The organism is Bradyrhizobium sp. DOA9 (assembly GCF_000617845.2).
GTDB lineage: Bacteria > Pseudomonadota > Alphaproteobacteria > Rhizobiales > Xanthobacteraceae > Bradyrhizobium.
This window is the reverse complement of record NZ_DF820425.1, coordinates 4,839,459-4,897,129: the sequence shown is the minus strand read 5'-3', so window position 1 is coordinate 4,897,129 and position 57,671 is coordinate 4,839,459. Positions and strand designations below refer to the sequence as shown.

The following is a 57,671-nucleotide window of genomic DNA, read 5'->3' as shown; positions in this document are numbered from 1 at the left end:
CTGGTGTATCGCCTATGCGGGAATCTTTCCGTCCTTCGGCAGCTCCTGAACGTGACGGCGCTGCGTGACGGCATCGTCGACAGCATCTGGCTCGACATCGTGCCGGACGATTCGGCTCTGCGGCTGCGGTCCGATAGCCCGACCGACGCGCCGTTCATCCGGCATCTCTTTGAGGAGGTGAGGACAGCCCAGTTCACCGCGACGGGCTTGTCCGGACTGGCCGTCAGGCAAATCATTGCGCAACAGTTCCGCAGCCAGATGGCCGGCTATGCCACGCAATTTCCAGGCGCGATTTCCCTGATCGTCACGCGAGACGGGGCCGCGATCGGCCGGCTGCTGCTTCATTGCGCGCGAGAACGCTGGCACATCATCGACATTGCGCTGCTGCCGGCCGATTGTGGTCGAGGCGCCGGGACGAAAATCGTCCAGGCGCTCGGAGCGGACGCGCGGCGGCGGGGCGTCTCGGCGCTGACACTCGTGGTGCTCGCGACCAATGGAGCGGCGCGCCGGTTCTACCAGCGGCAAGGATTTGCCGACATCGGACCGGTAGGTGCCACGCACATTGCGATGCGGAAGGATCTTGCGGGCTAGCGCGGCGGCAAGCACCCTTGCCAACGGGGCTTCGCGTCGGGCTGCGAAATTCGGAGGTGAGTGAGGCGGTGAACGCCAGCGAGAAGAACCCGAGCCGCCGGCCGGTGGCTCAGCTCCCCCTACCAAGGCAGAGCTGAGCCTGTCCGGATCGCGCTGGCCGTTGCGGCTGACGCGGTGAGCAGAAGTCCGGGCTGGGCCCAAAGGTTCCGCTCGTCCTTTCAAATTCGTGGTTTGGCCGCGATGCGCGGCATCACATCTACCTGACCAGCCGGCTGGATGCCGGCATCACGCTGGCGAGATTCACCGGGTCCTGCTGAAGGCCGAGGCCGTTGACCAGAAGGTCGGCAGCCACGATCAGCAGCAAGACGGCCGAAATCATCGTCGCGAGACAGATCTTATCCATGCGGATCAAGCCGGAATGTCGGGAATCCGTTCCCGTCCCTCCTGCATGTGCCTGTGGATTGCGCGGGTCCGCCGCAATCGACACGCCGCGGAATTGTCGCAATTCGGCAACAATGTGGTACGAATACATCAGTATCCGCGCGTCCGCGGACCCGTTTTCAGCACCGCCATTGCCGGAATGACCAGCGCAGACACCTCGGCCGCACACTTTGACACGGCCCCAGCGGAAGAGCCCCGGCGTTGGTCGGTGCGACGCTGGCTGGCACCCTTTGCCGTCGCGCTGGCGCTGCTGTCGGCCTTCCTGACCTTCCTGGTCCTGACGGGTCTCACGCGGATCGATCCGACGCCGGAGGTGGTCCGCACATTCTATCTGATCAATGCCGCCACGATCCTGCTGCTGGTCGGGATCATCATCCGGGAACTCTGGCAGCTCATCCTGGCGCGGCGGCGGGGCAGGGCGGCGGCCCGCCTCCATGTCCAGATCGTCAGCCTGTTCTCGATCGTCGCCGTGTTGCCGGCCGTACTGGTGTCGGTCGTCGCCAACATCACCCTCGAGCGTGGCCTCGACCGGCTGTTCTCCGGGCCGACCAGGGAGGTGATCCAGAACTCACTGGATATCGCGCGGGCCTACATGCAGGACCATGCGCAGCTGATCCGCGGCGACATCCTTGGCATGGCCAACGACATCGCCCACGCCAGGCCGCTCTACGACCAGGACCGGCGCTCGTTCCGCGAGATGCTGACCGCCAGCGCCGGCTCCCGCAATCTGCCGGGCGCGATGATCATCGACAAGAACACCAACATCCTGGAATCCGCCGACACTGGCATGCGGCTGGCCTATTCGCCGCCGGCGCCGGACTTTCTCAGCAATGTCAGCGACGCCGAGCCGGAAATCGCAGTGCTGCCCGATGCGAGCTTCGTCGCCGCCGTGATCCGGCTGCGGGCCTTCAACGAGACGTTCCTCTACGTCGCGCGGCCGCTCGATCCGAAGGTGGTCAACCAGCTCAAGCAGACCGAGATCAGCGTCGCCGAATACGCCCAGATCGAATCGCGCCGGCTCGGCATCCAGGTCGCCTTCGCGCTGATGTTCGCGGTGATCGCGCTGACCATTTTGATGGCTTCGGTGCTGATCGGCCTCAACTTCGCCAACTCGCTGGTCTCGCCGATCCGGCGGCTGATGAACGCGGCGCATACGGTCTCGACCGGCGACCTCCACGTCCAGGTGCCCGTGCATCAGTCAGAGGGCGATCTCGCCCAGCTGGGCGAGACCTTCAACAAGATGACGCAGGAATTGCGCAGCCAGCGCGACGAGCTCGTCAACGCCAGCGATCTCATCGACAGCCGCCGCCGCTTCATCGAAGCGGTGCTGTCATCGGCGAGCGCCGGCATCATCGGCGTCGACGCGTCCGGCAGCGTCGGCATCCTCAACCGCTCCGCCGAGAAGCTGATCGGACACTCCGAAGCCGAGACGCTCGGCCATTCGCTCTCCGACGTGCTGCCCGAGCTCGACGAGATGATGAAGACGGCGCGGGAAGGGACCCAGCGCCTGGTGCAGGGCCAGATCACGATCACCCGCGACGGCACCGAGCGCAACCTGTCGGTCCGCGTCAGCGCCGAGAAGAACCAGCCGCACGACAGCTACATCATCACGCTCGACGATATCACCGAGCTGGTTTCGGCGCAGCGCACCTCGGCCTGGGGCGACGTGGCGCGCCGCATCGCGCACGAGATCAAGAACCCGCTGACGCCGATCCAGCTCTCGGCCGAGCGCATCCGCCGCAAGTTCGGCAAGGACATCACCGAGGCCAAGGACAAGCAGATATTCGACCAGTGCACCGACACCATCGTGCGCCAGGTCGACGACATCAGGCGCATGGTCGACGAGTTCTCGCGCTTTGCGCGGATGCCGAAGCCCGTGATGGAGGGCGAGGACGTCGCCGATACCGTGCGCCAGGCGGTGTTCCTGATGAAGGTCGCCCATCCCGAGATCGACATCGAGGCCGAGTTCAAGCAGGATCCGCTGCGCGCCCAGTTCGACCGGCGGCTGATCTCGCAGGCGGTCACCAACATCGTCAAGAACGCCACCGAGGCGATCGAGCAGGTCCCGCCCGAGGAGCTCGGCAAGGACGGGGGCAAGGGCCGGATCGACGTCGTGGTGTCGCGCGAGGGCGACGACGTACTGATCGACATCATCGACAACGGCATCGGCCTGCCCAAGGTCGCGCGCTCGCGTCTGCTCGAGCCGTACGTCACCACCCGCGCCAAGGGCACCGGACTCGGACTCGCCATCGTCGGGCGCGTGCTTGAAGATCATGGCGGGCGGATCGAGCTGAAGGATGCCTCCGACTTCCGCCCAGGCCAGCGCGGCGCCTGGATGCGCATGCGCTTTGCCGTCTCGGGGCAGCCGGCGAAGTCCGCGACAACGGAGCAAGTGCCGGCGGCCAACGCCACGACCGAGACGACCTCCAAAGCCGATATCACGCAAATGGTGACGGAATCCGTCGCGAACCAGCAAACAAAAGAGCCGTCCGGCGGAACCAAAGAGCCGGCTGAAAAGACCAATGATTCAACCAAAATCGAAGCCTCAACAGGCAGCTGACAAGGCGGGCGCGATCCATGGCGAATGAAATTCTGATTGTCGATGATGAGGCCGATATTCGGGATCTCGTTGCAGGCATTCTCGAGGACGAGGGATTCGTCACGAGGACCGCACGCGACAGCGACTCGGCGCTCGCCGAGATCGCCAATCGCCGGCCGCATCTGGTGTTCCTCGACATCTGGCTGCAAGGCTCCAAGCTCGACGGCCTGCAGTTGCTGGAGCAGGTCAAGAAGGATAATGCCGATCTGCCGGTCGTGATGATCTCCGGCCACGGCAACATCGAGACCGCGGTTGCCGCGATCAAGCGCGGCGCCTATGACTTCATCGAGAAGCCGTTCAAGGCCGACCGCCTCATCCTGGTCGCCACCAGAGCGCTGGAGAACTCGCGGCTCAAGCGCGAGGTCAAGGAGCTGAAGCAGCTCGCGCCGAGCGCCAGCCAGCTGGTCGGCCGCTCGCCCAGCATGAACCAGCTGCGCCAGACCATCGAGCGCGCGGCCAAGGCCAACAGCCGCATCCTGATCGTCGGCCCCGCCGGCGCCGGCAAGGAGCTGACCGCGCGCACGCTGCACACCGCCTCGGGCCGCGCCGACGGTCCCTTCGTCGTCATCAACGCCGCCGCGATCACGCCCGAGCGGATGGAGCACGAGCTATTCGGCGTCGAGCAGTCCAATGGCGAGCAGCCGCGCAAGCCCGGCGCGCTCGAAGAAGCACATGGCGGCACGCTGTTCATCGACGAGATCGCGGACATGCCGCGCGAGACCCAGAACAAGATCCTGCGCGTGCTGGTGGAGCAGTCGTTCCAGCGCGTCGGCGGTACCGCGAAGGTGCAGGTCGACGTGCGCATCATCTCATCGACTGCGCGCAATCTCGAAGAGGAGATCGCCGCCGGCCGATTCCGCGAGGACCTCTACCACCGGCTGTCGGTGGTGCCGATCCGCGTGCCCGCATTGTCGGAGCGGCGCGAGGACATTCCGGAACTGATCGACTATTTCATGGAGCAGATCTCGGCCGGCAGCGGCCTGCCCAAGCGCCAGATCGGTCAGGACGCCATGGCGGTGCTGCAGTCGCATGTCTGGCCCGGCAATGTGCGTCAGCTCCGCAACAACGTCGAAAGAGTCATGATTCTCGCCGCCGGCGGGCCGGAGGTCATCATCACCGCCGACATGCTGCCGCAGGACGTCGGCTCGATGGTGCCGGCGATGCCGACCAGCAACAATGGCGAGCACATCATGGGCCTGCCGCTGCGCGAGGCCCGCGAAGTGTTCGAGCGCGACTATTTGATTGCACAGATCAGCCGTTTCTCAGGAAATATTTCTCGCACTGCCGAGTTCGTTGGCATGGAACGTTCGGCTTTGCACCGGAAGTTGAAAGCGCTCGGCGTCGGCTAACGCGGCGAGCGAGGTGGATACCGGCCCGCACACAGGAAATGCGTCAAAACACGAAGCGAGCGCCGCGACATCGCGGCGGCTCGCCAACGATAAGCGAGGAAAATCATCGATTTCCGTAATTTTTCGGGGCAATAGAGCCGGGCCTGCCGCTTCAAGCGGCTTGCCTAATATCCCGACCTGTCCTCTAATCGAACCGCTGTTCCTTCCGAGGGGGATCTCATGAGGGACGGCAACCGGAGGAGGCCCCGAACCGCAAAGAGGGCCGCATCCGGCGCAATAAAAAGAAACTCAAAGCGAGAAAAAAACAATGGCGGCAGACCGCGCACAAAACCTACAGGACACCTTCCTTAATCACGTTCGCAAAACCAAGACGCCACTGACGATCTTTCTGGTCAACGGAGTGAAGCTCCAGGGCATCGTGACCTGGTTCGACAATTTCTGTTTGCTGCTTCGGCGCGACGGTCATTCGCAGCTCGTCTACAAGCATGCGATCTCGACCATCATGCCGGGCGCTCCGATTCAGCTGTTCGAAGGCGGCGAGGACCAGCCGGCTTGAGAGTGATCTGATTGGAACCCCGGAATTTCGACGGGGATGCCGACCGTCCGCGGTCGGCAGGGGCTACGCAGACGGGGCGGGTGCTTGTCATCGGCCCCTACTTGCGCGTGCGCGCGGGCGGTGCCGACGCGCAACCGGAGACCCATGCCTTGCGCGATACCGAGGCCCGGCTTGATGAAGCCGCCGGCCTCGCGCGGGCGATCGATCTCGTGATCGCGGATGCCATCGTCGCCCCGGTCAGCCAGATCCGGCCCGCGACCTATATCGGCAAGGGCAAGGTCGAGGAGATCGCCGGGCTGATCAAGACCCTCGAGGTCGAGCTCGTGGTGATGGATTGCGCGCTGTCGCCGATCCAGCAGCGCAACCTCGAGAAGGAATGGCACGCCAAGGTGCTCGACCGCACCGGGCTCATTCTCGAAATCTTTGGCCGTCGTGCCAAGACCAGGGAAGGCTCGCTGCAGGTCGAGCTCGCCCATCTCAACTACCAGCGCTCGCGCCTGGTTCGGTCCTGGACCCATCTCGAACGCCAGCGCGGCGGGTTCGGCTTCATGGGCGGCCCCGGCGAGACCCAGATCGAGGCCGACCGCCGCCTGATCCAGGAGCGCATCTCCAAGCTCGAGAGCGAGCTGAAAAAGGTGCAGGCGACGCGGCGGCTGCATCGCGCCGGCCGTCAACGCGTGCCGTATCGCGTGGTCGCGCTGGTCGGTTACACCAATGCCGGCAAGTCGACGCTTTTCAATCGCCTGACCCGCGCCGAGGTGCAGGCGGCCGACATGCTGTTTGCGACGCTCGATCCGACCTTGCGGGCGCTCACCCTGCCGCATGGCGGCAAGGCGATGCTGTCCGACACCGTCGGCTTCATCTCCAACTTGCCGACGCAGCTCGTCGCCGCCTTCCGCGCCACGCTGGAGGAGGTGCTGGAGGCCGACGTCATCCTGCATGTCCGCGACATCTCGCACGAAGACGCCGAGGCGCAGCAGAGCGACGTCGACGCGGTGCTGCGCCAGCTCGGCATCAACCCTGATGATTCCGGCCGCATCATCGAGGTCTGGAACAAGATCGACCGTTTCGACCCCGAGCAACGCGAAGAGCTGCTCAACATCGCCGCGCGCAGGCCGGAAGATCATCCGGCGATGCTGGTCTCAGCCGTGTCGGGCGAGGGCATCGATGCTCTGCTCGCCGCGATCGAGCAGCGCCTGGCCGCCAAGCGCACCACGCTCGATCTCTCCATCGACGCCGCCGACGGCGCCGGCATCTCCTGGCTGCACCGCAATGCCGAGGTGCTGTCGAAGGAGCTGCACGACGGCCGCTTCGACATGACGGTGCGGGTGGACGAAACCAAGCGGGACATCGTGGTGTCGAGGTTCGACGCCGTGCCGCATCACGCCACATAACCGCGGGACGCGCATTGGTGCGCGGGCTTCGGCCGCGTGCTGCGGACGATGGATCACACGCGCCTTGTGATCGGCACATCAGAACGGAATCGTCAGGCCCGGATGCTTCGCCTGCGCCCTTGTATAGGCGACGCCGTGAACCTTGATGCCACGCTGGTCCAGCAGCGAGATGATGCCGCCCTGGTTCGACAATTCCATCGGCTTCTGTACCTCGACGGCGAGCGTTCCTCCGGCCGCGATCTTCCCCGACAGCGTCATTTTCTTCTTCTGCTTGTCGGCCAGCTTCCAGCCGGTGAGATCGATGTCGCGATCGGCCGTGTTGAGCAGTGTGACGACTTCGCGCTCCGGCGTCTTCACGGCGTTGACGAGCGCCGCAATGACGCGCACGAGCCCATCCGGCATTTCCTCTGTCGGGGGGGCCGTCGGATCCAGCGGCGCTGTCGGCGTGCCGCCGCCGAGATCAATCGGATGACCGGTCTCGTCGTCAGTGTGCCAGGCCTGCGTCTGGAATTTGAGGAAGACCGCCGTCCATAGATTTTGCTCCGGGAATTCGAACACCAGCCCGCCGTCTTGCCACGGCCCGTTGTCGCCCGAGAACCTTCCGATGGGATTTCCCTGGTTCATATGGATGTCGTGAATGCCGCGTCCCGGCCTGAAGCCGAAATAATTGTCGGCCTTGGTTTCCGGGCCCCACGGCTCGCCGAACGCGTAGACCATCGCGCTTTCGTCCGAGAGTGCGCGCTGCACGAACTGGTCAAGCTTCTCGTTGAGGTCGTTGTCCGGCCCAGGCACGGACACCGGCAGCGGCACCATCTCCTGGGGCTGCATCAGGTTACCGCGGATGAAGTCCAGCGCGAGGCTGCCGGGCTGGGCGGTCTGCGGGTGCAGCCCCTCCGGGAGTGCCGCGAGCCGTTCGGTGATCGGATGGACGAAACGAGATCGCACCAGGAATTCGACCTCGCTTCCGTCGGCCGACTGCACGTTGACGGCAATACGGAAATCTTCACCGCCGGCGACGATATGGACTTGATAATGCGGCGACCTGCCGGTGCCGAAACGCATCGCAATCGGGCGTCCCTTGAGGACTGAATAATGTTTCAATGACATCGCACTTCACCTGCCGTTGGGGGTGGCTGCGTCAGGATTATTGTACAACTTTAGACTGTTCGCGGTGACAATTTCATGGCGGCGGCTTAACGCATCTCTTCGTGCGAGCCGCTGGGGCCGATCAATCGGGGTACATTGCTGACCGATCGGCGATGGATGATGCTGCCTCTCCGCCGCTGCACCCGGCTAGGTGGCGGTCTTCGCCGCATTCCAAAGCGCATCCATCTCCGCGAGCGAGGCCTGTTCCACCGTTCGGCCCTGTGCCTCCAGCACCCGCTCGATATAGGCAAAGCGCCGCTCGAATTTTGCGTTGGTCGCGCGCAGTGCGGCCTCTGGATCGGCGTCGACATGGCGGGCGAGGTTGACGAGGGCGAACATCAGGTCGCCGGTCTCTTCGGCGAGGCCCGCGCGGTCGTTGCGGTCGAGCGCGGCTTCGATCTCATCGGCTTCCTCGCGGATCTTTTGCAGCACCGCGCGCGGGTCGTTCCAGTCGAAGCCGACGGTGGAGGCCTTGCGCTGCAGCTCCATCGCGCGGGTCAGCGCGGGCTGGCCGACCTTCACGCCTGACAACAGCGATTTATGGGATGGTGCTTCCTCCGGCGGCCGGCGCGCGGCGCGCTCCGCCTTCTCCTCGGCCTTGATGCGGTCCCAGACCTCCTTGACGTGGTGCGGGGCGAGATTGCCGTCCTTGTCGGCGAAGACGTGGGGATGGCGGCGGATCATTTTTCGCGTGATGGCCTCGACGACGTCGCCGAAAGCAAAGGCGTTCTGCTCCGAGGCCATTTGGGCGTGGAACACGACCTGGAGCAGGAGGTCGCCGAGCTCCTCGCGGAGATCGTCGAGATCGCCGCGGGCGATGGCGTCGACCACCTCGTAGGCCTCCTCGATCGTGTAGGGCGCGATCGTCGAAAAATCCTGCTCGAGGTCCCAGGGGCAGCCGGTCACCGGGGTGCGCAGCGCCGCCATGATCTCGATCAGGCGGGAAATGTCGCGGGAAGGGGTCATTGCGGGGCAGTCTCCTGGGATACAGCCTTATGCCAAAAGCGGGCCCCCGATCCCAGCGCAAGGCGGCGGAACGGGCCGATTTCCACCGATTGGCGGGCACGTCGCGCAATGCTAAAGCCCGGGCCATGAGTGATGCATTTTCCTCACAAACCGCTTTGGTGCTGTTCTCCGGCGGCCAGGACTCCACCACCTGTCTCGCCTGGGCGCTGAGCCGCTTCGCCCGCGTGGAGACGCTGGGGTTCGAGTACGGCCAGCGCCATGCCATCGAGCTTGCCTGCCGCGACCGGCTGCTCGACGGCATCAAGGGCCTGCGTGCGGATTGGCCCGCAAGGCTCGGCGAGAGCCACACGATGTCGATCCCGACGCTCGCGGCGGTGTCCGAGACGGCGCTGACCCGTGACGTCGCGATCGCGATGGGCGCGGACGGCCTGCCCAACACCTTCGTGCCGGGCCGCAACCTCGTGTTCCTCACCTTCGCCGCAGCGCTGGCCTACCGGCGCGGCATCAGCCACATCGTCGGCGGCATGTGCGAGACCGACTATTCCGGCTATCCCGATTGCCGCGACGAGACCATCCGCGCCATGCAGGCCGCGCTCTCGCTCGGCATGGCCAAGCCCTTCGAGCTGCACACGCCGTTGATGTGGATCGACAAGGCCGCGACCTGGAAGCTCGCGCAGGAGCTCGGCGGCGAGGGGCTGGTCGATCTCATCCGCGAGCAGTCGCACACCTGCTATCTCGGTGAACGCGGCGCACCGCATGAATGGGGTTACGGCTGCGGCGAATGCCCGGCGTGCAGTTTGCGGGCGAAGGGGTGGAACGAGTACGTGGCGGGGCGCTGAGGCCGCGCGTTGCAGCCGCGCGACGTCGGGTGGAGAAAATGCGCGCTCTCTCCGCCGTCATTGCGAGGAGCCCTTGCGACGAAGCAATCCAGACTGCCGCCGTGGAGGGATTCTGGATTGCTTCGCTGCGCTCGCAATGACGGGTGAGGCAGCTACCCCGCAAAATCCTCGTCCCGCAGCTCGATCGGCTTGCCGTGCGGCGTGCGATCCGCGGCGTGGTCCCAGGCGTCGCGATAGCGGTGCAGCGTTTCCTTCGAGGTGACGCCCTTGCGCGCGACGAGGCCCTCCAGCGTGGCGAGCCAGTGCAGATAGTAGGTCTCGCCGGTGTCAGGATCGCCCGCGGCCTGGGCGCGCTTGATCTCGGAGGCCAAGGCTGCGGCCCATTCCGGCCAGGTGAACACGCCGCGCTCGTGCAGGCTCAAGGCCATCGCAAACGCATGCGCCTCCCAGGGCGCGCGGAACACCGGGCCGTCATCGTCGCGCGGAATGCTCGGGATCGCCGCCGTCGCCGCGGCCGCAAGGGCGCTGCTCATCACGCCGGCTCCAGATAGGGCTCGAACGCGTCGATCGAGACTTTCAGCGTGGGATCGCCGTCCTCGCCCCAGAGATCGCGGCCCTCGAACACCACGGTATAGAGCCATTGCGGATTCTCGCCGCGCTCCATCGCCGCACTATCCGGAAACACGTGGCAGCCGTGGTTCAGCTCGACCACGCCGACATGGCCGCGGACATAGCGCGGCAGCCGCGTGTGCGTGGCTGGATGGATGTTCTTCGCCCGCACGCGGTCGCCGACGTTGAATTTGGCCGGAGCGGGGGCAGGGCGATCGAACTTGCCGCGCACCATGATGCGTTCGACATTGGCGCGGTCGAACTTGCCGTGCTTGAGCGCCTTTGCGGGCTGCATCGCATGGCCGGCTGCGACCTCCTCGCGGGTGAGATAGCCCTTGTCGATCAGCATCTCCTCGAGCCCGAGAAACCACTTCTTGTAATAGGAGCTCGACAGATACACGTGCGGCGGCAAGGTCTCGCGATAGAAGCGCGAGGTGTCGATGTTGAAGGCGCCGGCCGCGCCCATCGCGCGCACCATGGCCAGCACGCGCGACTCCCACTCCTCGTGAAACATCGGCTCGTTCGGCTCGGGCTCGACCTTGCCGAACCCGTCCATGCCGCCCATGTCGTGCACGCCGTTCACGACGGTGCTCCCGGCGTCCTGGGGAAACCCGTGCCGATCATGGAATCGCGCGTGACGAGCTCGGCGAGCTGCTCCTCGCTCCAGCCTTCCGTGCCCGCGGGACGCATCGGCAGCACCAGGAAGCGCGTCTCGGCGGTGGAGTCCCACACGCGGATCTCTGTGTCCTTCGGCAGCGCGACGCCGAAATCGGCGAGCACGCCGCGCGGGTCCTTCACCGCCCGCGAGCGGTAGGGCGCGGCCTTGTACCAGACCGGCGGCAGCCCGAGCATTTCCCAGGGATAGCAGGAGCACAGCGTGCACACGACCATGTTGTGCCGCTCGGGCGTGTTCTCGACCACGACGAGATGATCGCCGACGCGGCTGACATGGCCGAGGGTGCCGATGGCCTTGGAGCCGTCCTGCAGCAGCGCCTGCTTGAACGCCGGATCGGTCCAGGCCTTGGCGACGACGCGCGCCCCGTTGTGCGGGCCGATCTTGGTCTCATAGGCCTGGATGATGGCATCGAGCGCGGCCGGCTCGACATAGCCTTTTTCGGTCAGGATCGTCTCGAGCGCGCGCACGCGCAGCTCGGTCTCGGACAGCTCGGAATGGTCGTGATCGTGGCTCATGCGGCGGAAGATAGGCGTAATGGCCTGGGCCTGTCGAGGGTTCGTTGCAGCGTAGTCCTGGCACGTATGCGTGAGGGCATTTGTGCGCTAGCATCCCGTGGACATCGTGGAGATGATGGTGACCGAGTACGTGAGGATCGAGAAGGGCCTTGGGCCCGAGGGACGGATCGCAGTGGTGCGGTTCGACCGCGGCGACGGCATCAACGCGCTGTCGCCGGAGGCGCTGCGCCAGCTCACGGCGGCGGCGCGCAGCTTCGAGGACGACGCTGCAACGTCCGTCGTGGTGCTGACCGGCAACTCGGGCGCCTTCAGTGCCGGCTTCGACCTCAAGGACGCCGAGGGACGCTCGCGCAAGGAGATGGATCTCGGCACCTTGCGGCGGCATCTCAAGCTCGGCCCGCGTCTGACCCATGCCTGGCAGGAGATGGAGCAGATCACGATCGCGGCGATCGAGGGTTTCTGCGTGGGCGGCGGCGTCGCGCTGGCCGTGGCGCTCGATTTTCGCATCATGGGTCGTGATGCCCATTTGCGCGTGCCCGAGATCGGGCTTGGCATGAACATGAGCTGGCAGAGCATCCCGCGCATGCTGCATCTGATCGGACCGGCCCGCACCAAGCAGGCGGTCATTCTGGCCGACCAGCGCATCAGCGCGGACGAGGCCTATGAATGGGGGCTTGTCGAGCAGGTGACGGATCCCGGCCACGCCTTCGATGCCGCCATGGAGCTTGCCCGGAAGGTCGCCGCGCAGCCGCCGCTTTCAGTTGCCATGACCAAGCTGACCGTCAACCGCTTCGCGCATGCGCTGGACGATCTCGCCAGCCACATGGACGTCGACCAGTTCGCGCTCGCCAGCCTCAGCGAGGACCACAAGGAGGGCGTCGAGGCATTCCTGACCCGCCGCAAGCCGCGGTTCCAGGGGCGGTAGCCCGCCCACGCGCGGATGTTGATGCTGGGCAGATGGATATTCTTAGCCTGGCAGAGTTTGGGAAATCTTCGTCCAACTCCTGCCAAATATCTGAAATTGCAAGAAAGACCAGAAAAGGCGATGGTGCGTGCTGCGATGCAGCGCGTTCGATTGAGCCCTCATCGCCATTCTCACCCCGTCGCAGACGCGACCGGTTCCCGTGTGCTCTGGGCATGTGGGTGACCGAGTTCTTGTGCATGAAGGCTGCCTCCATGAATGCCCACCAATCGCTCGCGATCGGACGGCCGATTGAAACGCTCGCAGCGATTTCACCCGCGCCGGCCGAGCCGGACGCGATGGTCCGTTTCACCGGCATCTCGAAGACCTATCCGGCCTATCGCGGCAAGCCCGGGGTCAATGCGCTGCAAGACATCGACTTTGCGATTCCGCGCGGTTCCATCACCGGCGTGATCGGCCGGTCCGGCGCCGGCAAGTCGAGCCTGGTCCGGCTCATCAACGGGCTGGAAAAGCCGACCACGGGCCGCGTGATCGTTGACGGCCGCGCTATCTCGGCGCTCGCGGGTAGCCAGCTGCGGCTGGCGCAGCGCTCGATCGGCATGATCTTCCAGCACTTCAACCTGCTGTCCTCACGTACCGCCGCCGACAACATCGCGCTGCCGCTCGAGATCGCCGGCTGGACCAAGACCGACATCAAGGCCCGGGTCACCGAGCTGCTCGCGCTGGTCGGCATCGCCGACAAGCACGACCGCTATCCTTCGGAACTGTCGGGCGGCCAGAAGCAGCGCGTCGGCATCGCGCGGGCGCTGGCGACGCGGCCGAGCGTGCTGCTGTCGGACGAGGCGACCTCGGCACTCGATCCGCAGACCACGCGCGCGATCCTCGACCTGCTTGCGAACATCAACCGCGAGCTCGGCGTGACCATCGTGCTGATCACGCATGAGATGTCCGTGGTGCGCCAGCTTGCCAAGGAAGTGGTGGTGCTCGATGCCGGCCGCGTTGTCGAGAGCGGCCATGTCGCCGACATCTTCACCCATCCAAAACATCCGATCACGCAGTCCTTCCTGGCCGAGGTGATCGGCGACAGCCTGCCGGTGTCGCTGGCGAGCCGGATCGTCTCGGACCGGACTGCCGGCGGGCAGGCCGTGATCCGGGTCCAGGTGCGCGGGGCAGGGGCGGGCGATACGGTCGTAGCCCGGCTCGCGCGCGAGCTCGGGCTGGATGTGGCGCTGCTGTCGGCGCGCATCGACGAGATCGGCGGCCAGCATGTCGGCTCGCTCGTTCTCGGCATACCCGGTAGCGAGGACGCGCAGGCGCGGGTCCTTGCCTGGCTGTCTCAACATCAATTCCCGGCGGAGCATCTCGGCTATGTCGCCTGAACTCATCAACCTGATCATCCAGGCCACGGGCGAGAGCCTGTACATGGTCGGCATCGCCGCGCTGCTCGGCACCGTCTTCGGCCTGCCGCTCGGCGTCTTCCTCGCAACCAGCCGGAAGGGCGAACTGTTCGCGGCTCCGCTCGTCAACCGGGTGCTGGGCGCCATCGTCAATGCGACGCGCTCGACGCCGTTTATCATCCTGGTCGTCGCCATCATCCCGTTCACCCGCCTGGTCGCGGGCACCTCGATCGGCTCGACTGCGGCGATCGTGCCGCTGACGATCGCATCGGCGCCGTTCATCGCGCGCCTGGTCGAGGCTGCCATTCGCGAGGTCGACGGCGGCCTGATCGAGACCGCGTCCTCGTTCGGCGCCTCGCCGATCCAGATCGTGCTCAAGGTCCTGATCCCCGAAGCGCTGCCGGGGCTGCTGCTGGCGCTGACGCTCGCGGTTGTCAGCCTGCTCGGCTATTCCGCGATGGTGGGCGCGGTCGGCGGCGGCGGCCTTGGCGATCTCGGTATCCGCTACGGCTATCAGCGCTTCATGCCGGAGATGATGCTGGCCGTCGTGGTCGTGCTGATCGCCCTGGTGCAGATCGTCCAGAGCGCCGGCGATTATCTCGCGCGCCGGGTCAATCGCCGGCTGCGGCATCGCTGAATCGTTTTCCCGCTGTTGCAGACGAGGCCGCTTCTGTTTCTGTCTGGAAGCATTCCAAACTGCGAAGCATGCTGAGCGCATTCGCCGCACGTGCTGCGCACACGTCTGGAGAGATTCTAACCCGGTTCCTATCGCACTCGAAAACCGCCTGAGTTAGGGCGGGGCATCAAAAACGATACCGGCGAAGCCGGCAGTGCGTGGGGCCTCGAAAGACGTGAGCGACTACCAATTTTCTGCGCGTGGCGACACGCGTCGTCGACAGATTCAGGTGCTTTTCCTCGGGGCGGTCAGCACATTCTCTCTCGTCATTCCCTTCGCTGCCGTGGAGGCGCAGACGCAAATTCCTTCGGTCACCGTCGAAGCGCCGGCGCAGCGTGCACGTCCGGCGGCAATTGCGTCGTCGCGACGGGCGGCAGCGGCGCGCACCGCACGCGCCAATCGTCGCGGCCCGGCGCAGCAGGCTGCGCCGACCCAGTCGGCCTCATCGAACGGCGCAACGGGCGAACGCGCCAATGGTCCGGTCCGCGGTTTCGTCGCGACGCGCAGCGGCACCGCCACCAAGACCGATACGCCCTTGATCGAAACGCCGCAGTCGGTGTCCGTCATCACGACCGACCAGGTCAGAAACCAGGGCGCGGTCTCGATCGGCGAGGCCCTGCGCTACACCGCCGGTGTCAGCGGCGACGTCAATGGCGGCTCGGACACCCGCTTCGGCGGCCTCCAGATCCGCGGCTTCGACATGACCATGCCCGGCCTCTACGTCGACGGCTTGCGGATTCCCTCCAGCAATTACGTGCATTTCAATGGGCTCGATCCCTACGGCGCCGAACGCCTCGAGGTTCTCAAAGGACCGTCTTCCGCGATGTATGGCGGCAGCGGCACAGGCGGCATCCTCAACTACGTGACAAAACTGCCGACGGCGCAGCAGTTCGGCGAGGTCTCGATCTCCGGCGGCAGCTTCAACCGCTATCAGGGGCAGTTCGACATGGGCGGTCCCGCCAACAAGGAAGGCACCGTGCTGTGGCGCCTGACCGGCGTGGTGCGCGACGGCGAGACGCAGGTCGATTTCAGCAAGGACAACCGGGTCTTCATCGCGCCCGCGGTGACGTTCAAGCCGAACGAGGACACCACCATCACCTTGCTCGCCAACTACCAGAAGGACCGGGCAGGGTGGGGCCTCCAGTTCCTGCCGGCCTCGGGCACGGTGTGGCCGAACAACGGCCGCACCATCCCGGTCTCGTTCTTCGCGGGCGTGCCGGGCTTCGACGCGTTCAACACCGAGATCGCAACCGTCGGCTACCAGCTGGCGCACAATTTCACCGACAACATCACGTTCCGGCAGAACCTGCGTTACGCCTATCAGCACAACGAGGAGAAGGTGTTTTACGGCGGCGGCTATACCAACGAAGCCGCAGGGCAGCTCGCGCGCTACGGCAGCTACAGCAACTCCTACATCAACTCCTTCGCGGTGGACAATCAGCTCCAGGGCAAGTTCAACACCGGCATTCTCAGCCACACCACGCTGGTCGGTGTCGACTACCGCAACACCAGCTTCCGCGACGTCGCATATGGCGTGACGACCTCGTCCCCCGAGATCAACGTCTTCAACCCGAACTACAGCTACGACTATGCCATCGGCGCCATGAGCGACCACACGGGCGTCAAGCAATCCCAGGTCGGCGTCTACGCGCAGGATCAGATCAAGCTCGGCCGGCTCTCGTTCCAGCTCGGCGGGCGCCAGGATTTCGTGACGACGCAGGTCGACAACGGCATCGCCAACACCACGGTGGCGAAGGACGCCTCGGCCTTCACCGGCCGCGCCGCCGTCATGTACAATTTCGACAACGGCATCGCGCCCTATTTCAGCTACTCGGAATCGTTCCTGCCGCTGCTCGCGACCGGCTTTGGCGGACAGATGCTCAATCCCGAGACCGGCGTTCAATACGAGGTCGGCGTCAAGTACCAGCCGATCGGCTGGAACGCGCTGTTCACCTTCGCCGCGTTCGACCTGACGCGCGACAACGTCGCAGTGTACGTGCCTGCTGCCACCTATTACGAACAGATCGGGCAGGTGAAGTCGCGCGGCATCGAGCTCGAAGGCACCATGTCGCTCGCCGACGGCTGGAACCTGCGCGCCGCCTATGCCTATGTCGACGCCATGGTCACGCAGGATCCGGTCAATGTCGGCAAGGCGCCGGTCACCGTGCCGCTCAACCGCGCTTCGCTATGGAGCGACTATACGCTGCAGAACGGGCCGCTCGCGGGCCTGCAGTTCGGCGGCGGCATCCGCTATGTCGGCGCCACCTGGGGCGATGACGCCAACACCTTCAAGGTGGGATCGTCGACCGTTCTCGATGCGCTGCTGGCCTACACCCATGACAATTGGCGGCTGTCGCTGAACGTGACCAACCTTGCCGACACCCGCTACGTCGCTGCGTGCTACAGCCTGTCGGGCTGCTTCTATGCCGAGGGACGCAGGGCGATCGGCAAGCTGACTTATCGCTGGTGAGTTCGAAGACGGTCCGGCACTGGGGGCCGGACCCGCTGGATGAGAGTGGAAGACGATGAGAGCGATATTCGGCAGGCTGCATCGCTGGGCGGGATTGCTCACGGCCGGATTCCTGTTCTTCTCCGGCATCACCGGCGCGATCATCTCCTGGGATCACGAGCTCGACGACGTCCTCAACAGCCATCTGTTCGACGTCTCGACGAAGGGCCCGGCCATTGCCTCGATCGAGCTCGCCAAGATGATCGAGCAGCGCGATCCCCGTGCGCGCGTCGTCTATCTCTTCATGACGCCGGAAGAGGGCCACTCGCTGTGGTTCTTCGTCATGCCGCGGATCGATCCTTCGACCGGCAAGCGCTACCTGCTCGACTACAACCAGGTTTTCCTCGATCCCAACACCGGTGCGGAGCTCGGCCGGCGCTACTGGGGGGCGGTGTGGCCCGTCACGCGCGAGAATTTCGTCTCGTTTCTGTACAAGCTGCACTACACGATGCATATCCCGGAATTCTGGGGCAGCGACCGCTGGGGCATGCGCGTGCTCGGCATCATCGCCATCATCTGGACCATCGATTGCTTCGTCGGCTTCTACTTGACGCTGCCCTCGCGCCGGCGCGCCAGGGCGGCGCGGGCGCCTGAGGTCACGCGCCAGCTCGAGCGCGGCTTCTGGGCACGCTGGGCACCGGCCTGGACCATCAAGACTTCGGGCAGCGCCTACCGGATCAATTTCGACATCCACCGCGCGTTCAGCCTGTGGACCTGGGGCGTGCTGTTCATCATCGCCTTCACCGCGTTCTCGCTGAACCTTTATTTCGAGGTGTTCTCGCCGCTGATGAAGATGGTCTCGAACTACACCCCGACGCCCTACGAGCAGCGACCCTATCGCGGCCTCGACGACCCCATCGAGCCCAAGGTCACCTTCGCCGACATCGCTGCGCGCGCCGCGGCCGACGGCAAGGCGCGTGGATGGACGGTTCCGGTCGGGTCGATCAATTACGGCCCGGCCCATGGCGTCTATGCCGCCGCGTTCTTCCACCCCGGCGACGATCACGGCGCCGGCGGCGTCGGCCCGGCGCAGCTCTATTACGACAGCGAGGACGGCCGCCCCATCGGCGAGCGGCTGCCCTGGGTCGGCACCGCCGCCGACATCTTCGTGCAGGCGCAGTTTCCGCTGCATTCGGGCCGCATCGTCGGACTGTTCGGACGCATCCTGATCTCGGTGATGGGCCTCGTGGTCGCCGCGCTCTCGGTCACCGGCGTCGTGATCTGGTGGCGCAAGCGCCGCGCCCGCATACGCGTGCGCGAGACGGCGGCCCTGCGGCTGAACCGGGAGCAACTGACGCCGGCAGAGTAGGGCATCCGCGTTCTGCCAACGGATGAACCTTCGCGCCCGGCGCCGGCACAAAGATGGGAGATCGCTCTCCAGTCTTTCCAGAATTGCAATGAGATTGCTTGCCTTGCTGTGCCTGCTCGTTCTCGCCATGCCCGCCGAGGCGGCCGCGCCCGAGCAGCATTATCTCGACCTGCGCGACCGCTACATCGCGAAATTCTCGAACGCCAAGGAGAGCGACGAGATCTACAGGCAGCACGATGCGGCCCTGAAGGAGCTGGCCGGCGTGCTGCGTGGCCTGATCGGTCCGGTCGCGATCAAGGGTCTGCCGACTGAAGCCAAGTCGAACGTCGATACGCTGTTCAAAGACGACATCGGCTTCGGCCATCTCGATGGGCTGAGCTTCGCATCCGAAGGCGACAAGATGCAGGCCGTGGTGACCACGACCGCGCTGCTCAAGCACTGGCTGGGCGAGCATCGCGACGACGGCATGCCGCAGGAGAGCGGCGCCGCATTGAAATCCGACCGCTTCTATTATTACGCGATCCAGGACGCCGCCTTCGCGATCTATGCGGAGTTGCCGATCACCAAGCCGGCCAGGGCAAGCGCCGCAGCCGCTGTGCTCGGCGTGCGCGGCAATGGCGGCCTCAAGGGTCCGCCGGACGAAATCGACGTCGTCGCGATCCAGGGCGAGAAGGTCTATTTCCTCGCGGCGAGGGAGGCCGTGAAGACCGCCCCGATCCCGACCTGCGAGAAGGTCTGGAAGCAGATGATGGCAAAGCCCGTCGACAAGAAAGATCCGCGCGGCGAGATGACCCGCGAGGACAAGGCGATGACTGCCTTCACGGCGTGCTTCGCCAGGGAAGCCCCGAGCCAGAGCTGGTATGCGACCGCCGTCAAGAAAGCGCAGAGCCAGTTGGAGCGACTGCCGCTTCCCTAGGCCCCCCAGATCAAGGTGCTCCGTCTTCGCCTGAGCAGGCGAAGCGGCCGCATGGGGTGTCCCGGACGGGACAGACGTGAGATTTTTGACACTTGCGGATTGGGCGAGTTACTATGGCCTTTTGTCATACTTGCTGCATCCGGTCTGGCACCAGCTGGAGACCGTTCTTGCGGTTCGTCAACGAGTTGGCTGCGATTGACGATGATTACGCAGACCCGCGCCCCAAAGGGCGAACGTCATCGATTGACGGTGCTGTTCTCCGACCTGGTCGGATCAACGGCGCTGGGCCGGGATGTCGAGTCCGAGCACCTTTCCGAACTCCTCAGCCAATTGCGGCAGATCTGGCATCGCGCGGTGGCGAAGCACGGCGGTCACATCATCCGCACGCAGGGAGACGGTGCCCTCGCCATTTTCGGCTATCCCCAATCCGGTGAAGACGACGGTCGTCGTGCCGCGGAAGCAGCACTCGACATTCACGAATGGGTCGGAGAGCTGCGCCACGACGGCGTGTCGCCGGCGCGGATGCCGCTTCGCATGCATTCGGGTATCCACGCCGGCACCGTGCTCTTGACCGAAGGCGACATCGAGTCTGGCCGGTATGACCTGATCGGCGATGTCGTGAACACGGCAGCGCACCTGTCGCGCCACGCCGGTGCGGATCAGATCCTCGCCAGCCTCGATGCCCTCGGGCCGCATGCCAACTTCTTCGAGCTCGCCGCCCATCTCCCGGCAGCTTCGGGAATGCCGCAGGCAAGGCTGGTGTTGGGTCGAAGCACCGCGACCCGGCGCTTCGAGGCAACCTCGCGCCGCGGCCTGACGCCCTTCATCGGTCGCAACGAGATGTTCGGCTTCCTGTCACGCTTTCTGAGCGAGGCACCTGCGCAGGCGCAACGCTGCGCGGTGGTCGTCGGCGGACCCGGGCTCGGCAAGACGCGCCTTCTGGAAGAAGTGCTGGGGCATGTCGGCACCGAGCGCATCAGGCTGCTGCGGGGCAGTTGCGAGAGTTACGTCGGTGCCGAGGTTCTGCAACCATTTCTGCAGATGCTGCGCGCTGTACTGGGAATTCGACCGGACGCCTCCCTCGTCGAGGCAAAGGAGATGGCGCGCGCGGCTCTGGAGCCATGGGTGGCCGAGCTCGGTCCGAATGCTGAATCGATCCTCGCACTGGCATCCGCCGGCGCCGATGCGCGCGGTGGCCGCATCACCGTCGACGGCGTCGTCGGTGATCTGCTCGCCTTCTTCACCGGACTGTCGGCACGTGGCCCGCTGGTGCTGGTGATCGACGACTGGCAATGGTCCGACGACGCGAGCCGCCAATTGCTTCAGGCTTTGCTGGAATTGCCCAGCGGACCTCGCGTCGTCCTCGCCAGCCGGCCGCGCGAGGACGGCACCGAATGGATTTCCGACGCACCGCATCTGTTTCTCGAACCGTTTCAGGGCCCGGAAACCGACTTTGCCGTACGACGCTGGGTCCCCCAGGCCGATCCCTTCCTCGTAGCCCGCATCCATGCCTATGCGGGCGGGGTGCCACTGTTCATCGAAGAGCTCTGCCATTCCATCGCCGCCAACGATCCTGCCTCGTTCGAAGCGCGCAGCAAGCAGGGCTGGATCGCAACCCTGGTCGCCTCGCGCCTGGCGCGCCTGCCGCCCGACGAGGCGAAGGTGGTGCGCGCCGCGGCGGTGATTGGCAATACAGTGCCGCACGGCTTGCTGGTTTCTGCCTGCGGCAGCGAGCCCGACCCGGCCATCGTGCGGGCATTGGCGGATGCGGACTTTCTCTTTGCCGATGATCCAGCGGGCGGCGTCCTTCGCTTCAAGCACGGCATCACGCGCGATGCGGTCTACGACACCATTGGCCTGCACGAGCGTCAGGCATTGCACAAGCGGATCGAAGCCACCCTGCTGGCGCGGTCCGAGCAGGCTGATCGCGAGGAGGCGATGGAAGCTCTGGCCTACCATTCGCAAGGCGCAGGTCATTGGGAAAGCGCAGCCCATTATGCTGAACGCGCCGGCGACAAGGCCATGGCCGCATTTGCGCTCGATCGTGCCAGTGCGCAATACCAGGTTGCGATGCAGGCGCTGGATCGCGTGCCGGATCGCTCGCGCGAGCAATCGCTGCGCTGGTGCCTGCTGGCCAACAAGCTGGGTATGGCCAACATCTTCGACCCGCTGTCGCTGACCGACGACACCTCTGTGTTCGAACGGGCGGTTGCGATCGCGTCCTCCCTCGGCGACACCGCCGCGATGGCCAGCGCCTATGAATGGCTCGGCTACATGTGCTACGGGTTCGGCCGCTTCCGGGAGGCCGTGATCCACACGCGGACAGCGCTGGAATTGGCGCGCAAGCTCGAAGATCGTCGCCTGATCGCCCAGATCGAAGCTACGCTCGGGCAGATTCTGGCTGCAAGCTGTCAGTACGACGAAGCGATCGCCTTGATCGACGCTGCCATATCGACCAAGCAGCAGCGCAGCCGGCGGCATGGGGCAATATCCTTCGGGGCGGCCTACGCGCTGTCGTGCAAAGGCGGCGTCCTGGCGGATCGCGGCGATTTCGAGGACGCCCACGCCTGTTTCAGTGAAGCCATGGCGCTGGTCGGAGGCTCGACCCACCCGGTCGTCAACTCCGTGCGCAACTGGATTGCGGTCGCGCTGATCTGGCAAGGCCGCTGGCAGGAGGCGGAGCAGCTTGCCGTCGAAGGGGCGCGCATCGCCGAGAACAGGCGCAGCCTGCTGCTTCTGGCCGATTGCCGGGCCGCCTCGGGATTTGCACGCTGGTCGGCGACCGGCGACGCCAATGGCTTGCTGCAGTTGCGGAACGCTGCGGAATGGATGGAGCGGCGCAACTTTCAATTCTACACATCGGTTCAATATAGCTGGCTTGTCGAGGCGGCGACGGCCGAAGGCGATGTCGAGACGGCGCGGCGCTATGCCGCCCATGTCCTGCGCCGCGCGCGCGAAGGCGAGCGGCTGGGGGAGGCGGCGGCGTGCCGTTCGCTGGCGAAACTCGCAGCCCTGCGCCAGGATCTCGGCCTTAGCGAGCGCTGGTTGCGACGGGCAGAAACCTCCGCAGGCTGGCGCGGTTCGCTGCGCGATGCGGCCCTGAACCTGGTCCTGCGCGGCGAGCTTCTCGCGGGGCAGGGCCGGGGCGAGGCGGCCCGCCAGACGATGACGGAAGCCGCCGAGAAGCTGCGCGCCCTCGGCATGCACTGGCATGCGGAGCAGACGATCAGGCTCGTCGTCGGCACACCCATCATCTACGCCAACGATCAGCTCCCTCGGCATTGTGCCGTCTAATCGCTGCGTACCTCCTTACACCGCCTTAGGATGGAGGCGGGCTCGGCGCGGGGACTCTTCCGTCCATCGTCAGGCTCATTGGAATGGGGCCGGTCCGCAAGGGTAGCTCCGTCTCCACCAGTGCGCTGAAGAAACCCAACATCACCGCCAGGGCCGGGTCTGCTCCGGGACATGAATGCGTGGGATGCCCCGCGACCCTGCGGTTGCCGCCGAAGGCATGGTAGATGTCCTGGCGACCTTCGGCGAGACTTTGCTGGGTGGCGGAGACCGCGCCGGCGACGATGACGTCTCCGGGCCTCACCTCGACACCTCCGATGGTTTGCGAAACGACGGCCGTCCGCCAGATCAGTTCGGGCACCGCGCGAAGTTGCATTGCTGGGATGAAGTCGTCTCTCAGCCGGTTGAGGGCATCCATGTAGTTCTTTGCTTTCGTGCCGGCATGGCGAGCGCGCAACGCCCATAGCGTTCCTTCGCGCAGCCATTCGTTCAATATCCGTCGCAGGTTGCCGTCGACGGTCGGAATGAATCCCATCATGGCGCCGGCGACCGTGCGTGCCACGAACGGAATGTCGCCGGTGCCCCGCGGCGAGTTGTAAACCGCCTTCGTCACCGGCGCGTTTGTCGGCCCGAACTGCGTCAGGAAATTTTCCATGGCACGGCGCGCAGCGTCGCCATGTGCCGCGCCGATCGCCTCCACTGTCGCGTTCGGGTGCGGCTGGAAGATGTAGCGCGAAGGGGACAGGAAATGCCCGGGATAGCCGGGCGGCTCGCCCGGCGTCCAATCCCAGCGATAGCCGACGCGGCGGAAATGCCCCCCGTCTTCGCTCAACCCGAACCACGCCTCGCAGAAGGCGGCGAGCAGCGGATCCACCAATTCGTGCACGTCGACGGTCAGCTCCCAGCTCGCTTCGCCGTCGCTGGCGGCATAGTCAATCGTCTGCTTGACCATGAAGCCCAGCACCTTCTGGGTGACCGCGCGCGCCAGCTCGAATGCCGCGGGCTGGTCGAGGGCCATGATCGCAGCGTTGCAGGCTGTGGATTCCTGCTCGTAGACCTGATCCGGCTGTCCGGCGTCGCGGCCAAGATAGAGGATGCCGAACGAGCGCAGCATGCGGGGAAGATAGCCGGTGATGGTCAGCTTGGTGTCGGAATCGGCGAACACCTTGTAGACCAGGTCGCGGTCGGCCACCAAGACCCCGAAGGGCGTGCGAAGCGCGCCGCCATGGCGCTCGCGGATCGCAGCCCAGATCGACGCGTTGACGAAATGCGAGGCTGAGTCCGGATCCTCGAGCGCTGTCTTCCAAGCGGCCATCGCCGCGGCTTCACCGTGCTGGCGCTCGATCAGGCGCAGACGCGCGATCTCCTTTTCCCCCTGATCCGCGCACCACGTCACCGCCGGCTTGTACCCCTGGCTCGCCGCCCATTGCTGCAGATCGGCAAGCGCCTTCTTCGATGGCGCAAAGAAATACGCTCCCCATTCCAGACGAACGAACGGACGGGGTTCGTCGTGCAGCCGGTCCGAGCCGTCCAGCGCCACGCGAATGGTCTGGCCGCCATGCTCGAAACGGAAATGTCGCAGCCGGCCAGGCTCGGCGAGGCCGAGGAAAGGATCGCTTACCCCCGAGGACGAACCCGCGCTGTTGCCGCCGGCCAGCCAGCTCTGCACCACCTCGAACTGCTCGCCGAGGCTGGCATTGTAGGCCATGAAAACCAGGCCGCGCTCTGGTTGCTCGCCGGATTTGGCGGCTTGCGGGTCGACGGGCGGACCGTAGGACATGCCGCGCCTGACGATCCGTGGGGGCCGGGCGCCGGCATCCGCCTTGGTGATCGAGACGCGCGGATTGGCGCGCCGTATGTGCGCGTGAAACGGGCACGATTGGGCCTGCGGATCGGCGTCGTAGTTGAAGTCGTTGTATCCTTTGTCAGGGGGCGGAGTAGGGGTCAGGGGTTGCCCCGCCTGGGGATGGCCCGTCGGCCAGCGTCCCATCATCTTGGCCATCAGCGTCTCGCGCGTCAGGGCAGGTGCGTTCGGTCCGGCCGTCTCGGTTGCCTGTCGCGTCGCGCGGGCGAGGACATCCTCGAGCAGCTCGACGTCCTGTCGCAGCTTGCGCAGCGCCATGAAGCTGCCGTCGCGCAGCATCGCGTGAGCACGATGGGTCGGGTTGCCGAACGGCGCCGTCTCGTCGGCGAGGTTCGGGTAGCCGCACAGAATTTCGCCGAGATGCACCTGATTGGAATAGTGCGCTCCGGCCTGGCATTCGCGCAGCACCGGGTTCGAGCTGCCGTCGGCGAACCCGAAATGGTCCTGCATGTCGCCGGATCTCTTGTCGCGCTGCCGCTGCATCCATTGGATCGAAAGGGGCCTGATACCCGCATCGACCTCGACCAGGCGGTTCATTTCCGCCATCAACGCATTTCTCGCATCCGCCGTCGTCTGCGCATCCTTGGACAGCAACAGGCGGAGCTGGAGGACGGCATGGACCGAGCTCATGCTGATGCGCGGCGCCGGGTCGCCTTCGGGCAGGTCCGGCGCATTGATCCCGAGCGCCCAATTGCTGGCGGGAAGGCGCCATCGCTGGGGATGATTCCAGCGCACGTCGCCGAGCAGGCCGGCGCGTCTTTCCATGCCCTGCACGAACTCTTCCGGCAGTGTGCGTACCTCTTCATCGGATAGGCCGGCCTGACGCAGTCCCTCGACCGTGAAAGCGATGTTGGTGACGATCTGCCCCGGCGTCAGAACGTCGGCTTCGGAGGTCACCTGGAGGACGTCGAGAAACGCGGCCAGTGCGGCCGGATTGGCGAATTGCAGCAGCAGCAGGCAGCCGTGATCTGAATTGTAGGCGGTCAGAATTCCGCCTTGCACGTTGCCAGGATCCTGCAACGGCGGTTCGGCGGGCGGGGCGAAGGGCAGGTTGCGCCGGACCGGCGCCACGTCGGGCGGGGTCATCAACCAGCGCAGGGCCTCTTCATAGCGCCGGCGGGCGCGCTTGACGCCTTCTGCGTAGGTGGGGTCGTTGATCATGGTGACGAATTCGGGCAGCAGCTCGTGGCCGGCCCGATGCAGAAGCACCCCGTCAGGCGTCCCCGGCGGATAGAAGTCGGCCAGACGGTAGAGCCCGGCGAGTGCGCGGATGCCATGGCGAAACGGAGGCCGGGCGGCAGCTTCGATGGTCAGCGGTTTGCTGAAGCCGGCATTGGTTGGATCGACGCCGATCTGGCCATCGACCTCGAATATCGAACGTCGCGCAATGTCTTCCGGCGACGGAATCCTGATCCGTGTGACGATCCGGTCGGCGCCGGCGCCCGAGGTGCGCCGATAGACCCGCTCCTCCATCCGCAGGAAGCGCGTGTCATCCACGGTCAGATCTGGGGTGGCATAGAGGAAGTAGGCTTCGGTCTGCCTGCTCTTGAGCCAGATACCCCAGTTTTCGTACGTGTTCTCGTATCCGAGCACATAGCCATCGGTATTGCAGAAGATGAGGTCGAGCAGCCGGGCGGCCTTCTGCCAGATGACGCGAACATAGGCCTCCCAGGAGCCGTCGAACGTCGCGGTCAACAGCACATAGTCCAAGCCGTCCACGGATTCGTCCTCGGGCTCAAGCACGGCGATGCCCACCGAGTGGATCCGCCCGACGCGGTCCACGGAATCGGACAGCACGCGGGCGAGCTCGGATTCATACGCATTGGCGCGTCCGCCATTCAGCGCCCGCAACACATATTTGACGCGGGTCTTGTACGTGGTCGCATCCAGGGACGGCACGAACCCCTTCTTGATCGGCGCCATCACCCTGAAATCGGACGTGCCGGCCATGCTGCCGGTCTTGATGGTCAAATCACGACGCATGTCTCTGGCTCCCCCGGGTCGCACGCGGGCTCGAGGCGCATTCCCGCCTGGGGGCCCGGCAACCAAAACGTGTTTCGTTATGCAACAACGCTATTTGGGAATAGTGCGGCTCGCGGCCGCTCGATTGTATGAACTGGCCCACACTTTCCGAACTTTCCGTGGCGGTCAGCGGTCGGAAAGTTCGCCGAAGCGACACAATCGGCTACCGGCCGCAAAATGAACCCGGCCCGACAAAAGACATGACCCTAGGCGAGCTTTCCTCGCGCCCTGTTTGCCGCGGACCACCGCCGCTCGATTTCCCTCACGGCCGCCCGCATTCCGGGCAGATACTTTTTGGCGGCGACCTCAGGGGTCATCGACGATGAGAAGAAGATCAGATTGAGACTACCAAGAACGGGACCGCCTCCCGGAATGGCGAGCGCAATGGCGCTGATGCCAGCTTCCGATCCGCCCACGGACGATGCGTAGCCGTCCTTCCTTGTTTGCGAGAGAATATCGTCGATGAAGCGGCGGTCCTTCGCCAACGCCGCGTCTTCCTCGACGAGCGATGCCGTCAGGTCCAGCATTTCGCGCCGCAGGGGCGGCGCGGAGGCAGCGAGGATCGCCTTCCCAAGCGCGCTGCGCACCAAGGATCGCCTCCGTCCGACCATGGAGCGATGAACGGAGAAGGGGCTGAAAGGATGAGTGCTCTCCCGGATCAGCACCGAGCCGAGCTCAAAGACGCCGAAGTCGCTTGGCCAGGAAACCTCATCGAGCAGGCCGAACATCGCCGGCAGCGCCGCCTGGCTCGATAGGTCGCGTGAGGAAACGCCCTCGCTGAGGGTGCGCACTTGGGGCGTCAAACCGAACAATGCGTTCGTTTCGTCGAACGTCACGTAGCCGTCGTCCCGTAGCGTATCGAGCAAGCGGTAGCAGGTTGTCCGGTTGAGGCCGGTCCTCTTCGCGAGCTGCACGACGTTCGACGGCCCGCTCGCATTGAGCTCATTGATCAGGGCCAACCCTCGGGAAAGTGCCCTGACGTTGCGGTGCATGAGCGCCTCCGGCCGTGTTCGCAGTGCGAACATTTCACAGACTCAGATGGAATGATAGTTCAATCGGAGGCAATCCATCCCTCGCACGCCCAAACAGGCGGCGACGGGAGGAAACGATGGTTCATTCAAGCTTTTACTTGTTCGCGGTCGTGTGTCTCGCCTTGACGGCGCCGGCGGCGGCGCAGACCGCCGGAGGCACTCCGAAGCTCAGCGACGGCAAGGTCAAGATCGGCGTTTTGACCGACATCGCCGGTCCGACTTCCATGGCGAATGGCAAGGGCTCGGTCGTCGCCGCCCAGATGGCCGCCGAAGATTTCGGGGCTGGCCTGAACGTCGAAGTGATCTCGGCCGACCATTCCGGCAAGCCCGACATCGGATCCCAGATCGCCGGCCGCTGGTTCGACGTGGAAGGCGTCGATGTCGTTGCGGACATGCAGGGCTCGCCGATAGGCTTCGCCGTGCAGAACATGGCCGCGCAAAAGAGCAAGATCATGCTGCTCTCGGGATCGACCTCGTCGGACTTCAACGGCAAGGCGTGTTCGCCGCTCACGGTTCAGTGGACCGTCGATACCTACAATCTCGCAAAGGGCGCAGCCAAGTCCGTGATCGATGCAGGTGGAACCAAGTGGTACTTCCTGACCGTCGATCAGGCGTACGGCAATGCCCTGACGCGCGATACGTCAGAGCAAGTCAAGCTCAACGGCGGCCAGGTGGTGGGCAACTCCGTGTTTCCGCCGAACACGTCCGACTTTGCATCCTTTCTGCTGACCGCCTCCAGCGCCGGCGCCAACGTCATCGCGATCGCGGCTTCCAGCGGCGATACCGTGACGGCGATGAAGCAGGCCGATGAATTTGGGCTGAGCGCGAAAGCGAAGATCGTGCCGCTGCAGTCGGTGCTGACGGACGTGCACGCGGTGGGCCTGAAGATCGCACACGATGCCTACGAAGTGTCGCCGTTCTATTGGGACCGGACGCCTGAAACGCGCGCCTGGGCCGAGAAATTCTTCGCCAAGGCGAAGCAAATGCCGACCAGCTTCCACGCCGGCGTCTATTCGTCCGTCGCTCACTACCTGAATGCGGTCAGGGCGACGGGTACCGACGATGCTTCGACAGTGATGAAGCAGATGGAAAAGGAGCGGGTACACGACTTCTTCGCGGCGGACGGCTACATCCGCGAAGATCGCAAGATGATCCACGACATGTACCTGCTCAAGGTGAAGAAGCCCGGAGAGAACAAGGGCGATTGGGATCTCTACAACGTCGTGCAGACGTTGCCTGGTGAGTCCGTCAACCGCCCGCTGTCCGAAAGCCCATGCCCGCTGGTGAAGAAGTAGCCAGCCGTAGCCATCGTTCGACAGCTCAACTCGGCGTTTGAAGGAATTCGCCCATGTCAGCCGCCATCGTCTGCGCTTCCCATACTCCCCTGATGTACAAGGGGCCTGCCAGCAATGAGACCGAGCAACGCGTCCGAACCGCCTTCGAGCGGCTCGGAAGCTTCGTGAAGGAGTTCGCGCCGGACTACATCGTCCAATTCGCGCCAGATCACTTCAACGGCTTCTTCTACGACCTGATGCCCTCGTTCTGCGTCGGAGCCGGAGCCGTGTCCCTGGGCGACTGGGGAGGCGGGACGGGCCCGCTGGACGTTCCGGAAGAGACCGCACTCGCGCTGATTGATCATTTGCGCGGAGAGGATTTTGACGTGGCGGTTTCCTACCGGATGCCCGTCGATCACGGCTTCGTGCAGATCTGGGAAGCTATGCTCGGCGATTTTCGCTCCATCCCGATGCTTCCCATCTTCATCAACGGCGCAGCGCCTCCCGTTCCGACCTACCGGCGGGCGCGTCAGCTTGGTGAATCCGTCGGACGGTTCGCGGCTCGGTCTGGAAAGCGAGTTCTTTTTGCCGCATCCGGCGGGTTATCGCATGATCCTCCGCTACCATCGATTCGGGATGCTGCGCCCGAACTGCGCGAGCGGCTCATCAGCGGGCGCAATCCAAGTCCGGAAGCCCGCAAAGCCCGCGAGGAGCGCGTGTACGAGGCGGGCGTACTCGCCGAAGCCGGCAAGGGTCCATGCAAGCCCCTCAATCCGGAGTGGGATGCAGAGTTCATGGACCTGCTTCGAAGTGGCCAGATCTGGCGGGCAGACGGCCTGAACACGGAGACTGTTCGCGACGTAGCCGGCCGCGGCGCAAACGAGGTGCTGAGTTGGGTTGCGGCCTTCGCAGCGCTCTCCATGGCCGGCCAGTTCACGATGGAGCAGGAGTTCTACGAAGCTATTCCGGGATGGATCGCCGGCTTGGCCATGATGGCTGCCAAGCAGGCCGAGCCCGCTCACTGATCCTAATTCCTGGTCCGCGCGAATGCGGCGACATCGCGGAGCAACGTCGATGACCTACGAAACGGACGTACTGATTATCGGATCGGGACCTACGGGATCCGCTGCCGCCTTGGCTTTGGCGAATGCCGGAGTTCGTTGTCACATTGTATCGCGCGGCAATTGGCTGGCTGACAGCCCGCGTGCGCATATCACGAACCAGAGGGCCAACGAGGTGTTTCGCGACCTCGGGATCGCGGATGAGATCGCCCGCCATGCGAGCCCCTGGGAGCTGATGGGTGACACGACTTTCACGACAAGCCTCGCCGGCCCCGAACTCATCCGCATGCGTACCTGGGGGACCGGGGACGATCGCCGGGGTGATTATCTCAGGGCCAGTCCGTGCGGCATGGTCGACATCATTCAGCCGTTGCTCGAACCGATCCTGTTCGGGAAGGCGGCCGAGAAGGGCGCGACCTTCGCCTTCAACACGGAATACGTCGCGCACGAGCAAGACGCGGACGGTGTCACGGCGACCCTCCGCGATCGACTGAGCGGCCGAGAGTACACACTTCGCGCGCGCTACATGGTCGGCGCCGACGGAGGACGGTCGTCAGTCGCTGAGCACCTCAAGCTGCCGATCGAAGGGCAGATGGCCCGCGCAGGGACTGTCTATACGATCTTCAATGCCGATCTGGCCAGATACAGCCAGCACCGTCCGAGCATCCTGAACTGGATCGTCACTTCGCATGCGAGCTTTGGCGAGATCGGAATGGGACTTTTGCGTGCCATCCGGCCCTGGAGCCAGTGGATCGCCGGCTGGGGCTTCGACATCAGCAAGGGCGACCCCGATCTGTCCGAAGCGCACGTTCGCGAGCGAATAAAGGTACTGATCGGCGATCCGGACGTGTCGTTTGACATCGTGAGAACGTCGGTGTGGTACGTCAACCAGGCTTACGCGACACAGTACTCCAAGGGACGCGTTTTCTGCGGCGGTGATGCCGTCCATCGGCACCCACCTTCGAGCGGGCTTGGCAGCAACACTTGTGTGCAGGATGCCCATAACCTCGGCTGGAAGGTTGCTTACGCCGTCAAGGGCTGGGCCGGACCGAAGCTGCTCGAAAGCTATTCCGTGGAGCGGGCGCCCGTTGGCAAACAAATCGTCTTGCGCGCCAATCAGTCGCGGCTCGATTACGCCCCGTTGAATGCCTGTTTCCGCGTGGCAGGAGCGGACGATCCAGTGGCAGCGGGCGTCGCGCGTTTTCGCGATCCGGGCCCCGAAGGCGTGGCCGCCCGTCGAGCGATGCAGGCGGCGCTCGATCTGAAGCAGACCGAATTCAACGCGCAGGGCGTCGAGATGAACCAGCGCTACGAATCCTCCGCTGTCATTCCTGACAAGGATGCAGAGCCCGAAAAGTGGCTGCGTGATCGGGATCTCTACAACCAGCCGACGACGAGGCCGGGCGCAAAGATTCCGCATGCGTGGCTAGTCGGGTCCGATGGGAAACGGATCTCAACTCTCGACGTGACCGGAAAAGGGCTCTTCACGGTTGTGACCGGACTTGCCGGAACAGTGTGGAAGGAGGCCGTCGGACGCCTTCGTCTCCCATTCCTACGAATTGTCGTGACCGGAGCGCCGGGCACAGAGGATCTCTACTGCGAATGGCAGCGTGTTCGCGAGATCGACGAGGCTGGTGCCCTACTCGTGAGACCCGACGGGGTCGTGGCTTGGCGCGAAAAGGTCGGCACACTCGATGCCGACGACGCCACCGAGCAGCTGCGCAAGGCGCTCTGTGCGGTGCTCGATCTTCCGAGCCTTGCCGGCATCCGCGAGCCCGAAAGGTCAGCCTGCACAAGCAGCGGCCTGCCGTCATTTATCTTTACCCAGTAACAGGAAGAAAGCCATGAGCGAAACCAGGCCCGCAAATTTCTCTAGCGTCTGGGCTGATCTGAAGGGCGTTTCCTTCAAGCAGCACTACATCGACGCTGGCGGTGTCCGGACGCGCTGCATCGAGTCGGGCGACCCATCCAAGCCCCTCGTCCTGGCGCTACACGGCGTCGGCGGGCACGCGGAGGCGTATTCCAGAAACTTCGGTCCGCACGCCGATCACTTCTGGTTCCTTGCCATCGACATGCTCGGACATGGATGGACCGACAAGCCCGCCATCGACTACCAGGTCAAGGACTACGCTGACCATGTGCTCGCGGTCCTCAAAACGCTCGGCAGAGATAAGGCGATGATCAGTGGTGAATCGTTGGGCGGTTGGGTCGCGACTTATCTCGCCGTGCATCGTCCCGCGGCGGTCGAGAAGCTTGTCCTCAACACCGCCGGCGGATGGACAGCGCACCCCCAGGTGATGGAGCGGCTGAAGAAGCTGTCAAACGAGGCGGCCTCGGACCCCTCTTGGGAACGGATCAAGGCGCGTCTCGAATTTCTGATGTGCGACAAGAGCATGGTCTCGGACGATCTGATCGAGACCCGACGCGCGATCTACGCTCAGCCTGGGTTCGCCGACACGATGAAACGGATCATGTGCCTGCAGGAGATGGAAATCCGCCGGCCCAACATGATCACCGCCGGCCAATACCATTCGATCAAGGCGCCGACCATGGTCGTGTGGACCTCGCATGATCCGACCGCGACCCCCGAGGAGGGGAAGCAGATCGCGGACATGATTCCGGGTTCGAAATTCGTGGTCATGAACCGCTGCGGCCACTGGCCCCAGTTCGAGGACGCCGAGCAGTTCAATCGGCTCCACATCGAATTCCTGCGGACCGGCAAATAAGGATCGTTCAGATGAACCAGCAAGCCAGGCACAGCGAACTCGCCGCTCAGATCCGCGCCGCTTATGCGGGCACCCCAATCGCGCCCATCAGGCCGCGGTTGGCGGACCTCGACGTCGATGGAGCCTACGCCATCCAGCAGGAGAACACCGCGCATTGGGAGAAGGAAGGCCGGCGCGTTGTCGGAAGTAAGATCGGGTTGACATCGCGCGCGGTGCAGAAGCAACTTGGGGTCGATCGTCCCGACTTCGGGGTTCTCTTCGCCGACATGATCGTGGGCGAGGACGAGCCTGTCGCTGCGGGGCGCGTGCTTCAGCCGAAGATCGAGGCGGAGGTGGCTTTCCTGCTTGATCGGGACGTCGATGTCGAGGTGCCCACGGTGGCCGACGTGCTGCGCGCGGTGGCCTACGCGATGCCGGCCCTCGAGATCGTCGGCAGCCGCATCACCAATTGGGATATCGGCATCGTCGATACTGTCGCCGACAACGCGTCGTCGGGCCTGTTCGTTCTCGGAGGACCCGTCCGCCGGCTGGATGGCTTGGATCTCCGTGCTCTCCAGATGCAGATGACGAGGAAGGACGAGGTGGTCTCGAAGGGGACCGGCGCGGCCTGTCTCGGCAATCCGCTCAACGCGATGGCCTGGCTTGCCGGCGAACTAGCCCGCCGCAAGCGGCCGCTGCGCGCCGGCGACGTCGTGCTCTCCGGAGCGCTCGGTCCGATGGTACCGGTGAACCCCGGGGACGCGTTCGAGGCCAACATCGCAGGTCTTGGCACCGTCTCGGCACGGTTCGCCTGAGCATTCCCGAAGGAACACCAATGAAGCTCGTCAGATTCGGCAATGCCGGCGCCGAAAGGCCGGGAGTCATCGACGATCAGGGGCGACTGCGCGACCTGTCGAACGTCATCGCCGATCTCGTCCCCGCCAACCTGTCGCAGTCCGCGCTCGAAAAGATCGCCGCGATCGCTCCATCCACGCTGCCGCTCGTCGCCGGCGTGCCGCGTTTCGGCGTGCCGGTCGCAGGCGTTGGAAAATTCATCGCGATCGGTCTGGAAGGGCGGCTACGGTCGCATCGTCAACGTCGCCTCGGTCGCGGGAAAGGAAGGCAATCCGAACGCTTCGGCCTATAGCGCGTCCAAGGCCGCCGTGATCGCGCTCACGAAATCGCTGGGCAAGGAAATGGCCACGACCGGCATCCGTGTCAACTGCATCACGCCGGCGGCGATCAAAACGCCGCTGTTCGATCAGATGACGCCCCAGCACATCCAATTCATGCTGTCAAAGATTCCGCTTGGACGCTTCGGAGCGATCGAAGAGGCGACATCGATGGTCTGCTGGCTCGCGAGCGAGGAGTGCTCGTTCAGCACGGGCGCAGTATTCGACCTTTCGGGCGGGCGAGCGACTTATTAGCGTTTCGACATGTTCCCAGCGCGAGCCCTATTCGAAATTCGCATAAGGTATATTATGGAATATATTTATCTCCAATCAGATCAATTATTTAGAGAAAACTCCTGCGACCGTATCTCCGCTTGAACGCCGTTTTCGGCCCGCGCCTCGACCGTCGTCTGAGTCCTTGACGGCTACTGTGCATGGGGTTGTTTTTCGGGTTTTGAATCGGGTTGAGGTCTGCCGATATTGCCGTGACCTTGTCCGGCTGCAATAAGCGAGGCTTCCGCGAGATCGCAGGTGACCTTAAGGCCGACCGTCCGTATAGGTTTGCGTCTCAGAACAACAACAAACTTTCCGAGGAAGCAAACTGATGAGCTTTTCCCGACGCACGCTTCTCAAGGCCTCCGCCGCGACCGCGGTTCTGGGCGGCCTCGCGGCGCCCCATGTGGCCCGCGCCCAGAGCGCCGAGTTCACTTACAAGTACGCCAATAACCTGCCCGACACCCATCCGCTCAATGTCCGCGCCAAGGAGATGGCGGCGGCGATCAAGGCCGAGACAGGCGGCAAGTTCGACCTGCAGATATTCCCGAACAACCAGCTCGGCTCCGACACCGACATGCTGAGCCAGATCCGCTCCGGCGGCGTCGAGTTCTTCACGCTGTCGGGCCTGATCCTGTCGACCCTGGTGCCGGCGGCGTCCATCAACGGCATCGGCTTCGCGTTCCCGGACTACGATACGGTCTGGAAGGCCATGGACGGCGATCTCGGCGGCCATGTCCGCGGCGAGATCAAGAAGGCCGGCCTCGAGGTCATGGACAAGATCTGGGACAACGGCTTCCGCCAGACCACCTCCTCGAGCAAGCCGATCGCCGGTCCCGACGACCTCAAGGGCTTCAAGATCCGCGTGCCGGTGTCGCCGCTGTGGACCTCGATGTTCAAGGCGTTCGATGCCGCGCCCGCCTCGATCAATTTCAGCGAGGTTTATTCCGCGCTCCAGACCAAGATCGTCGAGGGCCAGGAGAACCCGCTGGCGATCATCTCGACCGCCAAGCTCTACGAGGTGCAGAAGTACTGCTCGCTGACCAACCACATGTGGGACGGCTTCTGGTTCCTGGCCAACCGCAGAGCCTGGGAAAAGCTGCCGCAGGACGTGCGCACCATCGTCGCCAAGAACATCAACGCCGCCGCCGTCAAGGAACGCGAGGATACCGCCAAGCTGAATGCCAATCTGCAGCAGGAGCTCGCGGGCAAGGGCCTGACCTTCAACCAGCCGGCCATCGCGCCGTTCCGCGACAAGCTGCGCTCGGCCGGCTTCTATGCCGAATGGAAGGGCAAGTACGGCGACCAGGCCTGGGACCTCTTGGAAAAGGCCGTGGGCAAGCTGTCGTAGCGCGTCGGGGCCATCATGGCTCATGTCGAGGTCGAGGTGACCGGAGTGGCGGGCAAGGCGACTGTTCAGTCCCCTCGCCGACCTCAGTTGCTGGGCTCGCTGGAGCGGGCACTCGGTGTTCTCGTGGAGGTTCCGGCGGCGGCCCTGGTCGTCGCCGAGATCGTGATCCTGTTTGCCGGCGTGGTCGCCCGCTACGGCTTTCACCGGCCGCTGATCTGGTCGGACGAGCTTGCCTCCATCCTGTTCCTGTGGCTGGCGATGCTGGGCGCGGCGGTGGCGTTCCGCCGCTCCGAGCACATGCGCATGACCGCGATCGTGGCCAGCGCCAGGCCGGCGATGCGCGCCTATCTCGATCTGGTCGCGACCTCGGCGGCGCTGGCGTTCCTGGCGCTGATCGTCTGGCCGTCCTGCGACTACGCCTACGAAGAGAGCTACATCACCACGCCGGCGCTGCAGATCTCCAACATGTGGCGGGCCGCCGCGCTGCCGGCCGGCATCGGCCTGATGGCGGCCTTTGCCTTGCTGCGGCTCGTGCGCGCGGCCGAGCCCCGCATGGTCGCAGCCGCCGTGCTGTCGGTTGCCGTCGTGATCGGCCTGTTCTGGCTGGCCGAGCCGTTGCTGCGTCCGCTCGGCAATCTCAACCTCGTCATTTTCTTCGTCGGCGTTGCCGGCTTCTGCGTCTTTGCCGGCGTTCCCATTGCGTTCGGCTTTGGTCTTGCGATCTTCGGCTATCTGGCGCTGACCACACGCACGCCGGTCATGGTGCTGGTCGGGCGCATGGACGAGGGCATGAGCCACCTCATCCTGCTCTCGGTCCCGCTGTTCGTGTTCTTAGGCCTGCTGATCGAGATGACCGGCATGGCGCGGGCCATGGTGGCGTTCCTGGCCAGCCTGCTCGGCCATATCAGGGGCGGCCTGCATTACGTGCTGGTCGGCGCGATGTACCTCGTCTCCGGCATCTCCGGCGCCAAGGCGGCCGACATGGCCGCGGTCGCGCCCGTGCTGTTTCCCGAGATGAAAGAGCGCGGCGCCAAGCCCGGCGATCTCGTCGCGCTGCTGGCGGCAACCGGCGCCCAGACCGAGACCATCCCGCCGAGCCTCGTGCTGATCACGATCGGCTCGGTCACCGGCGTGTCGATCGCCGCCCTCTTCACCGGCGGCCTGTTGCCCGGCGTCGTGCTCGCGATCACGCTGTGCATGCTGGTGTGGTGGCGCTACCGCCACGAGGACATGAGCCACGTCCGTCGTGCCACGGCTTCCGAGATCGGCAGGACCTTCCTCATCGCCCTGCCCGCGCTCGCGCTGCCCTTCGTGATCCGCTATGCCGTGGTCGAGGGCATCGCGACCGCGACCGAGGTCTCTACCATCGGCATCGTCTATGGCGCCGTGGTCGGCCTGCTCGTCTACCGCCGCTTCGACTGGCGGCGGCTGTTCCCGATGCTGGTCGAGACCGCGGCGCTGTCGGGCGCGATCCTGCTGATCATCGGCACCGCCACGGGCATGGCCTGGGGCCTGACCCAATCCGGCTTCTCGCGCTCGCTGGCGGCAGCCATGACGGGATTGCCCGGGGGACCGGCGACGTTCATCGCCGTCTCGATCCTGGCCTTCGTCATTCTCGGCAGCGTGCTGGAGGGCATCCCGGCGATCGTCCTGTTCGGGCCGCTGCTGTTTCCGATCGCCCGCGCCGTCGGCGTGCACGAGGTGCACTATGCCATGGTGATCATTCTCGCCATGGGTATCGGGCTATTCGCCCCGCCTTTCGGCGTGGGCTATTATGCCGCCTGCGCCATCGGACGCGTCGATCCGGCCGAAGGCATCAGGCCGATCTGGGGCTACCTGCTGGCGCTGCTGGTGGGACTGATCATCGTCGCGATCTTCCCCTGGATCTCGATCGGATTCCTTTGAGCCGTTTTCAGGAGGTGTCGATGAGTGAGCGGCAGAACCAATACAATATCGGCCTCGACAAGACGCCCGCCAATTATGTGCCCCTGAGTCCGCTGAGCTTCCTCGCGCGCAGCGCCGCGGTCTATCCCAATCACGTCAGCACCGTCTATGAGGGCCGCAGCTGCACCTGGGCGCAGACCTATGAGCGCTGTCGGCGCTTTGCCTCCTGGCTCGCAGGCAAGGGCATCGGCGTCGGCGACACCGTGGCGGCGATGCTGCCCAACATCCCGGCGATGAACGAGGCGCACTTCGCGGTGCCCATGACCGGCGCCGTGCTCAACGCGCTCAACATCCGCCTCGATGCGCCTTCGATCGCGTTCCAGCTCGACCATGGCGGTGCGAAAATCATCCTGGTCGATCCAGAGTTTTCCGGCGTGATTGCCGAGGCGCTGGCGCGGATGACCGGACCCAAGCCGCTGGTGGTCGACGTCGACGACGCTTCGTTCAAGGGCGGCAAGCGCATCGGCGAGATCGAATATGAAACGGCCGTCGCCCAAGGCGATCCAGGCTTCGCGGCGATCCCGCCGAGCGACGAATGGGACGCGATCGCGCTGAGCTACACCTCGGGCACGACGGGCAATCCCAAGGGCGTCGTCACCCATCATCGCGGCGCCTATCTCAACGCCGTCAGCAATATCCTCGCCGGCAATCTCGGCCAGCATCCGGTCTATCTCTGGACGCTGCCGATGTTCCACTGCAACGGCTGGTGCTTTCCCTGGACCATTGCGGCGGCCGCCGGCATCAATGTCTGCCTGCGCAAGGTCGAACCGAGCAAGATCTTCGAGCTGATCAAGAGCCACGGCGTCACCCACATGTGCGGCGCGCCGATCGTCTACAACACGTTGATCAACGCGCCCGACGCGCCCAAGGGGAATGCGGCCCGCCGTGTCGTCGGCCTGATCGCGGGCGCCGCCCCGCCCGTCGCGGTGCTGGAAGGCGCCGAAAGCATCGGCATCAAGCTCACCCATGTCTATGGCCTGACCGAGGTCTACGGCCCCGCCTCGGTGTGCGCCGAGCAGCCCGGCTGGGACGAACTCCCGCCTGCCGAGCGCGCCCGCATGAAGCGCCGGCAGGGCGTGCCCTACCCGCTCCAGGAAGCCGTCACCGTGATCAATCCGCAGACCATGAGGCAAGTGCCGCGCGACGGCGAGACCATCGGCGAGGTCATGTTCCGCGGCAACATCGTGATGAAGGGCTATCTCAAGAACGAGAAGGCAACGAAGGAAGCCTTCGAGGGCGGCTGGTTTCACACCGGCGATCTCGGCGTGCTCGACGAGCACGGCTACGTCATCATCAAGGACCGCTCCAAGGACATCATCATCTCCGGCGGCGAGAACATCTCCTCGGTCGAGGTCGAGGACATCCTCTACAAGCACCCGGCCGTGCTGTTTGCAGCCGTGGTGGCAAAGCCCGATCCGAAATGGGGCGAAGTCCCCTGCGCCTTCGTCGAGCTGAAGGATGGCGCCAGCGCGACCGAGGCCGACATCATCGCCTTCTGCCGTTCGCACATGAGCGGCTTCAAGACGCCGAAGACGGTCGTGTTCGGGCCGATCCCGAAGACGTCCACGGGCAAGATCCAGAAATTCCTGCTGCGCAACGAAGTCGGCTCGGTGAAGGCGATCTCGGCCTGAGCTGTTCCTGAAGAGGCTTCCGCCCGCCCGAGCCCGGCGAGCGGAAGCGCTCCCGCGTTACATCTTCTTGTAGGCGTCGACGACCGCCTGACCGTCCGCGCCCGCCTTCTTGAGCCAGTCCGCCGTGAGCTGGTCACCGATCTTCTGGAAGCCTGCCTTGAGTGCCGGGCTCGGCGGCTCGACGCTCATGCCCTTCGCCTTGAGCTGATCGAGGTACCAATTGGCCTTCTCTTGCCAGGCCTTCCAGCCGCGGGTCTCTGCGGTGGCGGCGACCTTCAGGATGGCCTCCTGGGTCGGCTTGTCGAGCGCGTCGAACGCAGCCTTGTTGACGAAGGTGTAGTCCTTCGGAATCCAGGCCTGCACGTCGTAGAAGTATTTGAGCGACTCCCACGCCTTCGAATCGTAACCGGTGCCGCCCGACGACATGAAGGAGTTCACCACGCCGGTCGCCAGTGCCTGCGGCAATTCCGCGGCCTGGATCGTGACCGATTGTGCGCCGACCAGTTCGCCGATGCGCGCGGTCCCGACATTGTAGGCGCGCCACTTCAGGCCCTTCATGTCCTCGATCGTCGCCAGCGGCTTGTTGACATAGACGCCCTGCGGCGCCCACGGCACCACGAACAGCAGCTTGAGACCTTGCGCGTCGAGCTTCTTGGCGATCGCCGGCTTGGAGGCCTGGTACAGCTTCATCGCATCGGGAAAGCTGGTCGCGAGGAACGGCACGACGTCGATGCCGAACATCGGGTCTTCGTTCTCGTGGATCGACAGCAGCACCTCACCCATCTGCGCCTGCCCGGTCACCACCGCGCGCTTGATGTCGGGCGCCTTGAACAGCGAGGCGCCGGGATGAACCGTGATCTGGAGCTTGCCGGAGGTTGCGGCCTCGACGTCCTTGGCGAACGCGACCAGGTTTTCGGAGTGCGGATTGTCGGCAGGATATGCCGCCGGCAAATTCCATTTGGTCTGGGCCAAGGCTGGCGTTGCGGCCATCACGACGCCGGCGATCAGGCATGCGCGGACTAAACGAGACATCATCGGGCTTCTCCTCACGGTCATTCTAAGAACGGATACGCTCAGTCTGGGAAAGCGAGCTTGGGCAAGAACATCACGATCTGCGGATATTCGGTGATGATGAACACGGCGGCAAGCAGTAGCATGAAGAACGGGAAGGCCGCCCGCGCGACCGTGAACGTGTCGCGGCCGCTCATGTTCTGGAGCACGAACAGGTTGAACCCGACCGGTGGCGTGATCTGCGCCATTTCGACGTGGATGATCAGGTAGACGCCGAACCATACCAGGTCTAGGCCGGCCTGCTTGACCATGGGCAGCACGATGACGGCGGTCAGAACGATCATCGAGATGCCGTCGATCAGGCAGCCCAGGATGATGTACATGATGCTCAGATACAGCGCCAGCATGCTCGGCGTGAGGTGCTGGCCCTGGACCCAGGTGGCAAGCGCGGCCGGAATACCCGTATAGGCCATCGCCGCCGTGGTGTAGGCTGCGCCTGCCAGGATCAGCATGATCATGCAGGTGAGGCGCGTCGCGCTCATGATGCTCTCGAGGAAGTTCTTGCGCGTGAGCGTGCCGCTCCACCAGGCCAGCAGCAGCGCGCCGGAAACGCCCCAAGCCGCACATTCCGTCGCCGTCGCAAAGCCGAGAACGAGCGACAGGAACACCGCCAGGATCAGCATCAGGCAGGGCGCGAGCTTGGCCGACTCGCGCAGCTTCTGCCGGAACGGCATCGGCGGATCGCGCGGCGGAACCTTCTTCGGGTTGAGCAGCGACCAGATGATGATGTAGCCGGAATAGAGTACGATCACGAGCAGTCCCGGCAGGAATCCGCCGAGAAACACTTGAAGCACGGAGACGTTCGCCGTGACGGCATAGACCACCATCGGAATCGACGGCGGGATCAACAGGCCGAGCGTGCCAGAGCCCGCGAGCGATCCGAGGCTCAGGCCCTTGTCGTAGCCGCGCTTGTCGAGTTCCGGCAGCGCGATCTTGCCGATCGTCGCGCAGGTCGCCGCCGACGAGCCAGATACTGCTGCAAAGATCCCGCAGCCGATCACGTTCACATGCGTCAGTCGTCCCGGCAGCCACTGCACCCAGGGCGACAGGCCGCGGAACATTTCCTCGGACAATTTGGTGCGGAAGAGAATCTCTCCCATCCAGATGAACAGCGGCAGCGCCGCCAGCGTCCAGGATGAGCTCGCGCTCCAGGTGGTGGTCGCAAGCACGGTGCCGAGCGGCAGGCTCGTGGTGAGCGCCATCGCCACGAAGCCGACCAGCCCGAGCGAGACCGCAATCCAGACGCCGCTTCCCAGCAGCAGGATCATGACGCCGAGCAGGACGAACGACAGCTCGATCATGCCGAGATTGGCCATGGTCAGCCTCCACCGCCCTGCGAGATGCGCTCGACGAACTCTTCCGGAGTTTCGTCAGGGGAGCCCTTCTCGTAGCTCGGGCGGTTGCCGCCGATGACGTTGACCATCTCGTCGATCAGCGCGATCGAGAGGATCACGAGGCCGCCGGCGAAGCCCAGCTGGGGAATCCAGAGCGGCAGCGCGACGACGCCCTGCGCCACGTCGTTGAAGCGCCAGGAATCGTAGGTCATCTGCACCGCATGACGGGTGAAGTAGAGGACGAAGGCTGTGGCAATGCCGAGCGCCACGACCTCCGCTATCTGCTTGGTCCGCCCATGCAGACGTTCCAGCAGCAGGCCGACGCGGATCATCTCTCCGCGCTTGAAGGTATGGGCGAGGCCGAGGAACGCCATCGCGGCCATGCACCAGGATGCGAAATCGTCGCCGGCCGGAATATTGAGCGTAAACTGACGCCCCACCGACATGATCATCATGATTGCGAAGATCGCGACCAGGAAGGCGCCCGCGGCATAGCCCGCGCCAAGATAAAGGAGGTCCAGAGCGCGTCGCACCGGCCCCCGATTGGCTACCTCGTCCTCTGCCAACGCGATCCCCATCCTCACACGAGGCGATTCGACCGACCGATTGCACCTTGGGTGCCCGGTCCCGTTTGAATATCGCCCTGCCCAGCGCCTGTCTTTCAGACGTTAAATCAACATGATGGGGCCAGCGCAAGCAAGGTCTATGCCGGCAGGCGGGAGAATTTCCACCGCGGGTTTAGTGCGTCTCCAGCCGCAGCCCGTCATAGGCCGGCACCACGCCAGGCGGCAGCGACTGCCGGATCACCTCGTAATCGACGTCGGCGGTCATGTTGGTGATGACCGCGCGCTTCGGCTTGAAGCGCTCGATCCAGGACAGCGCATCGTTGATGCTGAAATGGCTGACATGGCTGGTGTAGCGCAGGCCGTCGACGATCCAGAGGTCGAGGTTCTCCAGCGCCCCCCAGCTCTCGCGCGGGATGTCGTTGAGATCAGGCGTATAGGCCGCATCCCCAATGCGGTAGCCGAGCGCGGGAATGTTGCCGTGCTGCACCAGAAAGGCGGTCATCGTCACGGCGCCGCCCTTCCCCAGAATGGTCTGGCTCTCCCCCGCCTCGATCGAATGCCGGGTCAGGATCGGCGGATAGTCGCTGCCTTCGGGCGAGATGAAGCAATAGGAGAACCGCGACAGGATGTCCTTGGCGGTCGACTGGTTGAAATATGTCGGAATGCGTCGGCGCATGTGCATGACGACCGACCGCAGATCATCCATGCCGTGGGTCTGGTCGGCATGCTCGTGCGTCAGGAACACCGCGTCGATGTGGTCGACATTGGTCGAGAGCAATTGCTCGCGCAGGTCCGGCGAGGTGTCGATCACGATGCGTGTCGTGCCGTGCTCGGACGTCCGTTCGACCAGCAGCGAGCAGCGGCGACGGCGGTTCTTGGGATTGGAGGGATCACAGGCGCCCCAGCCGAGTGCCGGGCGCGGCACGCCGGCGGAGGAGCCGCAGCCCAGGATCGTCAGCGTCAGCGTCATGTGGCCCCCAGTCTCAAGCCTTCACCTTCGAGAACAGGCGGAAGAAATTTTCGCTGGTCTGGCGCGAGATCTCCTCGAGCGACACGCCGCGCGTCTCGGCGAGCACCTTTGCGACCTCGACCACGTAGGCCGGCTCGTTGCGCTTGCCCCGAAACTTGCCCGGCGCAAGATAGGGCGAGTCCGTTTCAACCAGAATACGATCCGACGGCAGTTCGGCTGCGAGCGCGCGCAAGGCCTCCGACTTCTTGAAGGTCAGGATGCCCGTGAAGCCGATCGAGAACCCGAGCGACACCGCCTTCAGCGCCAGCTCGCGCCCGCCCGTGTAACAATGCAGCACGGCGCGAAACGATCCCTTCGCGGCCTCCTCTTCTAGGATGCGCGCGCAGTCCGCGTCGGCCTCGCGGGTATGGATCACCAGCGGCAGGCCGGTGGCGCGGGCGGCGGCGATGTGGGCGCGAAAGCCCCTCGCCTGCGCTACCGGCGAGCCGTTGTCGTAGAAATAATCGAGCCCGGCTTCGCCCAGCGCGACGACCTTGGGATGCTGGGTGAACGCAATCAGCTCGTCCGGCGCGATGCCGTCCTCCTCGTCCGCGTGGTGCGGATGAGTGCCGACCGAGCAATAGACGTCGTCATAACGCTCGGCGATCGCGAGCAGGTCCTGCAGCCGTCGCACCCGCGTCGAGATCGTGACCATGCGACCGACGCCGGCCGCTCGCGCCCGCGACACGATCCCATCGAGATCTTCCGCAAAGTCCGGAAAATCCAGATGGCAATGACTGTCGACCAGCATCGTGCAAACGCCCTCAGGCCGCCGGCTCGACGTAGCGCGGGAACGCCGGCGTCGGCGCCGGCAGCGTCGAACCGGGCGCGATGCGCTTTGCACCGCCGAGCATGTCAAAATTGCGCTCGGCTGCGGGGATGCCGAGGCTGTCGAGCAGCTTGCCGGAGGCGGTCGGCATCGCGGGCTGAGCCAGGATCGCGATCTGACGCACGACTTCGGCGGTGACGTAGAGCACCGTCTTCTGCCTGGCCGGATCCGTCTTGGCGAGCGCCCACGGCGCCTCGCCCGCGAAATAGCGGTTGGCTTCCGCGACCACGGCCCAGACGGCGTTGAGCCATTGATGGATCTGCTGGGTCGCCATGGCCTCGCGCGAGGCCGCGATCATGCCGTCGGCCATCGAAAGGATCGCCTTGTCGTTGTCGCTGAACTCGCCCGGCTCGGGCAGCACGCCGCCCAATTGCTTGGCGATCATCGACAGCGAGCGCTGCGCGAGATTGCCGAGATCGTTGGCGAGATCGGCATTGATGCGCGCGACGATAGCCTCGTGGTTGTAATTGCCGTCCTGGCCGAACGGCACCTCGCGCAGGAAAAAGTAGCGTAACTGGTCGACGCCATACTGGTCGGCGAGGTTGAACGGATCGACAGTGTTGCCGACCGACTTCGACATCTTCTCGCCCCTGTTGAACAGGAAGCCGTGGGCATAGACCCGCTTCGGCAGCGGGATGCCGGCCGACAAGAGGAAGGCGGGCCAATACACCGCATGGAAGCGGATAATGTCCTTGCCGATGACGTGCACGTCGGCCGGCCAATAACGCCAGTTCTTGTCGCTCTCGTCGGGGAAGCCGACGCCGGTGATGTAATTGGTCAGCGCGTCGACCCAGACATACATCACATGATCTTCGTCGCCTGGCACCTTCACGCCCCAGTCGAACGTGGTGCGGGAGATCGAGAGATCGCGCAGACCGCCCTTGACGAAGCTCACCACCTCGTTCTTGCGGGAATCCGGCCCGATGAAATCGGGCTGATCCGCATACAGCTTGAGCAGCTTGTCCTGGTACTCCGAGAGGCGGAAGAAATAACTCTTCTCTTCGACCCATTCCACCGGCGTGCCCTGCGGCCCGAGCCGCACACCGTCGTCGTTCACGCGCGTCTCGTCCTCGGCGTAATAGGCCTCGTCGCGGACGGAGTACCAGCCCGAATAGGTGTCGGCATAGATGTCGCCGTTCGCTTCCATGCGCCGCCAGATCTCCTGGCTGGAGCGGTGATGCTGCTCCTCGGTGGTGCGGATGAAGCGGTCGAACGATACGTTCAGGCGCTCGTCCATCTCCTTGAAGCGGCCGGCATTGCGTGTCGCGAGCGCAGCGGCGGACATGCCCTCGCTCGCCGCCGTCTGAATCATCTTCTGACCGTGCTCGTCGGTGCCGGTCAAAAAGAACACGTCCTTGCCATCGAGCCGCGCAAAGCGCGCCAGCGCGTCGGTCGCGATCGCCTCATAGGCATGACCGATATGCGGACTGCCGTTGGGATAGGCGATCGCGGTGGTGATGTAGAAGACGTTGTCGCGCGCGGCGGCGGCCGCAGGCGCGGCTACTTGCGGAGAAGCGGCGGGCTTTGGCGCACGTGGAGCCTTTGGCTTTGCCGCCGTCGGCTTCACAGGCGTGACGACGGAAGCCGGCGCGGCGGTCACGGCAGGCGCAGCCGCCTTTTTCGCGACCTTCTTCGCAGGAGCCTTGGCCGGTGTTTTATCGGCCTTCTTCACCGCCTTCTTGGCAACGGCCTGCTTCTTCGCGGCCTTCTTGCCGGCTTTCCTTGCGGCGCCCTTCTTCACGCTCTTCTTGGCGGCAGCCTTCTTGGCCTTCTTGGTCTTCTTGACCTTCTTGGCGGCTTTGCTCGCGCGCGCCTTCACGGCCTTCTTCGCAGCCTTCTTGCCGCTCTTGCGTTTGACGGATTTCTTAGCTCGCGTTGCCACCACGAATTCCTTTACCGGCTTCTCGAATTTTGGAAACGGCTCGGCGTTCCGTTATTGTTTTGCGCATGATCTTTTCGGAAAGCCGCTACGCACTTTTCCGGATCATGCTTTAGCGCGTTGCGTCCGCCAGCCAGCCGAACACCGAGAAAACCAAGGGCTTGCGCTCCAGATTGTAGGTTTCGGTGTCGCGCGCGGCGCGGACGATCTTTTCCCATACCTCAGCTAGCCGCGCAAGGCGCCGCAGGTTCTGGTTGGCATCGGCCTCATCCGCATGCAGGCGCTCCGCAATCCAGCGGTCGATGCCGTCGATGAAGGCCGCAAGCGCCACGCGGTCGCTGGTGCCGAGCGAATCGCCGAGCGTGTGCAATTCGCGCGGATCGACCTGGGGCAGGCGCGCGAGCAGCGCCGCCGTGCGCTGCTGAAGCTTCAGGGCGTCGCCACCGAGCAACGTCAGCGCCCGTGCGACGCTGCCCTCGGAGGCCTCGGCCGCCTCGCGCAGGGCGGGATCTTTCGGATCGAGCTCGGCCACTGACGCCGCAGCGCCGATTACATCGCTCGTGGCGAGCGGCCGCAGCCGCAACTTGCGGCAGCGCGACTGGATGGTGGCGAGCACCCGCGCGGGTGCGTGGCTGACCAGCAGGAACAGCGATTGCTGCGGCGGCTCCTCGAGAATCTTCAGAAGCGCGTTGGCCGCGTTCGGATTGAGCTCGTCGACGGTGTCGACGATGCAGACGCGCCAGCCTTCGGCCGCCGCGGTCGAGCCGAAGAACGCGATCGTCTCGCGCGTCTCGTCCACCGTGATCACGGTACGCATCACGCCACGCTCATTGGCGGTGCGCTCGAGCGTCAGCAGGCCACCATGGGAGCCAGCCGCCACCTGCCGCGCCACGGCGTCATCAGGGTCGATCGCCAGGCTTTCGGCGCGCTGCACCGCCGGCGCCAGCGGCTGCGCATGGGCGAGCACGAAGCGCGCCATGCGGTAGGCAAGCGTCGCCTTGCCGATGCCTTGCGGCCCTCCGATCAGCCAGGCGTGTGGAATGCGTCCGCTGCGATAGGCGGCAAGCAACGCGGCCTCCGCCTCGCGATGGCCGAACAGCTGCGCTGTCTCGCGCGGATGCGGTATGGCGGTTTCCCGCTCGACCTGGCGGGGACTCATGCCGACACCACTGACGCAGGCGTCGGCAGCAGGCGCTCGCGCAGCGCCGTCCAGACGCGCGCGGCAACGGTGTCCGGATCGGAATTGGCGTCGATCAGCACGCAACGCGCCGGATCCTCCGCCGCGATCCTGCGATAGGCCTCGCGCAGGCCCTGATGGAAGCTGAGCTTCTCGGCCTCGAACCTGTCAGGCGTGTCGGTGCCGCGGCGGACGGCCGCGCGTTGCAGGCCAATCTCGACCGGCAAGTCGAGGATGATGGTGAGATCGGGCTTGAGATCGCCGATGGTGACCCGTTGCATGGCGTTGATCAGGCCCTCGGGCACGCGGCCGAGGCTGCCCTGATAGGCCCGCGTCGAATCGGCGAAGCGATCGCACAGCACCCAGACACCCTGGCTCAAGGCCGGCTGGATCACGGTGCGGACATGGTCATCGCGCGCGGCGGCAAACAGCAGCGTCTCCGCCTCGGGGCCGAGCAGCTTGCCCATGCCCGACAGCACAAGATGGCGCATGATCTCGGCGCCCGGCGAGCCGCCCGGCTCGCGCGTGACGCGAATGCGCAGCTTGGCCGCCTTGAGGCGGTCGGCGAGCTTCTTGATCTGGGTCGACTTGCCCGTGCCCTCGCCGCCTTCAAAGGTGATGAAGCGTCCCCGTCCGGACGGCCGCTGTGCCGCGCTCTCACTCATGATCAGAGCTTCTCGGCACCTGCGCGGAACATGCCGATCACGAGTTCGCTGGCGCCGTCGATGGCACGGCGCATGGTCGAGCCGGTGCCAACAGCCTCGGCGGCATAGACCGGCGTTTCGACCGCGATGTTGCCGCTGCGCCAGACCCTGACCACGCCGACCCGCTGGCCGGCCTCGACCGGCGCGCGCACCGGGCCGCTATAGACGACGCGCGCAATCAGCTTGTCGCTGCCGTTCTTGTGCACCATCACCTTCACCGGGGTCTTGGCGACGAGCTTGACCGACCGGCTCTCGCCGCCGAACACCTTGGCGTAGCCGACGGGCTGCTCGGCCGCGATCAGGGTGCGGGTCTCGAAATTGCGAAAACCCCATTCCAGCATCTTCTTGGCTTCCGTGGCGCGGTCGTCGGGATCGTCAAGTCCGTTGACGACTACGATCAGGCGCGTGCCGTTCTGCACGGCGGAGCCGACCATGCCGTAGCCGCCTTCCTTGGTGAAGCCGGTCTTCAGACCGTCAGCGCCTTCCATCGAACTGAGCAGCGGATTGCGGTTGGGCTGGCGGATCTTGTTCCAGGTGAACTCCTTCTCGCCGAACAGTTTGTAGAATTCGGGGAAGTCCAGGATGATGTGCCGGGCGAGCATGCCGAGCTCGCGCACCGTCATCTTGTTGCCGGGATCGGGCAGACCGCTGGAATTGGCGAAGGTCGACCTGGTCATGCCGAGCTCGCGGGCGCGCTTGGTCATGAAGTCGGCGGCAAAGATCCGCTCATTGCCCGCCATGGCTTCGGCTAGCGCGATGCAGGCGTCGTTGCCGCTCTGGATGATCGCACCGTGCAGCAGGTCGTCGACCGAGACCTTGCTGTTGATGGCGGCGAACATGGTCGAGCCCCCCGAGGGGGCCCCGCCTCTGCGCCAGGCATTCTCGCTGATCCGATACTCGTCGGTCAGCTTGATGTCGCCCTTCTTGACCGCATTGAAGACGACCTCCGCGGTCATCAGCTTCATCATGCTCGACGGCGCGCGCAGCTCGTCGGCGTTCTTCTCGAACAGCACGCTGCCCGACGAGGCTTCGATCAGGATCGCGGTCGGGGCATCGCCGTCGAAGCCGGCATCTTCCGCTTTCTTGGCGCCCTGGACGCTCTGGTTGGCGGCATAGAGCGCCCCGCCCCAGCCGATCCCCGCCGCCAAAACCATCGCGGTCAGCCCGCGCGCCAACGTTCCGGCGGAGAGCCGGTTGCGGCGGAGCGAACGAAGACGAAGTGCCATGGCGAAGCCCTCGGAGAGGCGTTCTAACAGCTGGAACAGATGCGAACAACACGCGGTTGGACGCTTGCGCTGAGATTGCACGATTCTCGCTACGCCCCTATCGTGCTGCCTCATGTTTTTCGACCAAACCCCTGAAACAAGGCGGAAAAGCGAATGCCCGCAACGCGCATGATCAAGGCCAACGGGGTCGAGCTGTTCGTCCGCGAAGCCGGCCAGGGACCGCTCGTGGTGCTGTGCCATGGCTGGCCGGAACTGTCCTATTCCTGGCGCCACCAGATCCCGGCGCTCGCCGAAGCCGGGTTTCACGTCGTCGCGCCCGACATGCGCGGCTATGGTCAGAGCGCGGCGCCGCTCGATGTGAACGCCTACTCGATCTTCGACACGGTCGGCGACGTGGTCGGCCTCGTCCAGGCCCTCGGCGAGACCAAGGCGATGGTCGTCGGCCACGATTGGGGCGCGCCGGTCGCCTGGCACGCGGCGCTGTTCCGGCCAGACATCTTCACTGCGGTCGCGGGGCTAAGCGTGCCGCCGCCGTTCCGCGGCCGCGGCAAGCCGCTCGACCTGTTGCGCCAGGGCGGCGTCACCAATTTCTACTGGCAGTATTTCCAGTCGCCCGGCGTCGCCGAGGCCGAGCTCGAGCGTGACGTCGCACGCACCATGCGCATCGTCCTCGGCGGACGGGGCCTCGCCGATCCCACCGCGGCCATGTTCGTGCAGGAGGGCAAGGGCTTTCTCGGCCATGCGGGCGCCGAAGAGCCGCTGCCTGCCTGGCTGAGCGAGGCAGATCTGGCCTATTTCACCGAGGCCTTCCGCAAGTCCGGCTTTCGCGGCGGGCTGAACTGGTACCGCAACATCGACCGCAACTGGGAGCTGACCGCGCCCTGGCAGGACGCGCAGATCCATCAACCCTCACTGTTCATCGCCGGCTCCAAGGATGCCGTCATCACCGGCCTGATCGGCGCCAAGCGCGTCAACGAGCTCGAACGCGTGCTGCCCAATCTCAAGCGCAAGCTGATCCTCGAGGGCGCCGGCCATTGGGTGCAGCAGGAACGGCCCGGGGAAGTGAACGCGGCGCTGGCAGGCTTCCTGCGCGAGGCGGCGGCGCGTTAGTTCTACTGTGTCATAAATTCTTGCGCCGGTTTATATGCGCGTTGAGCCACACGCTGTCGAACCCGAAGATTTGGGATTCCGGGTGCGGCCCTGCAGACCGCCCCGGATAACGCCTACAGAGCTTACCCCCCGCTCCGATACACTTGGATATCGAGGTCCCGGATCTTCTTCCGCAGCGTGTTGCGGTTGAGGCCGAGCAGGTCCGCGGCGCGGATCTGATTGCCGCGGGTGGCGGCGAGCGCGGCCGTGAGCAGCGGCACCTCGATTTCCTTGAGGATGCGGTGATAGAGGCCCGGCGGCGGCACGCCGTTCGGGAAGCCCTGGAAGTGCGAAGACAGATAAGCTTCCACGGCACCGCCGAGATTGTCGACGCCCTGCTGGACCGCGGCGCCCGGGCTGACCGAGGGCGGTGCGAGCTCGCCGTCGATGACGGAGGCCGTGATCACGTCCTGCGGATAGAGCGCGGCGAGGCGCCGGGCAAGATTCTCGAGCTCGCGCACGTTGCCGGGCCAGCGATGCTGCTTCAGCCGCTCCAGCGCCAGCGTGTCGAGCTTCTTCGGCGGCAGGCCGTCCTTCTCGGCCAGCGTGAAGAAGTGCCGCACGAGATCCGGCAGGTCCTCGATGCGCTCACGCAACGGCGGCAGCCGCAGCGGAACGACGTTGAGGCGGAAGAACAGGTCTTCCCGGAACAGGCCCTGCTGGATCAGGACCCGCAGGTCCTTGTTGGAGGCCGCGACGATGCGCACGTCGGTCTTGATCGGGGTGCGGCCACCGACGGTGGTGTATTCGCCCTGCTGCAGCACGCGCAGCAACCGCGTCTGCGCCTCCATCGGCATGTCGCCGATCTCGTCGAGGAACAGCGTGCCGCCTTCGGCCTGCTCGAAGCGGCCGGAGGCGCGGGTGTTGGCGCCGGTGAAGGCGCCGCGCTCGTGACCGAACAATTCGGACTCGATGAGGTCGCGCGGGATCGCCGCCATGTTGACGGCGACGAACGGGCCGTTGCGGCGCTTGCCGTAATCGTGCAGCGCGCGCGCCACCAGCTCCTTGCCGGTGCCGGACTCGCCCGTGATCATCACGGTGAGGTCGGTCTGCATCAGTCGCGCCAGCACGCGGTAGATTTCCTGCATCGCGGGCGAACGGCCGACCAGCGGGATCGCCTCCATCTCGGCGTCCTCGTCCGGCGTCGAGGTCCGCTCCTTCGGCTCGGCAAGGGCGCGGCCGACGATGGCGATCAGCTCCTTGAGGTCGAACGGCTTCGGCAGATATTCGTAAGCCCCGCGCTCGGAGGCGCGGATCGCCGTCATGAAGGTGTTCTGCGCGCTCATGACGATGACGGGCAGGTTCGGCCGCATCTTCTTGATCCGCGGCAACAGGTCGAAGGCGTTTTCGTCCGGCATCACAACGTCGGTGATGACGAGATCGCCCTCGCCCTGGCTGACCCAGCGCCACAGCGTCGCGGCATTTCCGGTCAGCCGTACTTCGTAACCGGCACGGGACAGTGCCTGATTGAGAACGGTGCGGATGGCGGTATCGTCATCGGCTACGAGTATGCTACCTGCGGGCATTGTTAATCCTCATTTTGCCCCCTGTGACGCAGGCGACGACTTCCCGGCAGAGCCGTCGCGACTGCTTTGATCGGCGTGTTTCACCGACGTGGAATACATCGGCATCAGCACGCGGAAGGTGGTCTTGCGCGGCTGAGATTCGCATTCGATGATGCCCCCGTGATCGCCGACGATCTTGGCGACCAGCGCAAGACCGAGGCCAGAGCCGGTCTGCTTGGTGGTCACGAAGGGGTCGAACAAATTGGGCAGAAGATCATCGGGCACGCCGGGTCCGTTGTCCTTCACGCAGAATTCGAGCGGAAGGGATACCCGGGATTTTTGACCGGGGACTGACAGGCGCACACCGGGACGGAACGCGGTGGTGAGCTGGATCTCGCCGTCGGGCACGTCGATCAGCGCCTCGGCGGCGTTCTTCACGAGATTGAGGAACACCTGGATCAGCTGGTCCTGGTTCGCCAGCACCGGCGGCAGCGAAGGATCGTAGTCCTCGATGAAGCGGATGTTGCGGGCAAAGCCCGACTGCGCCAGCCGCTTGACGTGATCGAGCACCGAATGGATGTTGACAGGGCCGCGCACCACGGGGCGCTCGTCGCCGAACACCTCCATGCGGTCGACCAGCGTCACGATGCGGTCGGCCTCGTCGCAGATCAGCCGCGTCAGCATGCGGTCCTCGGACGAGGCCTGCTGCTCGAGCAGCTGTGCCGCGCCGCGAATGCCCGAAAGCGGATTCTTGATCTCGTGCGCGAGCATTGCTGCTAGCGCTATCACCGAGCGCGCGGCGCTGCGATGGGTGAGCTGCCGGTCCATCTTGTCGGCGATGGTGCGCTCCTGCAGCATCACCACGATATGGCCGGGCCGCTCGGTAAGCGGGGCGACATGCAGGTCGACCTGGCGGTCGCCGCCCATGCGCGGCGTGCCGAGATCGACCTTGTACTCGTTGACCGGCGAGTTCGAGGAACGCACCTGGTCGATCAGCGCCAGCAACGGGCTGCCGAACGGCACCAGCTCCTTCAGCGACTGCCGCTTCAGGAATTGCGTCGAGATCTCGAAGAAGGCTTCGGTGGCGATGTTGGCGGCGACGATCTTGCCGTCCGGCCCAATCATGAGCACGGGATTGGGCAAGGCATCCAGGATTGCGTCGCTGTCGGACTGAAGCGGCCGACGATGTTCAGCGGCTGAGCTCATGCAGCAGCGCTCCATGCGAAGTCGTCGAAAGCGTCTTGCAGTGAAACGTGAACGAGGCGCGGATCCTCCGAGACCAGGATCTTCTGGCGCCAGGATTTCAGCTTCGCGGCCGGCGCACGGCTCGCCTGCGCGGCGACGTCGAGCGCCCAGCCCAGATGCTTGCGGGCGTGCCTCAGCCCGATGCGCAGACCATAGAGCGCACAAACGCCGTCATAGAGCGTGCGGATATAATGCAGCTGCGTTTCGAGCGAGGGCACGGTTTCCTCGGCCCCGCCCTTCAGGCGGCGGCCGATCTGGCCCGGCAGCCAGGGCTGGCCCTGCGCGCCGCGGCCGATCATCACGGCGTCGGCGCCCGAGGCCTCCAACGCCGCCAGCGCCTTGTCGAAGGAGGTGATGTCGCCGTTGACGACGAGCGGAATGGAGACCGCCTCGCGCACGGCGCGGATCGCATGCCAATCGGCCTCGCCCTTGTAGAACTGGCAGCGGGTCCGGCCATGCACCGTGACGAGCTTGATCCCGGCCGCCTCCGCGCGCCGCGCCAGCTCCGGCGCGTTGCGGCTGCGGTCGTCCCAACCGAGGCGCATCTTCAGCGTCACCGGCACCTTCACGGCCGCGATCGTCGCCTCGATCAAGCTGACCGCATGGACGAGGTCGCGCATCAAGGCCGAGCCGGACTGGCCGCCGGTGACGTGGCGGGCGGGACAGCCCATGTTGATGTCGATGATATCGGCGCCTTCCGCTTCGGCGATCCGGGCGCCTTCGGCCATCCAGTGTGCCTCGCAGCCGGCCAACTGGACCACATGCGGGCCGATGCCGGTGGCTTCGCAACGCAACCGGGACAACCGGTGGCCATTGGCGAGCTCATCGCTCGCGGTCATTTCGGACACGACGAGACCGGCGCCAAGCTCGGCGGCGAGCCGGCGGACGGGCGAGTCAGTCACACCCGACATCGGCGCCAGGAAGACCGGGGCGGCGACTTCAATATCGCCTATTTTCAACGGCTTAGAGCCTGATACTGCCGAGCCGGTCACGGGGGTCTCGTTGACTGGGCAGGGCCTCATCGCGCCTGCCATGATCTATCTTGCGCACAATTCTTGTGCAGTCAAGCGTCATGCCTACAGTTTAGACAGTTCTGCAGATCTTTCAAGTGCAGTGCAGCAAAATGCTGTTTCCCACAATCCGGGGAAACCCCTTTTTTTGCGGGCCTGCCGTGCTAGAGGCATGCCGCAAATCATCCCTGCTCTTTCTCTGGCAATTGAGTATTTGAATCCTATGGCGAAATCACAGCGCACCGCGGTCGTCCTCGTCGCAGCCGGGCGTGGATTGCGCGCCGGCGCCGGCGGGCCGAAGCAATATCGCGAGATCGGCGGCGTGGCTGTGATCCACCGCGCCATGGAGGCCTTCAGCCGCCACGCCGGCGTGTTCGCGGTGCAGCCGGTGGTGAACCCCGACGACAGCGCAATGTTCAGCGCAGCGGTCGCAGGGCTCAGGCACGAGCCGCCGACCAATGGCGGCGCGACTCGGCAGGCGTCGGTGCTCGCCGGCCTCGAAGCGCTGGCCAAGCACAAGCCGGACATCGTGCTGATCCACGACGCCGCACGGCCCTTCGTCTCGGAAGGCGTGATCTCGCGCGCGATCGAAGCGGCGAGCCGCACCGGTGCTGCGATCCCCACCGTTCCCGTCACCGACACCATCAAGGTCACCGGCGAAGGCGGCAACGTCGAGGCCACGCCGGACCGCGCCTCCTTGCGAATCGCACAGACGCCGCAATCATTTCGTTTCGACGTCATCCTCGAGGCGCATCGTCGCGCGGCAAGGGATGGACGCGTCGATTTCACCGACGATGCCGCGATTGCCGAATGGGCGGGATTGACGGTTGCAACCTTTGAAGGCGATGTTGCCAACATGAAGCTCACCACTCCCGAGGATTTCGTGCGCGAGGAAGCGCGCCTGGCCGCCCAGCTCGGCGACATCAGGACCGGCACCGGCTACGACGTGCATGCCTTCGGCGAAGGCGACCATGTCATGATCTGCGGCGTGCGCGTGCCGCACACCAGGGGTTTCCTGGCGCATTCCGACGGCGACGTCGGCCTGCATGCGCTGGTCGACGCCATTCTCGGCGCGCTCGCCGACGGCGACATCGGCTCGCACTTCCCGCCGAGCGATGCGAAGTGGAGGGGCGCCTCCTCCGACCAGTTCCTGAAATATGCCATCGAGCGCGTCACGGTGCGCGGCGGCCGCGTCGCCAATCTCGAGGTGACGCTGATCTGCGAGCGACCGAAGATCGGTCCCTTGCGCGACACCATGCGCGCGCGCATCGCCGAGATTTCCGGCGTCGACATCTCGCGCGTCGCGGTGAAGGCGACCACCAGCGAGCGGCTCGGCTTCACCGGCCGTGAGGAAGGCATCGCGGCCACCGCGAGCGCCACCATCCGCCTGCCCTGGAGCTTGTAAGGCCATGGGCGGCAGCGACGCACGCGCCCTCTCCCGCTCGCTGCTCGATCTGTGCCGGATGCGCAAGCTGACGATCGCGACCGCCGAATCCTGCACCGGTGGTCTCGTGGCCGGCGCGCTGACCGACATCCCCGGCTCGTCCGATGTGATCGACCGCGGCTTCGTCACCTATTCCAACGACGCCAAGCGCGCGATGCTTGGCGTCGAGGCGGGCACGCTGGCGAACTTCGGCGCGGTGAGCAAGGAGACCGCAACCGCGATGGCGATCGGTGCGCTTGAGCGCGCCGATGTCGATCTCGCCGTCGCCATCACCGGCATCGCCGGCCCGGGCGGCGCCACGCCCGGCAAGCCCGTCGGTCTCGTGCACTTCGCCGCCGCCGCCCGCGACGGCCGCATCATCCATCGCGAGCACCGCTTCGGCGCCATCGGCCGCAGCGCAGTGCGCGCGCGCTCCGTAGTCGAGGCGCTGCGCATGCTGATGGATCTGGCCCGCGGCCCGCAAGTCGCGGCCAAGCCGCAACGTGCCGCGGCCAGCCGCCTGCGCCCGCGCGTCACCCGCTCGCCGCGCCGGCATGTGGTGAAGCGCAGGCCGCCGCGCCCGCCGCGGGGATAAATGGCCTCGTCGTGCGGGTGAGCGAAGCGATACCGCCGCGACACTCGCAACAAAGCCCCACTGTCATTGCGAGCGAAGCGAAGCAATCCAGAATCTTTCCGCGGAGGAATTCTGGATTGCTTCGTCGCAAGAGTTCCTCGCAATGACGGCGGAGAGAGTTACCTACGTCGGCGCCAGCTTCGGCCGGCCGTAGATCGCGTCCGCGCGCTTCTCGAACGCGGTGGAAAACCGCGCGAATGCCGCGTCGAACATCGAGCCCATCAGCATCGCCAGCATGCGGCTCCTGAATTCGTAGGAGAGAAAGAAGCCGACGTCGCAGACGCCGTTGCCGCCATCTTGGCCTTTCGGCTCGAACGTCCAGCGATTCTCCAGATTGCTGAAGGGACCTTGCAGATATTCGACCAGGATCTTCAGATTGGCGCGATCGAGCGTCACACGGCTGGTGAAGGATTCCTTGATCAGCTTGAACGACACTGTCATGTCGGCAACCAGCACCTCGGTGCCGTCGGGTTTGGCCATGCGTTGGCGGACTTTGAGCGCGCTGCACAACGGCACGAATTCCGGGTAGCGCTCGACATCGGCGACCAGATCGAACATCTCGGATGCGCTATGATTGACACGGCGCTTGCTCGAAAAACGGGGCATATCGGTTCAGCGGGCGATCGCGGCCCGCGCGGCCTTCAGTTTCGCAAAGTCCTCGCCGGCATGGTGCGAGGAGCGGGTGAGCGGGCTCGCCGACACCATCAGGAAGCCCTTGGTGTAGGCGACCTTCTCGTAGGAACTGAACTCGTCCGGCGGCACGTAGCGCATCACCGCGTGGTGCTTGCGGGTCGGCTGCAGATATTGCCCGATGGTCAGGAAGTCGACGTCGCCCGAGCGCAGATCGTCCATCACCTGGAGCACCTCGTGGCGCTCCTCGCCGAGGCCGACCATGATGCCGGACTTGGTGAAGATGGTGGGATCGAGCTCCTTGACCCGCTGCAGCAGCCGGATCGAATGAAAGTAGCGCGCGCCGGGCCGCACCGTGAGATAGCGCGACGGCACCGTCTCGAGATTGTGGTTGAACACGTCGGGCTTCGCCGCGACGACGATTTCGAGTGCCCCCTCCTTGCGCAGGAAGTCGGGTGTCAGGATCTCGATCGTGGTCGAGGGGCACGCGGCCCGGATCGCGCGGATCGTCTGAGCGAAATGCTCGGCACCGCCGTCAGTGAGGTCGTCGCGGTCGACCGAGGTGATGACGACGTGGGCAAGGCCGAGCTTGGCCACGGCCTCGGCGACGTTTTGCGGCTCGGCCACGTCCAGCGCATTGGGCAGGCCGGTCTTGACGTTGCAGAAGGCGCAGGCCCGGGTGCAGGTGTCACCCATGATCATGAAGGTCGCGTGCTTCTTGTCCCAGCACTCGCCGATATTCGGGCAGCCCGCCTCCTCGCACACCGTGTGCAGGCCGTTTGAGCGCACGATGTTGCGGGTGTCGGCATAGCCGCGGGTGTTGGGCGCGCGCACGCGGATCCAGTCCGGCTTCGGCGGCGAAGCGGAGTCAGGGCGATTCACCTTTTCGGGGTGGCGCGGGCGCAGCGGGTTCGAGATGGTATCGAGAATAACGACCATGGTCTGTCCGGTCTGTTCAGGTCCTACCTAGTCGGTCTGGCCCGGCATCGCAACCCGGCTCGCCCCGCTTCAGGGAACATGGCAGATATGGGCAATATCCTGCTCTGTTCTCAGGCGATTCTCACCTCGAATGGCTCCAATCTCTAAGACGTCACCACCACGCCTCGGCAAGCCCCTGAAGCGCGCCTTTTTCGGACGCAGCGTGCACGAGGTCGCGCCCGACCTGATCGGTGCCACCATGCTCGTCGGCGGCGTCGGCGGGATCATCGTCGAGGTCGAGGCCTATCATCATACCGACCCGGCCGCGCACTC

The 57,671-nt window shown here is 65.0% G+C and carries 49 protein-coding genes and 1 pseudogene (2 of these 50 cut by a window edge); 28 read left to right on the top strand and 22 right to left on the bottom strand.

All coding sequences use genetic code 11. The features are described 5' to 3' along the window. A protein-coding gene (locus BDOA9_RS22910) for a phage tail protein (protein WP_025036301.1) crosses the window boundary here: on the top strand, positions 1-49 show its 3' portion. Its footprint begins 500 nt before the window's first position; the window shows 49 of its 549 coding nt (coding positions 501-549); its start codon lies beyond the left edge, outside the window; it ends in the stop codon at positions 47-49. A gap of 2 nt (positions 50-51) precedes the next feature. Then, the gene (locus BDOA9_RS22905; protein WP_244521513.1) at positions 52-591 is read left to right on the top strand and encodes a GNAT family N-acetyltransferase; all 540 of its coding nucleotides are present in this window, start codon (positions 52-54) and stop codon (positions 589-591) included. Positions 592-847: 256 nt separating this feature from the next. On the opposite strand, the gene BDOA9_RS38990 is transcribed toward BDOA9_RS22905, so the two are convergent. Continuing rightward, entirely contained in the window at positions 848-994 is a 147-nt protein-coding gene (locus BDOA9_RS38990) for a hypothetical protein (RefSeq protein WP_192859604.1), read from the bottom strand. A gap of 177 nt (positions 995-1,171) precedes the next feature. On the opposite strand from BDOA9_RS38990, the gene BDOA9_RS22895 reads away from it, so the two are divergent. From BDOA9_RS22895 to hflX, 4 genes are all read left to right on the top strand, one after another. Further along, positions 1,172-3,592 carry a sensor histidine kinase NtrY-like gene (locus BDOA9_RS22895; protein WP_025036298.1) on the top strand — a complete coding sequence of 807 codons (2,421 nt, stop codon included), beginning with the start codon at positions 1,172-1,174 and terminating at the stop codon, positions 3,590-3,592. Between the two features lie 17 nt (positions 3,593-3,609). Then, positions 3,610-4,980: a nitrogen assimilation response regulator NtrX gene (gene ntrX / locus BDOA9_RS22890; RefSeq protein WP_025036297.1), complete on the top strand. Its 1,371-nt coding sequence runs from the start codon at positions 3,610-3,612 to the stop codon at positions 4,978-4,980. Between the two features lie 307 nt (positions 4,981-5,287). Further along, positions 5,288-5,536, top strand: coding sequence for an RNA chaperone Hfq (hfq, locus tag BDOA9_RS22885; RefSeq protein ID WP_007591126.1), 249 nt, complete (start codon positions 5,288-5,290; stop codon positions 5,534-5,536). Positions 5,537-5,547: 11 nt separating this feature from the next. Then, positions 5,548-6,930 carry a GTPase HflX gene (gene hflX / locus BDOA9_RS22880; RefSeq protein ID WP_025036296.1) on the top strand — a complete coding sequence of 461 codons (1,383 nt, stop codon included), beginning with the start codon at positions 5,548-5,550 and terminating at the stop codon, positions 6,928-6,930. Positions 6,931-7,008: 78 nt separating this feature from the next. On the opposite strand, the gene BDOA9_RS22875 is transcribed toward hflX, so the two are convergent. Then, positions 7,009-8,037, bottom strand: coding sequence for a DUF2278 family protein (locus BDOA9_RS22875; RefSeq protein WP_025036295.1), 1,029 nt, complete (start codon positions 8,035-8,037; stop codon positions 7,009-7,011). A 186-nt stretch (positions 8,038-8,223) separates the two neighbouring features. Next, positions 8,224-9,042 (bottom strand): nucleoside triphosphate pyrophosphohydrolase, encoded by an 819-nt coding sequence (gene mazG, locus BDOA9_RS22870; RefSeq protein WP_025036294.1) that lies wholly within the window; start codon positions 9,040-9,042, stop codon positions 8,224-8,226. 125 nt (positions 9,043-9,167) lie between these two features. On the opposite strand from mazG, the gene queC reads away from it, so the two are divergent. Further along, positions 9,168-9,881: a 7-cyano-7-deazaguanine synthase QueC gene (queC, locus tag BDOA9_RS22865; RefSeq protein WP_025036293.1), complete on the top strand. Its 714-nt coding sequence runs from the start codon at positions 9,168-9,170 to the stop codon at positions 9,879-9,881. 152 nt (positions 9,882-10,033) lie between these two features. On the opposite strand, the gene BDOA9_RS22860 is transcribed toward queC, so the two are convergent. Genes BDOA9_RS22860 through nthA form a run of 3 tightly spaced genes read right to left on the bottom strand, consistent with a single transcriptional unit; the run spans position 10,034 to position 11,681 of the window. Beyond that, positions 10,034-10,414 carry a nitrile hydratase accessory protein gene (locus BDOA9_RS22860; protein WP_025036292.1) on the bottom strand — a complete coding sequence of 127 codons (381 nt, stop codon included), beginning with the start codon at positions 10,412-10,414 and terminating at the stop codon, positions 10,034-10,036. After that, complete coding sequence (nthB, locus tag BDOA9_RS22855; RefSeq protein WP_025036291.1) at positions 10,414-11,073, bottom strand: nitrile hydratase subunit beta; 660 nt, start codon at positions 11,071-11,073, stop codon at positions 10,414-10,416. The genes BDOA9_RS22860 and nthB overlap by 1 nt, the downstream gene beginning before the upstream one ends. Further along, the gene (gene nthA, locus BDOA9_RS22850; RefSeq protein WP_025036290.1) at positions 11,070-11,681 is read right to left on the bottom strand and encodes a nitrile hydratase subunit alpha; all 612 of its coding nucleotides are present in this window, start codon (positions 11,679-11,681) and stop codon (positions 11,070-11,072) included. The genes nthB and nthA overlap by 4 nt, the downstream gene beginning before the upstream one ends. A gap of 118 nt (positions 11,682-11,799) precedes the next feature. Here nthA and BDOA9_RS22845 point away from each other — a divergent pair, with 118 nt between their 5' ends. The 7 genes from BDOA9_RS22845 to BDOA9_RS22815 all read left to right on the top strand — a co-directional run bounded on the left by BDOA9_RS22845 (position 11,800) and on the right by BDOA9_RS22815 (position 22,704). Further along, positions 11,800-12,606 carry an enoyl-CoA hydratase/isomerase family protein gene (locus BDOA9_RS22845; RefSeq protein WP_025036289.1) on the top strand — a complete coding sequence of 269 codons (807 nt, stop codon included), beginning with the start codon at positions 11,800-11,802 and terminating at the stop codon, positions 12,604-12,606. 236 nt (positions 12,607-12,842) lie between these two features. Beyond that, positions 12,843-13,982 (top strand): methionine ABC transporter ATP-binding protein, encoded by a 1,140-nt coding sequence (locus BDOA9_RS22840; RefSeq protein ID WP_025036288.1) that lies wholly within the window; start codon positions 12,843-12,845, stop codon positions 13,980-13,982. Continuing rightward, positions 13,972-14,637: a methionine ABC transporter permease gene (locus BDOA9_RS22835; RefSeq protein ID WP_025036287.1), complete on the top strand. Its 666-nt coding sequence runs from the start codon at positions 13,972-13,974 to the stop codon at positions 14,635-14,637. The genes BDOA9_RS22840 and BDOA9_RS22835 overlap by 11 nt, the downstream gene beginning before the upstream one ends. A gap of 193 nt (positions 14,638-14,830) precedes the next feature. After that, positions 14,831-17,146 (top strand): TonB-dependent siderophore receptor, encoded by a 2,316-nt coding sequence (locus BDOA9_RS22830; protein ID WP_025036286.1) that lies wholly within the window; start codon positions 14,831-14,833, stop codon positions 17,144-17,146. 55 nt (positions 17,147-17,201) lie between these two features. Then, on the top strand, positions 17,202-18,494 hold the full coding sequence (gene fsrB, locus BDOA9_RS22825; RefSeq protein WP_025036285.1) for a siderophore utilization protein FsrB: 1,293 nt from the start codon (positions 17,202-17,204) through the stop codon (positions 18,492-18,494). A gap of 88 nt (positions 18,495-18,582) precedes the next feature. Beyond that, entirely contained in the window at positions 18,583-19,410 is an 828-nt protein-coding gene (locus BDOA9_RS22820; RefSeq protein WP_025036284.1) for a hypothetical protein, read from the top strand. A 201-nt stretch (positions 19,411-19,611) separates the two neighbouring features. After that, the gene (locus tag BDOA9_RS22815; protein WP_192859603.1) at positions 19,612-22,704 is read left to right on the top strand and encodes an ATP-binding protein; all 3,093 of its coding nucleotides are present in this window, start codon (positions 19,612-19,614) and stop codon (positions 22,702-22,704) included. 25 nt (positions 22,705-22,729) lie between these two features. Here BDOA9_RS22815 and BDOA9_RS22810 read toward each other — a convergent pair whose 3' ends face one another. Both BDOA9_RS22810 and BDOA9_RS22805 read right to left on the bottom strand, forming a co-directional pair. Next, positions 22,730-26,488, bottom strand: a complete 3,759-nt coding sequence (locus BDOA9_RS22810; RefSeq protein WP_192859602.1) for a Dyp-type peroxidase domain-containing protein — start codon at positions 26,486-26,488, stop codon at positions 22,730-22,732. Between the two features lie 305 nt (positions 26,489-26,793). Continuing rightward, positions 26,794-27,579 (bottom strand): helix-turn-helix domain-containing protein, encoded by a 786-nt coding sequence (locus BDOA9_RS22805; RefSeq protein ID WP_042336670.1) that lies wholly within the window; start codon positions 27,577-27,579, stop codon positions 26,794-26,796. A 116-nt stretch (positions 27,580-27,695) separates the two neighbouring features. On the opposite strand from BDOA9_RS22805, the gene BDOA9_RS22800 reads away from it, so the two are divergent. From BDOA9_RS22800 to BDOA9_RS22760, 10 genes and pseudogenes are all read left to right on the top strand, one after another. Next, positions 27,696-28,913: an ABC transporter substrate-binding protein gene (locus tag BDOA9_RS22800; protein ID WP_063921179.1), complete on the top strand. Its 1,218-nt coding sequence runs from the start codon at positions 27,696-27,698 to the stop codon at positions 28,911-28,913. A 53-nt stretch (positions 28,914-28,966) separates the two neighbouring features. Beyond that, positions 28,967-29,917: a 3-carboxyethylcatechol 2,3-dioxygenase gene (locus BDOA9_RS22795; RefSeq protein ID WP_025036279.1), complete on the top strand. Its 951-nt coding sequence runs from the start codon at positions 28,967-28,969 to the stop codon at positions 29,915-29,917. A gap of 49 nt (positions 29,918-29,966) precedes the next feature. Next, entirely contained in the window at positions 29,967-31,784 is a 1,818-nt protein-coding gene (locus tag BDOA9_RS22790) for an FAD-dependent monooxygenase (protein ID WP_025036278.1), read from the top strand. 13 nt (positions 31,785-31,797) lie between these two features. Next, the gene (locus tag BDOA9_RS22785) at positions 31,798-32,679 is read left to right on the top strand and encodes an alpha/beta fold hydrolase (RefSeq protein WP_025036277.1); all 882 of its coding nucleotides are present in this window, start codon (positions 31,798-31,800) and stop codon (positions 32,677-32,679) included. 11 nt (positions 32,680-32,690) lie between these two features. After that, positions 32,691-33,473: a 2-keto-4-pentenoate hydratase gene (locus BDOA9_RS22780; RefSeq protein ID WP_025036276.1), complete on the top strand. Its 783-nt coding sequence runs from the start codon at positions 32,691-32,693 to the stop codon at positions 33,471-33,473. Between the two features lie 20 nt (positions 33,474-33,493). Then, complete coding sequence (locus BDOA9_RS38985; protein WP_192859601.1) at positions 33,494-33,805, top strand: hypothetical protein; 312 nt, start codon at positions 33,494-33,496, stop codon at positions 33,803-33,805. Then, a pseudogene (locus BDOA9_RS22775) lies at positions 33,729-34,085 on the top strand (SDR family NAD(P)-dependent oxidoreductase); the annotation flags it as partial. The gene BDOA9_RS38985 and the pseudogene BDOA9_RS22775, both read left to right, overlap by 77 nt. Before the next feature lie 349 nt (positions 34,086-34,434). Further along, positions 34,435-35,454, top strand: a complete 1,020-nt coding sequence (locus BDOA9_RS22770) for a TRAP transporter substrate-binding protein (RefSeq protein ID WP_025036274.1) — start codon at positions 34,435-34,437, stop codon at positions 35,452-35,454. A 15-nt stretch (positions 35,455-35,469) separates the two neighbouring features. After that, entirely contained in the window at positions 35,470-37,359 is a 1,890-nt protein-coding gene (locus BDOA9_RS22765; protein WP_025036273.1) for a TRAP transporter large permease, read from the top strand. A gap of 20 nt (positions 37,360-37,379) precedes the next feature. Further along, entirely contained in the window at positions 37,380-39,029 is a 1,650-nt protein-coding gene (locus BDOA9_RS22760; RefSeq protein ID WP_025036272.1) for an acyl-CoA synthetase, read from the top strand. A gap of 57 nt (positions 39,030-39,086) precedes the next feature. Here the strand turns inward: BDOA9_RS22760 and BDOA9_RS22755 are convergent, their stop codons facing one another. The 9 genes from BDOA9_RS22755 to BDOA9_RS22715 all read right to left on the bottom strand — a co-directional run bounded on the left by BDOA9_RS22755 (position 39,087) and on the right by BDOA9_RS22715 (position 48,824). Further along, positions 39,087-40,064: a TRAP transporter substrate-binding protein gene (locus tag BDOA9_RS22755; protein ID WP_025036271.1), complete on the bottom strand. Its 978-nt coding sequence runs from the start codon at positions 40,062-40,064 to the stop codon at positions 39,087-39,089. Positions 40,065-40,102: 38 nt separating this feature from the next. Next, positions 40,103-41,416 (bottom strand): TRAP transporter large permease, encoded by a 1,314-nt coding sequence (locus BDOA9_RS22750; protein ID WP_025036270.1) that lies wholly within the window; start codon positions 41,414-41,416, stop codon positions 40,103-40,105. Between the two features lie 2 nt (positions 41,417-41,418). Further along, positions 41,419-42,012 carry a TRAP transporter small permease gene (locus BDOA9_RS22745; RefSeq protein WP_042336378.1) on the bottom strand — a complete coding sequence of 198 codons (594 nt, stop codon included), beginning with the start codon at positions 42,010-42,012 and terminating at the stop codon, positions 41,419-41,421. Positions 42,013-42,172: 160 nt separating this feature from the next. Further along, the gene (locus tag BDOA9_RS22740; RefSeq protein ID WP_025036268.1) at positions 42,173-42,970 is read right to left on the bottom strand and encodes an MBL fold metallo-hydrolase; all 798 of its coding nucleotides are present in this window, start codon (positions 42,968-42,970) and stop codon (positions 42,173-42,175) included. A 13-nt stretch (positions 42,971-42,983) separates the two neighbouring features. Further along, positions 42,984-43,760 carry a TatD family hydrolase gene (locus tag BDOA9_RS22735; RefSeq protein WP_025036267.1) on the bottom strand — a complete coding sequence of 259 codons (777 nt, stop codon included), beginning with the start codon at positions 43,758-43,760 and terminating at the stop codon, positions 42,984-42,986. Between the two features lie 13 nt (positions 43,761-43,773). Further along, positions 43,774-45,720, bottom strand: coding sequence for a methionine--tRNA ligase (metG, locus tag BDOA9_RS22730; protein ID WP_082847862.1), 1,947 nt, complete (start codon positions 45,718-45,720; stop codon positions 43,774-43,776). 109 nt (positions 45,721-45,829) lie between these two features. Beyond that, on the bottom strand, positions 45,830-46,876 hold the full coding sequence (locus tag BDOA9_RS22725; RefSeq protein WP_025036265.1) for a DNA polymerase III subunit delta': 1,047 nt from the start codon (positions 46,874-46,876) through the stop codon (positions 45,830-45,832). Then, positions 46,873-47,559, bottom strand: coding sequence for a dTMP kinase (gene tmk, locus BDOA9_RS22720; RefSeq protein WP_025036264.1), 687 nt, complete (start codon positions 47,557-47,559; stop codon positions 46,873-46,875). The genes BDOA9_RS22725 and tmk overlap by 4 nt, the downstream gene beginning before the upstream one ends. Before the next feature lie 2 nt (positions 47,560-47,561). Then, complete coding sequence (locus BDOA9_RS22715; protein ID WP_025036263.1) at positions 47,562-48,824, bottom strand: D-alanyl-D-alanine carboxypeptidase family protein; 1,263 nt, start codon at positions 48,822-48,824, stop codon at positions 47,562-47,564. 153 nt (positions 48,825-48,977) lie between these two features. Between BDOA9_RS22715 and BDOA9_RS22710 the strand changes: the two genes are divergently transcribed. After that, on the top strand, positions 48,978-49,934 hold the full coding sequence (locus tag BDOA9_RS22710) for an alpha/beta fold hydrolase (RefSeq protein ID WP_025036262.1): 957 nt from the start codon (positions 48,978-48,980) through the stop codon (positions 49,932-49,934). Positions 49,935-50,056: 122 nt separating this feature from the next. Here the strand turns inward: BDOA9_RS22710 and ntrC are convergent, their stop codons facing one another. Genes ntrC through dusB form a run of 3 tightly spaced genes read right to left on the bottom strand, consistent with a single transcriptional unit; the run spans position 50,057 to position 53,682 of the window. Further along, positions 50,057-51,499, bottom strand: coding sequence for a nitrogen regulation protein NR(I) (ntrC, locus tag BDOA9_RS22705; RefSeq protein ID WP_025036261.1), 1,443 nt, complete (start codon positions 51,497-51,499; stop codon positions 50,057-50,059). A gap of 9 nt (positions 51,500-51,508) precedes the next feature. Beyond that, positions 51,509-52,684, bottom strand: coding sequence for a two-component system sensor histidine kinase NtrB (locus tag BDOA9_RS22700; RefSeq protein WP_025036260.1), 1,176 nt, complete (start codon positions 52,682-52,684; stop codon positions 51,509-51,511). Continuing rightward, entirely contained in the window at positions 52,681-53,682 is a 1,002-nt protein-coding gene (dusB, locus tag BDOA9_RS22695; RefSeq protein WP_192859657.1) for a tRNA dihydrouridine synthase DusB, read from the bottom strand. The genes BDOA9_RS22700 and dusB overlap by 4 nt, the downstream gene beginning before the upstream one ends. A 274-nt stretch (positions 53,683-53,956) precedes the next feature. Here dusB and BDOA9_RS22690 point away from each other — a divergent pair, with 274 nt between their 5' ends. Both BDOA9_RS22690 and BDOA9_RS22685 read left to right on the top strand, forming a co-directional pair. Further along, positions 53,957-55,138, top strand: coding sequence for a bifunctional 2-C-methyl-D-erythritol 4-phosphate cytidylyltransferase/2-C-methyl-D-erythritol 2,4-cyclodiphosphate synthase (locus BDOA9_RS22690; RefSeq protein ID WP_025036258.1), 1,182 nt, complete (start codon positions 53,957-53,959; stop codon positions 55,136-55,138). Positions 55,139-55,142: 4 nt separating this feature from the next. Further along, on the top strand, positions 55,143-55,751 hold the full coding sequence (locus BDOA9_RS22685; RefSeq protein ID WP_025036257.1) for a CinA family protein: 609 nt from the start codon (positions 55,143-55,145) through the stop codon (positions 55,749-55,751). A gap of 162 nt (positions 55,752-55,913) precedes the next feature. Here the strand turns inward: BDOA9_RS22685 and BDOA9_RS22680 are convergent, their stop codons facing one another. Both BDOA9_RS22680 and lipA read right to left on the bottom strand, forming a co-directional pair. Beyond that, on the bottom strand, positions 55,914-56,396 hold the full coding sequence (locus BDOA9_RS22680; protein ID WP_025036256.1) for a type II toxin-antitoxin system RatA family toxin: 483 nt from the start codon (positions 56,394-56,396) through the stop codon (positions 55,914-55,916). A 6-nt stretch (positions 56,397-56,402) separates the two neighbouring features. Beyond that, complete coding sequence (lipA, locus tag BDOA9_RS22675) at positions 56,403-57,359, bottom strand: lipoyl synthase (RefSeq protein WP_025036255.1); 957 nt, start codon at positions 57,357-57,359, stop codon at positions 56,403-56,405. A 130-nt stretch (positions 57,360-57,489) separates the two neighbouring features. Here lipA and BDOA9_RS22670 point away from each other — a divergent pair, with 130 nt between their 5' ends. Continuing rightward, positions 57,490-57,671, top strand: the 5' portion of a protein-coding gene (locus BDOA9_RS22670) for a DNA-3-methyladenine glycosylase (protein ID WP_025036254.1). 421 nt of this gene lie beyond the right edge of the window; 182 of the gene's 603 nt are visible here — the first part of the coding sequence; it begins with the start codon at positions 57,490-57,492; the stop codon falls past the right edge of the window.

Bases quoted from the DNA above. Each gene is read 5' to 3' on its own strand.
- BDOA9_RS38990 (WP_192859604.1), bottom strand. From the start codon at position 994: ATGGATAAGATCTGTCTCGCGACGATGATTTCGGCCGTCTTGCTGCTG.
- BDOA9_RS22895 (WP_025036298.1), top strand. From the start codon at position 1,172: ATGACCAGCGCAGACACCTCGGCCGCACACTTTGACACGGCCCCAGCG.
- ntrX (WP_025036297.1), top strand. From the start codon at position 3,610: ATGGCGAATGAAATTCTGATTGTCGATGATGAGGCCGATATTCGGGAT.
- hfq (WP_007591126.1), top strand. From the start codon at position 5,288: ATGGCGGCAGACCGCGCACAAAACCTACAGGACACCTTCCTTAATCAC.
- BDOA9_RS22875 (WP_025036295.1), bottom strand. From the start codon at position 8,037: ATGTCATTGAAACATTATTCAGTCCTCAAGGGACGCCCGATTGCGATG.
- mazG (WP_025036294.1), bottom strand. From the start codon at position 9,042: ATGACCCCTTCCCGCGACATTTCCCGCCTGATCGAGATCATGGCGGCG.
- queC (WP_025036293.1), top strand. From the start codon at position 9,168: ATGAGTGATGCATTTTCCTCACAAACCGCTTTGGTGCTGTTCTCCGGC.
- BDOA9_RS22860 (WP_025036292.1), bottom strand. From the start codon at position 10,414: ATGAGCAGCGCCCTTGCGGCCGCGGCGACGGCGGCGATCCCGAGCATT.
- nthA (WP_025036290.1), bottom strand. From the start codon at position 11,681: ATGAGCCACGATCACGACCATTCCGAGCTGTCCGAGACCGAGCTGCGC.
- BDOA9_RS22840 (WP_025036288.1), top strand. From the start codon at position 12,843: ATGAAGGCTGCCTCCATGAATGCCCACCAATCGCTCGCGATCGGACGG.
- BDOA9_RS22835 (WP_025036287.1), top strand. From the start codon at position 13,972: ATGTCGCCTGAACTCATCAACCTGATCATCCAGGCCACGGGCGAGAGC.
- fsrB (WP_025036285.1), top strand. From the start codon at position 17,202: ATGAGAGCGATATTCGGCAGGCTGCATCGCTGGGCGGGATTGCTCACG.
- BDOA9_RS22820 (WP_025036284.1), top strand. From the start codon at position 18,583: ATGAGATTGCTTGCCTTGCTGTGCCTGCTCGTTCTCGCCATGCCCGCC.
- BDOA9_RS22815 (WP_192859603.1), top strand. From the start codon at position 19,612: ATGATTACGCAGACCCGCGCCCCAAAGGGCGAACGTCATCGATTGACG.
- BDOA9_RS22810 (WP_192859602.1), bottom strand. From the start codon at position 26,488: ATGGCGCCGATCAAGAAGGGGTTCGTGCCGTCCCTGGATGCGACCACG.
- BDOA9_RS22805 (WP_042336670.1), bottom strand. From the start codon at position 27,579: ATGCACCGCAACGTCAGGGCACTTTCCCGAGGGTTGGCCCTGATCAAT.
- BDOA9_RS22800 (WP_063921179.1), top strand. From the start codon at position 27,696: ATGGTTCATTCAAGCTTTTACTTGTTCGCGGTCGTGTGTCTCGCCTTG.
- BDOA9_RS22795 (WP_025036279.1), top strand. From the start codon at position 28,967: ATGTCAGCCGCCATCGTCTGCGCTTCCCATACTCCCCTGATGTACAAG.
- BDOA9_RS22790 (WP_025036278.1), top strand. From the start codon at position 29,967: ATGACCTACGAAACGGACGTACTGATTATCGGATCGGGACCTACGGGA.
- BDOA9_RS22785 (WP_025036277.1), top strand. From the start codon at position 31,798: ATGAGCGAAACCAGGCCCGCAAATTTCTCTAGCGTCTGGGCTGATCTG.
- BDOA9_RS22780 (WP_025036276.1), top strand. From the start codon at position 32,691: ATGAACCAGCAAGCCAGGCACAGCGAACTCGCCGCTCAGATCCGCGCC.
- BDOA9_RS38985 (WP_192859601.1), top strand. From the start codon at position 33,494: ATGAAGCTCGTCAGATTCGGCAATGCCGGCGCCGAAAGGCCGGGAGTC.
- BDOA9_RS22770 (WP_025036274.1), top strand. From the start codon at position 34,435: ATGAGCTTTTCCCGACGCACGCTTCTCAAGGCCTCCGCCGCGACCGCG.
- BDOA9_RS22765 (WP_025036273.1), top strand. From the start codon at position 35,470: ATGGCTCATGTCGAGGTCGAGGTGACCGGAGTGGCGGGCAAGGCGACT.
- BDOA9_RS22760 (WP_025036272.1), top strand. From the start codon at position 37,380: ATGAGTGAGCGGCAGAACCAATACAATATCGGCCTCGACAAGACGCCC.
- BDOA9_RS22755 (WP_025036271.1), bottom strand. From the start codon at position 40,064: ATGATGTCTCGTTTAGTCCGCGCATGCCTGATCGCCGGCGTCGTGATG.
- BDOA9_RS22750 (WP_025036270.1), bottom strand. From the start codon at position 41,416: ATGGCCAATCTCGGCATGATCGAGCTGTCGTTCGTCCTGCTCGGCGTC.
- BDOA9_RS22745 (WP_042336378.1), bottom strand. From the start codon at position 42,012: ATGGGGATCGCGTTGGCAGAGGACGAGGTAGCCAATCGGGGGCCGGTG.
- BDOA9_RS22740 (WP_025036268.1), bottom strand. From the start codon at position 42,970: ATGACGCTGACGCTGACGATCCTGGGCTGCGGCTCCTCCGCCGGCGTG.
- BDOA9_RS22735 (WP_025036267.1), bottom strand. From the start codon at position 43,760: ATGCTGGTCGACAGTCATTGCCATCTGGATTTTCCGGACTTTGCGGAA.
- BDOA9_RS22725 (WP_025036265.1), bottom strand. From the start codon at position 46,876: ATGAGTCCCCGCCAGGTCGAGCGGGAAACCGCCATACCGCATCCGCGC.
- tmk (WP_025036264.1), bottom strand. From the start codon at position 47,559: ATGAGTGAGAGCGCGGCACAGCGGCCGTCCGGACGGGGACGCTTCATC.
- BDOA9_RS22715 (WP_025036263.1), bottom strand. From the start codon at position 48,824: ATGGCACTTCGTCTTCGTTCGCTCCGCCGCAACCGGCTCTCCGCCGGA.
- BDOA9_RS22710 (WP_025036262.1), top strand. From the start codon at position 48,978: ATGCCCGCAACGCGCATGATCAAGGCCAACGGGGTCGAGCTGTTCGTC.
- ntrC (WP_025036261.1), bottom strand. From the start codon at position 51,499: ATGCCCGCAGGTAGCATACTCGTAGCCGATGACGATACCGCCATCCGC.
- BDOA9_RS22700 (WP_025036260.1), bottom strand. From the start codon at position 52,684: ATGAGCTCAGCCGCTGAACATCGTCGGCCGCTTCAGTCCGACAGCGAC.
- BDOA9_RS22690 (WP_025036258.1), top strand. From the start codon at position 53,957: ATGGCGAAATCACAGCGCACCGCGGTCGTCCTCGTCGCAGCCGGGCGT.
- BDOA9_RS22685 (WP_025036257.1), top strand. From the start codon at position 55,143: ATGGGCGGCAGCGACGCACGCGCCCTCTCCCGCTCGCTGCTCGATCTG.
- BDOA9_RS22680 (WP_025036256.1), bottom strand. From the start codon at position 56,396: ATGCCCCGTTTTTCGAGCAAGCGCCGTGTCAATCATAGCGCATCCGAG.
- lipA (WP_025036255.1), bottom strand. From the start codon at position 57,359: ATGGTCGTTATTCTCGATACCATCTCGAACCCGCTGCGCCCGCGCCAC.